The organism is Kocuria salina (assembly GCF_013368965.1).
Taxonomy (GTDB): Bacteria; Actinomycetota; Actinomycetes; order Actinomycetales; family Micrococcaceae; genus Kocuria; species Kocuria rosea.
In genome coordinates this window covers 226,924-284,594 of sequence record NZ_SSSF01000004.1, presented here as the reverse complement: position 1 = coordinate 284,594, position 57,671 = coordinate 226,924, and the positions used below count along the sequence as shown (strand labels likewise).

Below are 57,671 nucleotides of genomic sequence, written 5' to 3'. Positions count from 1 at the left end.
CGCCGACGTGGTGCTGACGATCGTCGTCCTCCTCGTGCTCACCCGGGTCCTGATGCACACCACGCCCCTGCCGGAGCTCCTCGACGGCGTCGTGTGGCTGTGCTCGCCGGTGCGGCTGGTCGGGGCGGACCCCGAGCGCATCGGCCTGGCGATCTCCCTGATGCTGCGCTCGATCCCCTTCATCGTGGGCGCCGTGGGCGAGCTCCGGGACGCCGTGCGAGCCCGTGGGCTGCGCCCGAACCCCGTGCGACTGGTGACCCCGGCGGTGATCTCCGCCGTCGCCTACGCCCAGCGGACCGGTGAGGCCCTCGCCGCCCGCGGCTTCGACTGAGCGCCGGCACCCGCGCCACCATCAGACGGCTTACACTTCAGCCATGAGTTTCGACAACAGCTCCCAGCTGGACGCCTCCCGCGTCGGCAGCGGCGGCGGGCGAGGACGCGGGATCGCCGTGGGCGGTGGACTGGGCGGCGGACTGCTGCTGCTCGTCGTGGGGCTGCTCTTCGGCCAGGACGGCATCGACGCGATCACCGGCGGGGGCGGCCAGGACACCGGGTCGCAGACCTCCGTGGAGCAGGAGCGGGCGGAGCGGTGCCGGACCGGTGAGGACGCCAACCGGTACACCGACTGCCGGATGATCGCCACCGCGCAGAGCCTCGACCAGTTCTGGGAGGACTACCTGCCGCAGGCCACGGGCGAGCAGTACGTGATGCCCGGCGTGGAGCTGTTCGAGGGCCAGACCAACACGGGGTGCGGCGCGGCGTCCTCGGCCGTGGGCCCGTTCTACTGCCCTGCGGACGAGACCGCCTACCTCGACATCGCGTTCTTCGACGAGCTGCAGACCCAGTTCGGCGCCGAGGGCGGCCCGCTGGCCGAGGAGTACGTGCTCGCCCACGAGTTCGGCCACCACATCCAGAACCAGATCGGCACCCTCGGCTACGCCCAGCAGGACCCGCAGGGCCCCGAGTCCGGCGCCGTGCGCGTGGAGCTGCAGGCCGACTGCCTCGCCGGGCTGTGGGCCGGCGGCGCCGCCGGGGACACGTCAGGGGCCGTGGACCTGGGCGACATCTCCCAGGAGGAGCTCGACCAGGCCCTCGACGCCGCCTCCGCGATCGGCGACGACCGGATCCAGGAGACCACCCAGGGACGGGTCAGCCCCGAGAACTTCACCCACGGCGCCTCCGCCCAGCGTCAGCTGTGGTTCTACGCGGGCTACCGCACCGGCGACATCAACGCCTGCGACACCTTCAGCGCCCGCGACCTGAACGCCCCGCCGGCCCTCTGACCCCCTCCGAGCGCGCCCGGGTCAGCGGCGGCGGCTGTCCCGCACCTGGACGCCCGGGTTCTGCCGGCGGACGTCGAAGAGGCCGGTGGCCTCGATGAGGTCGCTGAGCTTGCGGTACCCGTAGTTGCGGGAGTCGAAGGACGCCTGGTTGCCGATCTGCTGGCCGACGGCGCCGAGGTGCGCCCAGCCGTCGTCGCCGCTGGCGGCGTCCACCGCGCTCCGCAGCATCCTGACCAGCCGGGCGTCCCCGCGCAGCGCCTGCTGCGGCGCGGCCGCCGGCGCCTCCCCGGGCTTCTCCTCGGCGGGCTCCCCCAGGCTCTCCACGTAGGTGAACTGCGAGCAGGCGTTGATGAACGGCTCCGGGGTCTGCCGCTGGCCGAATCCGTAGACCTTGTGCCCGTCGGTGAGGATCCGCATCACCAGCGGGGTGAAGTCGGCGTCGCTGGAGATGATCGCGAAGCCGTCGACCGATCCGGCGTAGAGGAGGTCCATGGCGTCGATCACCATGGCCATGTCCGAGGCGTTCTTGCCGGTGCTGTAGGCGAACTGCTGGATCGGCCGGATCGCGTACGCGTGCAGCACCGCCTCCCACTGCTGCAGGTGCGGGCTCTTCCAGTTGCCGTAGGCGCGCCGGACGTTCGCGGCGCCGTGGCGGGCCACCTCGGCGAGGACCACGTCGATCTTGGCCGCCGGTGCGTTGTCGGCGTCGATGAGCAGGGCGATGCGCTTTTCGTCGGTGTTCACGCGTCGACTCTGCCACGGACCGGGCCCGAGCGGAGCACGGGACGCGCGGCGTGACGCCCCCCGGGGAGCGCCGAGCGGTGCTCAGGCCAGGGACAGGGCGAAGGACAGGGCGAAGCCCGCCGCCGTGCTCAGGGCCACCGCCGGCCCGCCGTGCTCGTAGGCCTCCGGCATCAGGGTGTCGGCCAGGGACGCGATCACCGCGCCGGCGGCGAAGGCGAGCGGCAGGGAGATCGTCTCGGGGTCGCTGCCGGCCAGCGGACCGGCGCCGATCAGCACGGCCACCACCAGGAGCACGGCGCAGACCGTCCAGAGCAGGACGGCCTTGCCGCGGGGCATGCCCTGCTCGCGCATGGACGCCGCGCCGACCAGGGACTCGGGCAGGTTGGACACGAAGATCGCCGCGAGCAGGGCCAGCCCACCCGTGCCCTCGGTGAGCGAGACGCCCAGCGCCACGTTCTCCGGCACACCGTCCAGGGTGACGGCGGCCAGCAGCGCCAGCCCCGCGGCGCCGCCGGTGGAGGCGGCCGTCGGCGCCTTCTCGTCCGCGGCGGCGTCGGTGTCCAGCTTGGCGCTGCCCTGCTGCTGCTCCGCGTCCGCGGAGGCGGGCCCCGGCTGCGCCCAGCGGTCCAGGAGGGCGCTGAGCGCCGTGAAGACCACGGCGCCGGCGAAGAGACCGATGACGGCGAGCCAGATTCCGCCCCGCTCGTAGGCGTCCTCGAACAGCTCGAAGGCCAGCGCGGTGATGAGCGCGCCCGCGGCGAAGGACAGCAGGATGGCGAGCAGGCGCTTCGGGAGCTCGAAGCGCACGCCGACCAGCGCCCCGATGACGAGCGCGCTCGAGGCGACGATCCCGAAGAGCAAGGTCTGGCCCATGACGGCAGTGTAGGAGCGCGCGGCGTCGGCGCACCCACAATTCGCAAGGTTACTTATCGAACGGGGCGCGGCACGACGACGCCCCGCCCACCTCCTGCGAGGTGGGCGGGGCAGCGTCGGTGCGGAGGAGGACTCAGATGTTGAAGCCCAGGGCCCGCATCTGGTCGCGGCCGTCCTCGGTGATCCGGTCGGGACCCCACGGCGGCATCCAGACCCAGTTGACGCGCCACTCGTCCACCATGGGGTCGAGGTTCTGCGCGCACTGCTCCTCGATGACGTCCTGCAGCGGGCACGCGGCCGTGGTCAGGGTCATGTCGAGGACCAGGGCGCCGTCCTCGGCCCACTTGGAGCCGTAGAGCAGGCCCAGGTCCACGATGTTGACGCCGAGCTCGGGGTCGATGACGTTCTTGAGCGCCTCCTCGACCTCCTCGGCGGAGGGCCGGCCCGCGGTCGCGGGGTCGGCGGTGGTCTCAGCAGGGGTGTCGGCCATCGCTGGCCTCCTTTCGAAAGCTGGTGGGGTCGGAGCCGCTTACTTGGCGGGGGCCAGGTAGCGGTCGTAGCCCTCGTTCTCGAGCCGCTCGGCGAGCTCGGGACCGCCCTCGTCCACCACGCGGCCGTCGTGGAACACGTGCACGAACTGCGGCTTGATGTAGCGCAGGATGCGGGTGTAGTGGGTGATGAGCATGACGCCCATGTCGTTGGTCTCCAGGGCGCGGTTGACGCCCTCGGAGACGACCTTAAGCGCGTCCACGTCGAGCCCGGAGTCGGTCTCGTCCAGCAGGGCGATCTTCGGCTTGAGCAGCTCGAGCTGGAGGATCTCGTGGCGCTTCTTCTCGCCGCCGGAGAAGCCCTCGTTGACGTTGCGCTGGATCATGTCGGGGCTGATCTTCAGCTGCTCCATGGCGGCCTTGACGTCCTTGGTCCACGTGCGCAGCGAGGGGGCCTCGCCGTCGATCGCGGTCTTGGCCGTGCGCAGGAAGTTGGAGGTCGTCACGCCGGGGATCTCCACCGGGTACTGCATGGCCAGGAAGAGCCCGGCGCGGGCGCGCTCGTCCACGGACATCTCCAGGACGTTCTGGCCGTCGAGGAGGACCTCGCCGGAGTCGACGACGTACTTGGGGTGCCCGGCGATGGTGGAGGCCAGCGTGGACTTGCCGGAGCCGTTGGGGCCCATGATCGCGTGGACCTCACCGGAGGTGATGGTCAGGTTCACGCCCTTGAGGATCGGCTTGGTGGTCTCGTCGTCGAGCACGACGGACGCGTGCAGGTCCTTGATCTCGAGAGTTGCCATGGATGGTTCTCCTGTGGTCGAAAAAGTCTGGGGTCGGAAGGGTGCGTGCGGGCGCGGCGGATCAGTAGTTCGCGGAGGCGAGCTCGTCCTGGACGGACCCGCGCAGCCGCTCCTCGATGTCCGGGACACCGATCTGCTGGATGATCTCGAAGAGGAACCCGCGGACCACGAGCCGGCGCGCCTCGTCCTCGGGGATGCCCCGGGACATGAGGTAGTACAGGTGCTCGTCGTCCAGCTGGCCCGTGGTGGAGGCGTGGCCCGCACCGGTGATGAGGCCGGTCTCGATCTCCAGGTTCGGCACGGAGTCCATCCGCGGGCCGTCGTTGAGGATCAGGTTCCGGTTGAGCTCGTAGGTGTCGGTGGCCTCCGCGGTGGCGCGGATGAGGACGTCGCCGATCCACACGCCGTGCGCGTTCTCGCCCTGCAGCGCGGACTTGTAGGTCACCCGCGAGGTGCAGTGCGGCTGGGAGTGGTCCACGAACAGCCGGGACTCCAGGTGCTGGCCGGCGTCCACGAAGGTCAGCCCGTACATCTCCACGGAGCCGCCCGGGGCGTCGAAGCGGGTGGACGGGGTGACCCGCACGAGGTCGCCGCCGAGGCTGACGAGCACGTGCTTGAAGGTCGCGGACCGGCCGAGGCGCGCCTGCTGGGAGGAGGCGTGCACGGCGTCGTCGTCCCACTCCTGGAGGGTCACCACGGTGAGGTTCGCGGAGTCGGCGACCCGGAACTCGACGTTCTGCGAGAGCACGGCGCTGCCGTGGTGGCGCAGGACCACGAGGGCCTTGGAGAAGGGCTGGGCGTCGATCACGAGGTGCTGGGCCGCCGGGGTGGCGTCCGAGCCGTGGATGTCCACGAGCACGGGCGCGGCGACCTCGGTCTCCTGCGGCACGGTGAGCACCGTGGCCTCGGTGACGCTGCTCCACGCGTTGGCGGAGACGCGGTCCTCGGGGATCCCGGCGCTGCCGATGCGGGCGTCGTCCCGGCCCACGGTCTCGACGCGCACGGCGTCCGAGTCCACGGTCACCGCGGGCGCGGGGCCGGTCAGGGCGTCGGCGTGCAGCCCCTTGAGGCGCTTGAGCGGGGTGAACCGGAAGTCCTCCTCCCGGCCGGTGAGCTTCGGGAAGTCGGCGACGTCGTAGGACGTGCGCCGCCCGGCCCGCGAGGAGTCGGGCACGCCGGAGATGTCGCCGTGGGCGGTGTGCCGCACCAGGGTGTCGTTCTCGACCTTGTCGCGGGCCAGCCGCTCCCCCTCCAGGTCCATGCCCGGGATGGCGACGCGCCCCTCCCCGGTGCGGACCCCGTCGACCTTCTCGCCCAGGTTGCCGTAGGCGTCCTTGGCCGCGCCGACGGCCTTGTCGGCCACCGCGGTGGCCGCGGAGGCGGCGGCCTCCGTGGCGTTGCGAATCGTTTCGTTCAGCTTGGACATGTCAGCCAACGGATCCTTCCATCTGCAGTTCGATGAGGCGGTTGAGTTCGAGCGCGTACTCCATGGGCAGCTCGCGGGCGATCGGCTCCACGAACCCGCGCACGATCATCGCCATGGCCTCGTCCTCGGCCATCCCGCGCTGCATGAGGTAGAACAGCTGCTCCTCGGAGACGCGCGAGACGGTCGCCTCGTGGCCCATGGTGACGTCGTCCTCGCGGATGTCGACGTACGGGTACGTGTCGGAGCGGGAGATCGTGTCCACCAGCAGGGCGTCGCAGACCACGTTGGACCTCGAGCCGTGGGCGCCCTCGCGCACCTGCACGAGACCGCGGTAGGCGGCGCGGCCGCCGTTGCGGGCCACGGACTTCGAGACGATCGACGACGACGTGTTCGGGGCGATGTGCACCATCTTGGACCCGGTGTCCTGGTGCTGCCCCTCGCCGGCGAACGCGATCGAGAGGGTCTCGCCGCGGGCGTGCTCGCCGGTCATGTAGACCGCCGGGTACTTCTGGGTGACCTTCGAGCCGATGTTGCCGTCGATCCACTCCATGGTGGCGCCCTCGTGGGCGATCGCGCGCTTGGTCACGAGGTTGTACACGTTGTTCGACCAGTTCTGGATGGTCGTGTAGCGCACGCGGGCGTTCTTCTTGACGATGATCTCCACGACGGCGGAGTGCAGCGAGTCGGTCTTGTAGATCGGCGCGGTGCAGCCCTCGATGTAGTGGACGTAGGAGTCCTCGTCCGCGATGATGAGCGTCCGCTCGAACTGGCCCATGTTCTCCGTGTTGATGCGGAAGTAGGCCTGCAGCGGGATCTCGACGTGCACGCCCTTGGGGACGTAGACGAAGGAGCCGCCGGACCACACGGCCGTGTTCAGGGACGCGAACTTGTTGTCGCCCACGGGGATGACCGTGCCGAAGTACTCCGCGAAGAGCTCCGGGTGCTCCTTGAGCGCGGTGTCGGTGTCGAGGAAGATGACGCCCTGCTCCTCCAGGTCCTCGCGGATCTGGTGGTAGACGACCTCGGACTCGTACTGGGCGGCCACGCCGGAGACGAGCCGTCCGCGCTCGGCCTCGGGGATGCCGAGCTTCTCGTAGGTGTTGCGGATGTCCTCGGGCAGGTCCTCCCAGGTGGCGGCCTGCTTCTCCGTGGAGCGCACGAAGTACTTGATGTTGTCGAAGTCGATCCCGGACAGGTCCGCACCCCACGTGGGCATGGGCTTGCGGTCGAAGAACTTCAGGCCCTTCAGCCGCAGGTCGGTCATCCACTGCGGTTCACTCTTCTTCGCGGAGATGTCCCGGACGACGTCCTCGTCGACACCGCGGCGCGCGGAGGCGCCGGCCACGTCCGAGTCGGCCCAGCCGTACTCGTAGGTGCCGATGCCCTCGAGCTCCGGGTTCTTCTCCAGGATGTCGGCGATGACAGTGTCGTTGCCGCTGGCGATCTGGTCAGTCATGACGGCCTTCCTCTGTTGTCTGGTCTGTGGCGCGGGCCGCGGTGCGGTCCACGGAAGTCGGTGCCGCGGCGGGTCCCGGCCGCGTGAGGGGCACGTGCGTGGTGCACACGTGCGCGCCGGCGGCCTGGGTCGAGAGCCGGCGGACGTCGGTGCCGAGCAGCCGGGCGATGAGCTCGGTCTCCAGCTCGCAGAACTGCGGGTAGCGGGCGGCCAGCTCGCGCACGGGGCAGTGCCCCTGGCACAGCTGCGCCGAGACGATGGTGCGGGACTCGCCGCGGCCGACGGCCACCTCGTTGGTGGAGGCGGCGAACCCGTCGCGGCTGAGCAGCCGCACCAGGACGGGCAGACGGTCGGCGACGTCGTCCCCGGCGGCCTCGACCTCGGGGCGGCAGGAGGCCTCCAGGCGGTCCACGCGCTCCTGGATGAAGGCGTGAACGGCGTCCGGGCCGGCGATGCGGCGGATGGACTCCAGCGCGTCGGTCGCGATCTCGAGGTAGTCGTCGCCGAGTTTGGCGTGGCCCTCGGGGGCGACGACGTAGCGCCGCGCGGGGCGGCCGGCGCCCCCGCTGCGGCGGCGGACCATGGTGACCTCGATGAAGTGCTGCTGCTCGAGGGCGTCCAGGTGCCGGCGCACGGCGGCCGGGGTCAGCTCGAGCATCTCGCCGAGGTCCGCGGCGGAGACGGGACCGTGCTCCAGGACGGCGCCGAGCACGCGCGAGCGGGTGTTCTCCTCCTGCTCCGCCCGCGGGCCGGAGCGGGACCTGCTCCGGGCGTCCGTGGTCTGAGTCATGGGTGAACCGTTCGCTTCCTGCTCGGGGGTGGAGGCTCTCGTGCTGCAGCGCGCGACCCGCAAGGGACGCTTCTAATACACAACCGGAGTATGTCGTAATTCATTCCGGTCTGACCAGTAAGTGGAGCCTTACCGGGCTCCGTCCAAAAATCACGACTTACTCATAATAACCCCGGGGGCGCGGTGGGGCCAAGGGGGCCGCGGGCCGCGGGCGCGCCCGCACTACACTGGTCCGGTGCCCGCCCAGAGTCCCCCCGCGTCCTCGCCCGCGCTCTCGATCGAGCGCCTCGTGAAGGAGTTCCCGGTCCGCCGGCGCCGCTCCCGGCGCCCGGTCGGACCGGGCGCGGCGCGCGCCGACGTGGTGCACGCCGTCGACGGCCTGTCCCTCACCGCGCGGCACGGCGAGATCACGGCGCTGCTGGGCCCCAACGGCGCGGGCAAGACGACCACCCTGGAGTGCGCCCAGGGGCTGCAGCGGCCCACGGGCGGCACTGTCCGGCTGCTGGGGCAGGACCCGTGGCGGGCCAGCCCGGCGCTGCGCGCCCGCGTGGGCGTGATGCTCCAGGACGGCGGGCTCCCCCAGGCGGTGCGCCCGCTGGAGCTGCTCCGGCACGTGGCGTCCCTCTACCGCAGCCCCCGGGACATGGACGAGCTCGTGGAGCGGCTCGGCATCAGCAGCTTCGACCGCACCGTGGTCCGCCGGCTCTCCGGCGGCCAGCGCCAGCGCGTGGCCCTGGCGGCGGCCCTCGCGGGCAACCCGGAGGTGCTCTTCCTCGACGAGCCCTCGGCCGGGATGGACCCGCAGTCCCGCAACATCGTCTTCGACCTCGTCCAGCAGCTGCGCCGGGAGGGGGTGTGCATCATCCTCACCACGCACCTGCTCGACGACGCCCAGCGTCTCGCCGACCAGGTCTACATCGTGGACCACGGCCGGGTCATGGCCCAGGGGTCCGTGGCGGAGCTGGTGGCCCCCGGCGCCGACGCCCCCGCCGTGCTCGTGCTGACGCTGGCCCCGGAGCAGCTGCGCGCGGGGCCGTTCCCGTGGGACGGCCCCGGGTTCGAGGGTGTCCGGGCGGACCGCGCCGACCGCACCGTGACCCTCACCGGCGTCCTCACGCCCCCGATGCTCGAGACCGTGACCCGGTGGTTCACCGCGACCGGCACGCTGCCCGAGTCCCTGTCCCTCCAGCCGCGCACCCTCGAGGACGTCTTCCTCGACATCTCCGGACGGGAGATCCGATGACCGCCCCCGCCCTGCCCACCGCCACCGCCCCCCGCCCGGAGCCCGCCACCCTGGCCCGCCGGGTGGCCGCCCAGGCCCGCTACGAGACGCGGGCCGTGCTGCGCAACGGCGAGCAGCTGCTGCTGCTGGTCATCCTGCCGCTCATGGCCCTCGTGGCCCTGACCCTCACCGACCTGCTGGACGCCGCCGTCCCGGCCGGCGCCTCCCGGGTGGACGTCGCCGTGCCGGGCGTGCTGGCGCTGTGCGTGCTCTCCAACGCCTTCTCGGGCCAGGGCATCCAGACCGGCTTCGACCGCCGCTACGGGGTCCTGCGCTTCCTCTCCACCACTCCCCTGGGCCGCGGCGGGCTGATCGCCGGCAAGCTGCTCGCGATCGTCGCGGTGCTCGTGGTGCAGTACGTGCTGGTGGCCGCGCTCGGCGCGGCCCTCGGCTGGCGCCCGGACGCGGCCACCGTGCTCGCCTCCGTGCCGGTGCTGCTGCTCGGCGCCGCGGCGTTCACCGGGCTGGGGCTGCTCCTCGCCGGCACGGTGCGCGCCGAGGCGACCCTCGCCGTCACCAACCTCGTGTGGGTGCTGCTCGCCGCCGTGGGCGGCACCCTGTTCCCCTCGAGCACGCTGCCGGCGGGGCTTACCTGGGTGGTGGAGGTGCTCCCCTCCGGCGCGCTGGGCACCGCCCTGCGCGAGACGTTCCTCACCGGGGCGCCCACGCCGCTGCCGGTGCTGGTGCTCCTCGTCTGGGCCGCCGCCGCCTGGGCCGGGGCCGTGCGCTGGTTCCGCTGGAGCTGAGCCGCCGGTCCGGACCCGGCCCCGAGGGCCCGTCCCGGCCGGCGGGACCCGGGGGCCGCGGAGGCGGATAAACTGGGCGCGGAGACCCCGCCGCACCGACCCCGTCCGGAAGTGAACTCATGAACCGCGCCAGCGACCCCAGCGACGTCGACGTCCGCGAGCACGGCGGCGGCCTGCTGCCGAGCCGGATCACCCCGTGGGTGCGGTGGCTCGCCGTCGCGTCGCTGGTGGCGAACTCCGTGCTCATCCTCACCGGCGGGCTCGTCCGGCTGACCGGCTCGGGCCTGGGCTGCCCCACCTGGCCCCGGTGCACGGACGAGTCCTGGACCAACACCCCCGAGATGGGCATGCACGGCCTCATCGAGTTCGGCAACCGGCTGCTGACCTTCCTGCTGGCCGCCGTGGCGGTGCTGACGTTCCTGGCCGTGCTCCGGCTGCGCCACGAGCACCGCGACCTCTTCCGGATCGCCCTGCTGCTGGGTCTCGGCATCCCGCTGCAGGCCGTGGTCGGCGGGATCACCGTGCTCACCGGGCTCAACCCGTGGATCGTGGGCATCCACTACCTCATCTCCGGGGCGATGATCGCGCTGGCCACGGTGCTGGTCAACCGCACCCGGCGGCGCTCCCTGCCTGCCGTGCGGGACGCCGAGCGCCCCGGCCAGGCCTACGGGCAGCGGCGGACCGTCCGCGGGCTCATGGTGAGCCTGGGGGTGCTCACCGCGCTGATCCTCTACCTGGGCACCCTGGTCACGGGCACCGGCCCGCACGCCGGGGACGACACCACCGCCCGGCACGCGTTCGACGCCTACCTCGTCACCCGCGCCCACGCGGTCCCCGTGTACCTGATCGTCGCGGCCGTGGTCCTCGGGCTCGTGCTCGCCCGCCGGCACCGGTGGCCCGTGCCGCTGGCCTCGGGCCTCAACGTGCTCCTGGCCGCGCTGGTCCTGCAGGCGCTCATCGGCTACTACCAGTACTTCAACGGCGTGCCGATCGTCGCCGTGGCCCTGCACCTGGTGGGCTCCGCGGTGTTGATCTGGGCCACGGCCCGCACCGTGGAGAAGGGCTTCGCGGTCACCCGCACCCCGGCCCCGGTGCTGCGCAGCACCGACCGGGCGCAGCCGGCCGAGGCCCCGTCCCGCGGCTGAGGCCCTCAGGCCCGCTCGTCGGGCGCCTCGTCGAGCAGCTCCTCGACGGCCTGGGCCAGGCGCTGCCGGCTGGCCGAGGGGATCGGCAGCAGCGGCCGCCGCGGCGGGGCCGTGCTGACGCCGCACACCTCGGCCAGGGCGTACAGGGAGCTCAGGGGCCGCTCCTGGCGCAGGATCTCCATCAGCGGGGTCAGCGCCGCCTGCCAGGTGCGCACCGCGCGGTCGTCGCCCGAGACCACCGCGGCCCGGAAGGCGGCGTACTGGCGCGGGAGCACCGCGGCGATCCCGGAGTGCCAGGCCGCGGCGTCCGGTGCCGCCTCGTGGAGCAGCCGCTCCCCGCTGACCCCGTGGGCCGTCCCCGGCTCCGCCAGCTCGGCGAACCGGTGCCGCCGTGCGGCGAGGTCCGCCGGGGAGTCCGCGGTGTCCTTGAACGCGCTGACGTTCTCCAGCCAGGACAGCTCGGCGGCGAGCTCCACCGGGTACGTGAAGCCCGTCGTCGTCGGGTTGTTGTAGATGCACAGCGGCAGGGACACGGCCCCCGAGACCGTCTCCACCTGGTCGGCGATCTCCTGGGAGACGAGCGGGATGTAGGACAGCGGGTTGAGCACGAGCCCGTCCGCCCCGCCGTTCTCCGCCGCGTAGGCCATCTCGAGGACCTCGCGGGTGGTCATCGCGGAGATCCCCGCCCCCACCGGCACCCCGGAGCCGCGGGCGGCCTCCACGGCGACGCCCACGACCTCGGCCCGCTCCTCCCCGGAGAGGTACGCGAAGCTGCCCGAGCTGCCCAGGACCACCAGGGCGTCCACGCCCGATCGGGACAGCCGGCCGACGTAGCGCCCGAAGGACTCCAGGTCCAGGCGGCCACCCTGCTGGAAGGGTGTGATCGGGTAGGCGACGAGCCCGGTGAAGGTCATGCTGAGCATGCGACCATCCTAGGTCCGGCCGGTCCCCCGGCCGGACGCGGGCGCCGCGGGGCCCGCCGGCCCCGTCGGGCTCAGAGGACGGGGCCGCCCACGAACGGGTCGACGGCCAGGGCGAGGAACACGAAGGTGATGTAGGCGATCGAGCCGTGGAAGACGTGCATCGCCTGCTTGTCCGTGGGCCGGCCGGCCACCGCGAGGGCGTGCAGCTTGTGGCTGTGGCCCACGAACCAGGCGCCCGAGGCCAGGGCGGTCACGGCGTAGACCCAGCCGGCGCCGCCGACGGGGACGAGCAGCAGCGAGCACACCACCGTGGCCCACGCGTAGAGGACCACCTGGCTGCCCACGGTGCGGGCCCCGGCCACGGCGCCCAGCATGGGGACCCCGGCGCGGGAGTAGTCGTCGGCGTACTTCATGGACAGCGGCCAGTAGTGCGGCGGGGTCCACAGGAAGATGAACAGGAACAGCACGAGCGCGGGCCAGTCGAGGCCGCCCGTCACGGCGGCCCATCCGATCAGCACCGGCATGCACCCGGCGACCCCGCCCCAGACGATGTTCTGGGCGGTGCGGCGCTTGAGCACGATCGAGTAGAAGACCGCGTACAAGAAGATGGCCGCCGCACCCAGGGCGCCGGCGAGCACGTTGACCCCGATCGTGAGCCAGGCGACCGACACGGCCGTGAGGACCCACGCGAAGACGAGGGCCTCGCGGTCGGTGACCTCTCCGGTGACCAGCGGGCGCTTGGCCGTGCGCTTCATCACCCGGTCCTCGTCCCGGTCGATGTAGCAGTTGAAGGCGCCGGCCGCACCCGCCGCGAGCGTGCCGCCCACGAGGGTGTTGAGAATGAGCCAGAGGTTCGGCATGCCCTGCTGGGCGAAGATCATGGTCGGCACGGTCGCCACGAGCAGCAGCTCGATGATCCGCGGCTTCATGAGGGCCACGTAGGCCCGCACCTTCCGGGAGGCCGTCATCCGTCCCTCGCTGCGGGGGGCCGCCGCATCACCCGTGTGCCCGTTGCCGAGGACGGCTCGTCCTGCGGGTCCCGACGTCTCGAGTGAGTTCACAGAATCATTGCTCCCGGTTGCGGTGGTGTTCCCCCGGCTCCGTGCGCGAGGTCGGCCCGGAGACGGTGCGTCGCCGGCACGCAGGAGCGGTCGGCGCGGTGGTCGCGGGCGCGGAAGAAGGTCCTATACAGCATAGCGCGTGGCGGCGTCCGTTCCCGCTCCGGACATGACGGGAAAGACGTCCGGGGCCCCGGGGACCGGTGCCGTCGGTCACACGCCCGAAATGCGCGTGACCTAAGCTGGACCCAAACCGCCGGTCGACGACCGGCACCCGCTGCGCACGGCAGCGGACCCCAATGGAAAGGGCACCGAATCTTGGCGACCGAACTCGATCAGAAGCTGACCTGGACCGAGCAGGACCGGCGTGCCGTGGACACGGTGCGGGTGCTGGCCGCGGACGCGGTGGAGAAGGTGGGCAACGGCCACCCCGGCACGGCGATGTCCCTGGCCCCGGCGGCGTACCTGCTGTTCCAGAAGGTGATGCGTCACGACCCCACCGACGACCGGTGGACGGGCCGTGACCGGTTCATCCTCTCCCCCGGGCACACCTCGCTGACCCTGTACCTGCAGCTGTTCCTGTCCGGCTACGGCATGGAGCTCGAGGACATCGAGTCCCTGCGGACCTGGGGCTCGAAGACCCCGGGGCACCCGGAGTACCGGCACACCACCGGGGTGGAGATCACCACCGGCCCGCTGGGCCAGGGCCTGGCCTCGGCCGTGGGCTTCGCCTACGCCCAGCGCTACACCCGCGGCCTGTTCGACCCCGAGGCCCCCGCCGGGACCTCCCCGTTCGACCACACCGTGTACGTGATCGCCTCCGACGGCGACCTCCAGGAGGGCGTGACCTCCGAGGCGTCCTCGCTGGCCGGGGTGCAGGAGCTGGGCAACCTCGTGGTGATCTACGACCAGAACCACATCTCGATCGAGGACGACACCGACGTGGCGTTCACCGAGGACGTCCTCGCCCGCTACGAGGCCTACGGCTGGGACGTGGCCCGGGTGGACTGGACGAGGACCGGGGACTACGTCGAGGACGTCGAGGAGCTCTACGCCGCGATCCGCGCGGCCAAGGCCGAGACCGCCAAGCCCTCGCTGATCGCCCTGCGCACGATCATCGGCTGGCCCGCGCCGGGAAAGCAGAACACCGGCGGCATCCACGGCTCCAAGCTCGGGGCCGACGAGGTCGCGGCGACCAAGGAGATCCTCGGCTTCGACCCCGAGAAGTCCTTCGTGGTGGAGGACGAGGTCATCGCCCACACCCGCGGCATCCAGGACCGCATGAAGCAGGTCCGCGACGAGTGGGAGCGGCAGTTCCAGGCCTGGCGGGAGGCCAACCCGGAGCGGGCGAAGCTCTACGACCGGATCCGCGCCGAGGAGCTGCCCGAGAACTACGCCGACGCGTTCCCCGTCTTCGAGGCCGGCAAGGACGTGGCCACCCGCTCGGCCTCCGGCAAGGTGATCAACGCGATCGCCGACACGTTCCCCGAGCTGTGGGGCGGCTCGGCCGACCTGGCCGGCTCCAACAACACCACCATCGAGTCCGCGCCCTCCTTCATCCCCGAGGCCCGCTCCACCGCGAAGTGGACCGGCAACCCCTACGGGCGGGTGCTGCACTTCGGCATCCGCGAGCACGCCGCGGCGGCGATCGTCAACGGCATCACCATGTCCTCCCAGACCCGGGCGTTCTCCGGGACGTTCCTGATCTTCTCCGACTACCAGCGCCCCGCCGTGCGCCTGGGCGCGCTGATGAAGGTCCCCTCGATCTACGTGTGGACCCACGACTCCATCGGCCTCGGCGAGGACGGACCCACCCACCAGCCCGTGGAGCAGCTCTCGGCGCTGCGCGCGATCCCGGGCCTGGACGTGGTGCGCCCGGCCGACGCCAACGAGACCGCGATCGCGTGGCGGACGATGCTGGAGAACCGGCACGGCCCGGCCGGCATCGCCCTGACCCGTCAGAACGTGCCCACCTTCGCCCGGGCGGACCTGCACCCCGAGGCCGACGGGGAGAAGTTCGCCTCCGCCGAGGGCGTGGCCCGGGGCGGCTACGTCCTGGCCGACACCGAGGGCACCCCGGACGTGATCCTCATCGGCACCGGCTCCGAGGTCTCCCTGGCCGTGGCGGCCCGCGAGCAGCTCAAGGCGCAGGGGGTGGCCGCCCGGGTGGTGTCCATGCCGTGCCGGGAGTGGTTCGACGCCCAGGACGCCGAGTACCGCGAGTCCGTGCTCCCGGCGGCCGTGAAGGCCCGCGTGTCGGTGGAGGCCGGGATCGCCATGTCCTGGCGGGACCTGCTCGGCGATCACGGGCGGGCCGTGTCCCTGGAGCACTTCGGGGAGTCCGCCGACTACGAGACCCTCTACCGCGAGTTCGGCATCACCGCCGAGGCCGTCACCGCCGCCGCCCAGGAGTCCCTCACCGCCGCGCAGGCCACCGCCTCCGTGGGCCGCTGAGCCGCGGCGCGCACCGACCGACCATCTTCCCCCGAGCACGAGGAGTGACAGACACATGACCACCCCCACCCAGAAGCTCTCCGACGCCGGCGTCTCGATCTGGCTCGACGACCTCTCCCGCGAACGCCTTGCCTCCGGCGGGCTGCAGCGGCTGATCGACGAGAAGGACGTCGTGGGCGTGACCACGAACCCGACGATCTTCGCCGCCGCGCTGGCCAAGCACGACGCCTATGAGGACCAGGTCAAGCAGCTCGCCGCCGCCGGCACGGACGTGGACGAGGCCGTGCTGGCCATCACCACCGACGACGTGCGCGACGCCTGCGACCTCTTCGCCCCCATCGCCGAGGCCACCCGGGGCGAGGACGGGCGGGTGTCCATCGAGGTGGACCCGCGCCTGGCCCAGGACGCCGAGGCGACCGCCGCCATGGCCCAGCGCCTGTCCCAGACCATCGACCGCCCCAACGCGCTGATCAAGATCCCCGCCACCGAGGCGGGCCTGCCCTCGATCACCGCGACCATCGCCGAGGGGATCTCCGTCAACGTGACACTGATCTTCTCCCTCGAGCGCTACCGCGCGGTCATCAACGCCTACCAGCTGGGCCTGGAGCAGGCGCTCGAGAACGGCAAGGACCTCTCCACCATCCACTCCGTGGCGTCATTCTTCGTCTCCCGGGTGGACTCCGAGGTCGACAAGCGCCTGGACGCGATCGGCACCGACGAGGCCGCCGCGCTCAAGAGCAAGGCCGGTCTGGCCAACGCCCGGCTCGCCTACCAGATCTACGAGGACGCCCTGGCCACCGAGCGCTGGGAGCGGCTGGCCTCGGCCGGGGCGAACCCGCAGCGCCCGCTGTGGGCCTCCACCGGGGTCAAGGACCCGTCCCTGCCGGACACCCTGTACGTGACCGGGCTGGTGGCCCCGAACACCGTGAACACCATGCCGGAGAAGACCCTGGAGGCCACGTTCGACCACGCCGAGGTCACCGGGGACACCGTCACCGGCACTTACGCGGAGTCCAACGAGCTCCTGGACCGGATCGCCGGCGTGGGGATCTCCTACGACGAGGTCGTCGCCCAGCTCGAGGCGGAGGGTCTCACCAAGTTCGAGGACTCCTGGGCGGAGCTGCTCGACACCGTGCGCGCCGCCCTCGACAACGCCCGCTGAGCCCGTCCCGTCCTGACCCGAGCACCGTCCGTGCCGCCCCACCCGAAGGAGAACCCATGAGCTCCCTGTCCGTCCAGACCTCAGGTGCCGCCCGCGAGGCCGTCGACCGGCACGTGCCCGCGCTGGTGGGCGACAGGTTCGCCTCGAAGCTCTTCGCCCAGGACCCCACCCTGTGGGGCGCTGCGGCCGAGGACGAGTCCGCCAAGCGACTGGGCTGGGTGGAGGCCGCCGAGGTCTCCCGCCCGCTCGTCGCCGAGATCACCGCGCTCCGCGAGGAGTTCGCGGCGGAGGGCGTGGACCGGTTCGTGCTGGCGGGCATGGGCGGGTCCTCCCTCGCCCCCGAGGTGATCACCCGGACCGCCGGGGTCGAGCTGTTCGTGCTCGACTCCACGGACCCGGAGATGGTGGGCGCGGCCCTCGCCGACCGCCTCGAGCGCACCGCGATCGTGGTCTCCTCCAAGTCCGGCTCCACCGTGGAGACCGACTCGGCGCGCCGGGTCTTCGCCCGGGCGTTCGAGGACGCGGGCATCGACGCCGCCTCGCGCATCGTGGTGGTCACCGACCCCGGCTCGCCCATGGAGGCGTCCGCACGGGAGGCCGGCTACCGCCGGGTCTTCACCGCCGACCCGACCGTGGGCGGGCGCTTCTCGGCGCTCACCGCCTTCGGCCTGGTCCCCTCCGGTCTGGCCGGCGTGGACGTCGGGGCCCTGCTCGACGACGCCGACGAGGCCGGCGAGGTGCTGCGCGAGGACGCCGAGGACAACCCCGGCCTGCACCTGGGCGCGGCGCTCGGCGGCACGCAGCCGCTGCGCAACAAGCTCGTGTTCCGGGACCTGGGTTCCGGGATCGCCGGGTTCGCCGACTGGGCGGAGCAGCTGATCGCCGAGTCCACGGGCAAGGAGGGCAAGGGCGTGCTGCCCGTCGTCGTCGGCGCCGGCGACGCCCCGGAGGCCTCCTCGGGGGCCTCCGACGTCCTCGTCGTGGAGCTCGTCGGCGTGGACGAGGAGCAGGCCCCCGAGGGCGACGTCGTGCGGGTCTCCGGCTCCCTCGGCGCCCAGCTCATGCTGTGGGAGGTCGCCACCGCGGCGGCCGGGCGGCTGCTCGGCATCAACCCGTACGACCAGCCCGACGTGGAGTCCGCCAAGAACGCCACCCGCGCCCTGCTCGAGGACAAGCCGCAGCCCACGGCCGCGGACGTCGTGGACGGGCCCGTGGAGATCCGCGGGGCGCAGGAGCTGCTCGACGGGGCGCAGACGGTCGAGGACGCGCTCGCCAAGCTGCTCGCGCAGCTGCCGGAGAACGGCTACCTGTCCGTGCAGGCGTACTTCGACCGGCTCTCGTGGGCCGAGCTGGAGAGCGTCCGCCCCGTCCTCGCCCGGGCCACCGGCCGGCCCGTGACGTTCGGCTGGGGCCCCCGGTTCCTGCACTCCACCGGCCAGTACCACAAGGGCGGACCGGCGGAGGGCGTGTACCTGCAGATCACCGCCGCCTCGGAGACGGACCTCGAGATCCCGGACAGCCCGTTCAGCTTCGGCGAGCTGATCTCCGCCCAGGCCGACGGGGACGCCCAGGTCCTCGCCGACCACGGGCGGCCCGTGCTGCGGCTGCGGCTCGCGGACCGCGCCGCGGGCGTGGACCGGCTGCGCCGGGCCGTCGACGCCCTCGGCGGCTGACCCGGCCGGCGCGACCGGACCGCTGACCTAGAATGGGAGCACGCCACGGTCGGCGCGGGAGTTCGTTCCCGCGCCGACCGTTGCGCGTGCAGGCCCCCGTGGGTGCCACGGCCCCGCAGAGACGTGAAGGAGTACCGTTGCCAGACAACAACGCCCGCAATCCCCTGCGGGACCCGAGGGACAGGCGGCTCGTCCGGGTCGCCGCCCCGTCGGCGCTCGTGCTCTTCGGCGTGACGGGAGACCTCGCGAAGAAGAAGCTGCTGCCGGCGATGTACGACCTCGTCAACCGGGGTCTGCTGCCGCCGTCCTTCGCGCTCGTCGGCTTCGGCCGCCGCGACTGGTCCCACGAGCAGTTCCGCGAGGTGGTGCGCGAGTCCGTCGAGGCGCACGCCCGCACCCCCTTCCAGGAGGACGTGTGGCGCCAGTTCGCCTCCGGCGTCCGGTTCGTGCGCGGGGAGTTCGACGAGGACAAGGCCTACGAGGCGCTCAAGTCGACCCTCAAGGAGCTCGACGTGCACTCGGGGACGCGCGGCAACCACGCGTTCTACCTCTCGATCCCGCCGAAGGCGTTCGAGACGGTCTGCCAGCAGCTCGCCGACCACGGCCTGGCCCAGCACGAGAACGCCTCCGGGTGGCGCCGCGTGGTCATCGAGAAGCCCTTCGGCCACGACCTCGAGTCCGCGCAGGAGCTCAACGCCATCGTGGAGCGGGTGTTCCCGGCGGACTCGGTGTTCCGCATCGACCACTACCTGGGCAAGGAGACGGTGCAGAACATCCTGGCGCTGCGCTTCGCGAACCAGATGTTCGAGCCCCTGTGGAACGCGCAGTTCGTGGACCACGTGCAGATCACCATGGCCGAGGACATCGGCATCGGCTCCCGCGCCGGCTACTACGACGGCGTGGGCGCGGCCCGCGACGTCATCCAGAACCACCTGTTGCAGCTGCTGGCCCTCACCGCCATGGAGGAGCCGCTGTCGTTCCAGGCCCACCACATGCGCGCCGAGAAGGCGAAGGTCCTGGCCTCCGTCGTCGTCCCCGAGGACCGGGCGGCGCACTCGGCGCTCGGCCAGTACGAGGCCGGTCTGCAGGGCGGTGAGCGCGTGCGGGGCTTCCTCGAGGAGCAGGACATCCCCGCCGACTCCCGCACCGAGACCTACGCGGCGCTGCGCGTGGACATCAACAACCGCCGGTGGGCGGGCGTGCCGTTCTACCTGCGCGCCGGCAAGCGCCTGGGCCGGCGGGTGACCGAGATCGCGGTGCAGTTCAAGAACTCCCCCAACCTGCTGTTCGGGGACAACGGCCACGAGGACCTGGGACAGAACGTCATCGTGGTCCGGATCCAGCCCGACGAGGGCGTGACCATCCGGCTGGGCTCCAAGGTGCCCGGGACCCAGTCGGAGATCCGGGACGTCACGATGGACTTCGGCTACGGCCACTCGTTCACCGAGTCCAGCCCGGAGGCCTACGAGCGCCTGATCCTCGACCTGCTGCTCGGGGAACCACCGCTGTTCCCCGACCACGAGGAGGTCGAGCTGTCCTGGCGGATCCTCGACCCCTTCGAGCAGTGCTGGTCGGAGCAGGAGATCATGCCGGAGCCGTACGCGCCCGGGTCCTGGGGACCCGCCGCCGCCGACGAGCTGCTGGCCCGCGACGGACGCGTCTGGAGGCGACCGTGATCGTTTCGATGGAGAACACCACCACCTCGGCCATCGACAAGAAGCTGAGCCAGCTGCGGGACCAGCACGGCGTCGTGACGCTCGGCCGGGTCCTCACGCTCGTGATCCTCGCCCAGGCCGGGCACTCCGAGGCCGCCCTGGAGGCCGCGAACTTCGCGAGCCACGAGCACCCGTGCCGGATCCTCGTGCACGTGGCGCACTCCCAGGCCGAGAGCACCCGGCTCGACGCCCAGCTGCGCATGGGCGGTGACGCGGGCGCCTCCGAAGTCATCGTGCTGCACGGCTACGGCGAGCTCGCCGAGCCCACCGAGACCCTGTTCTCGGCGCTGCTGCTGCCGGACGCGCCGATCGTCGCCTGGTGGGCGCACACGGTGCCGCCGCCCTCGCCGCACACCTCGTCCATCGCCGGGATCGCCCACCGCCGGATCACGGACTCCGCGCGCAGCGACGACGCCTACGAGGCGCTCGCCGAGCTGAGCACCCGGTACGTCCCCGGCGACACGGATCTGGCCTGGACCCGGGTGACCAACTGGCGGATCCAGCTGGCCGCGGTCCTGGACCAGGCGGAGCCCGCGCCCGTGCGCGAGGTCGTCGTGGAGGGGTGCGGCCGCTCCCCCAGCGTGGTGCTGCTCGGCACGTGGCTGGGCACCCGGCTCGACGCCGACGTGACGCTGATCAACAGCCCCGGGCCCCGCCGCCTCGACCGGGTGACCCTCGTCCGGGACGACGGCGAGATCGTGCTCGAGCGCCCGGGCCGGTCCGTGGCGATGCTGCGGCAGCCGGGTCAGCCCGACCAGCAGATCGCCATGCCCGTGCGGGACCTCAACGCCTGCATCGCCGAGGAGCTCCGGCGCCTGGACCCCGACGAGGTCTACGGCGAGGTGATCACGACCGGCCTGCGGGACGTGCGGATCGCCCAGATCGTGGACACCGCCGGCGAGCTCACCCCCGGCGCCGCACGGTTCCTCGCCGAGCACGGCGGCCGCCTCCCCGACCGGGACCGGACGACGCCCGACGACGCCCCGGCGGACGAGCCGGCGGAACCGGACTCCGGTGCGGTCCCGGCCGCCGAGGCATCCGTCCCGGCACCCGAGACGTCCGTCCTGGCCCCCGGGGAGGAGCGCGCATGAGCGCCGAGCTGGAGACCGTCGCCCACCCGGACAAGCAGTCGCTCGCCGCGGACACCGCGGACCGGGTCCTCGACGTGGTCGTGGCGGCGCAGGAGGAGCGCGGGGAGGCGAGCCTCGTGCTCACCGGCGGGAGCATGGGCACCGCGGTGCTCGCGGCCCTCGCCGCCTCCGCCCGCCGGGACGAGGTCGACTGGACCCGCGTCGACGTGTGGTGGTCGGACGAGCGCTTCGTGGCCGGCGACAGCGCCGATCGCAACTGCGTCCAGGCCGTCGAGGCCGTGGGCGGGGCCCTGGACCTGAACCCGGACCGGGTGCACTACATGGGCAGCGCCGACGACTTCGCCACCGCCGAGGACGCCGCCTTCGACTACCGGCGCGAGCTGGCGGCGGCGGCCGACGCGGAGCAGCGGACGGAGGCCTTCCCCCGGTTTGACCTCTCGTTGCTGGGCCTGGGCCCCGACGGCCACGTGGCCTCCCTGTTCCCGGGGCTGCCGCACGTGCACGAGCAGGACGCCACCGTGCTGGGGGTGTGGGACTCCCCCAAGCCCCCGCCGGAGCGGGTGACCATGACGCTGCCGATGATCAACAGCGCGGAGCGGGTCTGGTTCCTCGTGGCCGGGGCGGACAAGGCAGGGGCGGTCGCGGCCGTCCGCGGCGGCGCCCCGATCGAACGCACGCCCGGGGCCGGGGTGCGCGGGACCGAGGAGACGCTGCTGCTGGTCACGCAGGACGCCCTCGACGGCTGACGCGTCGGGCCGCCGGGGCGAAGCACCCCGAGTGACCGGACGGTAGTCACGCCGTAGTGACGCCTGTGCCGTCATGCTCACCGATGAGAGTCGGCACCCGAGCGCCTGGCGAAGAGAACGGGATCCATGACCATGGAGATCCTGCGTACCTGTGGCGACATCCGGACGAGCGCGGACGGCCGGTGAGGTCGTGTTCCCGGCACGTCCCGTCCGCGCCGGCACCGTCCTGGCCGCCGGCGTCCTCGTGGTGCTCACGGCGTGCGGCCGGGGCGGGCCCGACGACGGCGCCGAGCCGGCGAACGGATCCCCTGCGGCCGAGCAGACCACCGAGCCGGAATCGGACCTTTCCGCGCGGACCTCGGACGGCTCCACGGACCTTCCGAGTGCCGAGCCCGGCTCCGAGGACGCCGCCGGGCCCGGGCGTGACGGCTCCGCCCGCGGCCGATCCGACGGTGCCGCTCCCGACGGTGCCGCTCCCGGCGGTGGGAGCAACGGCGGTGGGGGTCCCGACGGTGCGCGTCCCGGCGGCGAGGGCAACGGCGGTGCGCGTCCCGGCGGCGGGAGCGGCGGCGAGGGCAGCACCCCGGCCCCTCCTCGCGTCGCTCCCGTGATCGGCGGTCTGCCGATCGGACCCGTCGGTCCCGGAGAACCGGGATGGTACGTGGCCCTGCGCGCCGGCACGTGCGACCACGACAGCCTGGCCGGCGCGAGCGCGCAGGACGCCGCCTCCCTGTTGTGCCGGGCGGCCGTGACCAACGACGAGGCGCTCTGGTCCCAGGGGGCGGCGGCACTGGCTGCCGCGCCGCTGCCGCAGAGCTGTCACGACGTTGCGGCGGTCGCCATGCTGCAGCGTCTGGTGCAGTTCCACCGGGACCACCCCGAGGACGTGCCCGTGCTCGTCGACACGCCGGGCACCGCCTGCCCCCTGTCCATCACGGGGCTCGCGACCGCGCCGGACGAGGCCGGCGAGTCCGCCGTGCCCGTGCCGCCGTGCGGAGGCGTTCCTGTCCACCTGCGCGGAAACGTGCAGGACCGGGCCCTGCCCGTGGGCAGCGTGCAGTTCGTCACCGTGGGGCCGACTCCCGTGCCGATCCAGTGGGCATCGACCGGACCGTTCTTCGTGGCGCCCCCGGCACCGGTCCCGGAGGCGGGTGGTTCGCTGCCGGTGGCCCTCTCGGGCTCCGGCTACGTGCTCGAGGACCCGGCCCTCAGCACGGTCGCCCTGGACTACGCCCCCGGCACGACGGCATGTCCGGCCCCCGGCTCCTGACGGGCCGCTGCGGCTGCGGTACCGGGCGGCAACGATGACGGAGACCGCTGCCCCGACCGGCTCCGTGTGGTCGCACGTCCTGGGCTACGTGTCGGTCATCGGGCCGCCGGCCACCGTGGTCACGGCCCTGGTGTTCTACTTCGGCTGGGCTCGCGCGAAGGCGCAGGCCGAGTGGATGGGACTGCATGTCAACCTGTTCGGCTACACCACGCGGGACTTCGCGCTGCTGAGCATCAGCGCGCTGTACCTGCCGCTGCTGCTGCTGGTCGCGCTGGCGATGCTGTGGGTCGGGCTGGACCGGCTGCTGCGGAGACGCATCGACCGGGGAGCGGCCGGCAGGTGGGCGACCGCACTGCCGCGGGCGGCTCTGCTCGGTGCAGGGGCCCTGATCGGCCTCATGGTCGTCCTGCTGTTCGCCGAACGCGTCTACAGCCCCCTGTACGCCCCGTACCTCGTCACCGCCGGCGTGCTCGTGGCCGCGTGGGCCGTCCGCATCCGCCGCTGTGCCGCTGCCGTGGAGGGCCCTCGACGGCCCGCCGAGCAGCAGGCCGTCGAGGCGACGCTGCTCCTGGTCCTCGTGGCGCTGCTGCTCTTCTGGGGAACCTCGAACTTCGCGGAGGCCCGTGGACGGGGGCTCGCGGAGGATCTCGAGGTGAACCTGCCGTGGCTGCCCCGGGCGCAGGTCTACAGCCAGGAACCACTGGGCCTCGACGTCCTGGGGGTCACGACGCACGAGCTGGGCACGGCCGAGGCCCCGCTGTACCGCTACGACGGGCTGCGCCTGCTCACCGTCAGCGGGGAACGGTACTTCTTCCTCCACGAGGGGTGGTCCGTCGAGGAGGGAACGGTGGTGATGTTGCCCGACGACGCCTCGTTGCGGGTCCAGTACGGGCGCTGATCCGGGGCGCGGGGACCGCACGTCGCCGGGCGCATGCGGCGGCCCCTCAGCGCGGACGACCCCCGGCTTCCCCGGCCGAGCACGGACTTCCGTGGTCGGCCGGGGAGGCCGGGGGTCGTTCGACCAGCCGTCGGCTCAGACGGCCACTTCGGCGAAGCGCATGGTCAGCGCGTAGGCCGCGATGGACAGGGCCCAGACCACGGCCGTGGTGGTGGTGAGGCGGACCAGGTTCTTCTGCGCCACGCCCGAGGTGTTGAGGGACTGGGTCATGCCGCCGCCGAACATGTCGGAGAGGCCCCCGCCCTTGCCCTTGTTGAGCAGGACGAGGAGAACGGCCAGGAGGCTCGTGAGCACGATGATCGCCAGGAGCACGTTCTGCAGAATTTCCACTGGGGCCTTCCCTCGGGGGTGTCCGTCGAGCAGCCGCGCCCGGCGGGCGCGGACGGTCAGGGGGTCGTGATCAGTCGGTCACGAGGTGCTGCTCGAACCTGGCAATGCTAGCAAACTCCTCGGCGTCGAGGCTGGCGCCGCCGACGAGGACGCCGTCCACGTCCTTGCCCTTGAGGATCGAGCCGGCGTTGGCAGCCTTCGCGGAACCGCCGTAGAGGATGCGGGTCTTCGCGGCGGTCCCGTCGTCGTAGAGCCCGGCCAGCTCGGCGCGGATGGCGGCGGCCATCTCCTGGGCGTCCTCGGGACCGGCGACCTCGCCGGTGCCGATCGCCCAGACGGGCTCGTAGGCCACCACGAGCTCGGCCACCCGGTCCGCCTCGAGGCCGGCGATGGAGCCGCGCAGCTGCTCGAGCGTGAAGGCGACGTGCTCGCCGGCCTGCCGGACCTCGAGGCCCTCGCCGACGCACAGCACCGGGACCAGGCCGTGGCGGTGGGCGGCGGCGATCTTGGCGTTGCACAGCTCGTCGGACTCGCCGTGGACCGTGCGGCGCTCGGAGTGGCCCACGAGCACGTAGGTGCAGCCGAGCTTGGCCAGGAACTGGCCGGAGATGTCGCCGGTGTAGGCGCCGGAGTCCTGGTCGGAGAGGTCCTGGGCGCCGTAGACGACGCGCAGGTCGTCACCGTCCACGAGGCTCTGGACGGAGCGGAGGTCGGTGAACGGCGGGAAGACGGCCACCTCGGCGCGGGAGTAGTCGTGCTTGGCGTCGTCCAGGGTCCACGCCAGCTTCTGCAGCAGGGTGATCGCCTGGGCGTGGTCCATGTTCATCTTCCAGTTGCCGGCGATCAGCGGCGTGCGGTCGAACTGACCGTTGGTCTGCGAGGTCATGGGGACTCCTGTCCGCGGCGGGTGCGCCGCTCGTCGTGCGGTTCGGCAGTGGTGCGCTGGGCGGCAGGGGCGCCCCGGGCCGTGCGGCCCCGGGGCGCCCCCGGCGCCGTGGCGGGGAGCGTGCGGGTCAGGCGCCCAGGGCCACGACCCCGGGGAGCTCCTTGCCCTCGATGAACTCGAGGGAGGCGCCGCCACCGGTGGAGATGTGCCCGAACTGGTCGTCGGAGAACCCGAGGTTGCGCACGGCCGAGGCGGAGTCGCCGCCGCCGATGACGCTCATCGCGTCCGAGGCCACCACGGCCTCGGCGACCGCCCGGGTGCCCCCGGCGAAGGCCTCCATCTCGAACACGCCCGCGGGGCCGTTCCAGAACACGGTCTTCGCGCCGCGGATCCGTTCGGCGAACAGCTTCGCGGACTCGGGGCCGATGTCCAGGCCGAGACCGGTGGAGCCGATCTCGCCGTCCTCGATGGCGTCGACCGGGCGCACCTCGTGGGCGGCGTCCGCGGCGAACTCCGCCGCGTAGACGATGTCCACGGGGAGGACGATCTCGGTGCCGGCCGCGGAGGCCTTCTCGAGGTAGTCCTTGACCGTCCCGATCTGGTCCTGCTCCAGGAGGGAGCCGCCCACTGAGTGCCCCTGGGCGGCGAGGAACGTGAAGACCATGCCGCCGCCGATGAGCAGCGAGTCGGCCTTGCCGATGAGGTTCTCGATCACGGCGAGCTTGTCGGAGACCTTGGACCCGCCCATGACCACCACGAAGGGGCGCTCGGGGGCGGAGACCACCTTGGTGAGCACGTCCAGCTCCCGCTTGACGAGATCGCCCAGGTAGGCCGGGAGCCGGTGGGCGATGTCGAACACGGAGGCGTGCTTGCGGTGCACCGCGCCGAAGGCGTCGTCCACGTAGGCCCCGTTCTCGCCCGTCAGGGCGGCGAGCTCGTCCGCGAAGGCGCCGCGCTCGGCGTCGTCCTTCGAGGTCTCGCGGGGGTCGAAGCGGACGTTCTCGATCACGAGCACCTCGCCGTCGGCGAGGGCCTCGGCCTTGGCCCGGGCGTCCTCCCCGACGACGTCGGAGGCGACCGCCACGGGGAAGTCGGCCAGCTCGGCCAGCTTCCGCGCGGCGGGCGCGATCGAGTACTTCGGGTCGACCTGCCCCTTGGGCCGGCCCAGGTGCGCCATCACGATGACGCGGGCCCCGGCGTCGGCCAGCTTCTTCAGGACCGGCAGGGACGCGCGGACGCGCCCGTCGTCGGTCACGGTGGAGCCGTCCAGGGGGACGTTGAGGTCGGAGCGGACCAGGACGCGGCGCCCGGCGACGCCGTCGGCGATCAGTTCGTCAAGTGCATGAGCCATGCCACTCACCCTACCCCGGCGGCGTCGCGCGGCGACGGGCTCAGAGCTGCGCGCCGACGTGGGAGACGACGTTGACGAGGCGGGAGGTGTAGCCCCACTCGTTGTCGTACCAGGCGATGACCTTGACCTGGTTGCCGATGACCTTCGTCAGCGGGGCGTCGAAGATCGTGGAGATGCTGTCGCCCTGGATGTCCGAGGAGACGATGGGGTCCTCGGTGTACTTGACGATGCCCTTCATGGGACCCTCGGCGGCCTCCTTCATGGCGGCGTTGACCGACTCGACGGTGACCTCCTTCTGGGCGTCGAAGGTGAGGTCCACGACGGAGCCGGTGGGCACGGGCACGCGCACGGCGAAACCGTCCAGTTTGCCCTTGAGCTCGGGCAGCACGAGGCCCACGGCGGCGGCCGCGCCGGTGGTGGTGGGCACCATGTTGAGGGCGGCGGCGCGGGCGCGGCGCAGGTCGCTGTGCGGGCCGTCCTGCAGGTTCTGGTCCGCGGTGTAGGCGTGGATGGTGGTCATCAGACCCCGCTCGATGCCGAACGCGTCGTTGAGGACCTTCGCCATGGGCGCGAGGCAGTTCGTGGTGCAGGAGGCCGCGGAGACGATGTTCATCGACGCGGCGTCGTAGGTGTCGAGGTTGACGCCGGGCACGAACGTGCCGTCGATCTCCTTGCCCGGGGCGGACAGGACGACCTTCTTGGCGCCGCCGTCCAGGTGGGCCTTGGCCTTGGAGCCGTTGGTGAAGCGGCCGGTCGACTCGACGACGACGTCCACGCCGAGCTCGCCCCAGGGCAGCTTGGCGGGGTCGGGCTCGGCGAGGAACTTGACCTCGTGGCCGTCGACGCTCATGGTGTCGCCGTTGAGCGTCACCTCGCCGGGGAACCGGCCCATGATGGAGTCGTACTTGAAGAGGTGGACCAGGGCCTCCGGGTCCGTGAGGTCGTTCACGGCCACGACCTCGATGTTCTCGCCCTGCTCGCGCGCCGCGCGGAGGAAGTTGCGTCCGATGCGTCCGAAACCGTTGATGCCCACTCGAATGGTCACTGGGTACTCCTGTGTTGGTCGGGGTCTGGATCGTTGAACCAGGTCCCATTCTACGTGGTTATCCCTGGGATGTCTTGGGGTCGTGAAAGATTCACCCGGTATTCATCGCCAAACCCATACAATCCCACATCGAGGGATGCGGACCCTCGGAAACCCACGCGGGACCAAAGCCCTCTCCCGGCGCGGCCCCGGAGTGACCGCGCCGGCGCAGCGGCGCCGGCGCGCCCCGCTCAGGAGGGCAGGGCCTCCGCGGCGACACCGGCGTCGGTGCCCGGGAGGTTCAGCTCCTCCGCCCGGCGGTCCGCCATGGCCAGCAGCCGGCGGATCCGGCCCGCCACGGCGTCCTTGGTGAGCGGGGGGTCGGCGAGCCGGCCCAGCTCGTCGAGGCTGGCCTGCTTGTTGGACAGCCGCAGCTCCCCCGCCTGCCGCAGGTGCTCCGGGACCTCGTCGCCGAGGATCTCCAGGGCGCGCTCCACCCGGGCGCCGGCGGCCACGGCGGCCTGCGCGGAGCGGCGGAGGTTGGCGTCGTCGAAGTTGGCGAGGCGGTTGGCGGTGGCGCGCACCTCCTTGCGCATCCGCCGGTCCTCCCACTGGAGGAGCGTCTGGTGGGCACCCATCCGGGTGAGCAGCGCGGCGATCGCGTCCCCGTCCCGCACGACCACCCGGTCCACGCCGCGCACCTCGCGGGCCTTCGCGAGGACGCCGAGCCGGCGGGCCGCGCCCACGAGCGCGAGGGCGGCCTCCGGGCCGGGGCAGGTGAACTCCATCGCGGCGGAGCGGCCGGGCTCCGTGAGGGAGCCGTGGGCCAGGAAGGCCCCGCGCAGCACCGCTTCGGCGTCGGCCACGGCCCCGTTGACCACGGCGGGCGGGAGCCCGCGCACGGGGCGCCCGCGCGAGTCGAGCAGTCCCGTCTGGCGGGCGAGGGCCTCGCCGTCCTCGACGACGCGCACCACGTAGGAGCTCCCGCGCCGCAGTCCCCCGCCGGAGACGACCACGATCTCGCTGTCGTGGCCGAAGACCTCGTGGACGGCGCGGCGCACCCTGCGCGCGGTGGCGCCGAGGTCCACCTCCGCCTCGACGACGATGCGTCCCGAGACGATGTGGAGCCCACCCGCGAAGCGCAGCAGGGCGGAGAGCTCGGCGCGGCGCTCCGAGGACCTCTTGATCTCGAGGCGGGACAGTTCTTCCTTCACCGATGACGTCAGGGCCACGCGGTTCCTTTCCTGGGGATGCTGGGGTGTGTGGGGGTGGGGCGGCAGGCTCAGCGGTGGCGCTCGAAGATCTCCTGGTAGGCGGCCGCGAGCCGGAGCGTGTTGTGCACGGCGGTGCCGGGGTGCGCCCGGACGTCGGCGTAGAAGACCTCGGCGCCCAGGCCGCGGGCGACCTCCTCGAGGTCGGCGCCGTCCTCGGTGGCCGAGGGGTCGGCGAGGACCACGTCCAGGGTCAGCTCGGGGCAGTAGTCGTGCAGGACCCGCAGGTGGTCGGCGGCGGTCTTGCCGCGCGTCTCGGTGTCCGGCGAGAGGTTCAGGGTGACGCAGCGGCGCGCCGGCGAGCCGCAGATCGCCTGCCGCAGCTCGGGCAGCAGCAGGTGCGGCAGCACGGAGGTGTGCCACGAGCCCGGCCCCATGATCACCCAGTCGGCGAGCCCGACCGCCTCGACCGCCTGCGGGCAGGCCGGGGCGTCCGGGGGCACGAGCCGCACGTTGCAGACGTCGGCCTGCTTCGCCAGGACCGCCTGCCCGGTGATCGTGCGGACCGTGCCGGCCTCGCTCGCGCAGCCGCTCGCGCTCCCGCCGGACAGGGCGCCGGGGACGTCGCCGGCGATGACCAGCGGCTGCGTGGACATCGGCAGCACCCGGCCGCGGGCGCCCAGCAGGGCGCCCGCCCACTCGAGCCCCGCCACCGGGTCCCCCAGCAGCTCCCACAGCGTGACGATGAGCAGGTTGCCCAGCGCGTGGTTGTCGAGGGTCGTGGTACGCCCCTCCGAGGAGCTGAACCGGTGCTGCATGACGTCGCGCCACGTCCGGCCCCACTCGGAGTCGTCGCACAGCGCGGCGAGCGCCATCCGCAGGTCCCCCGGGGGCAGGACGCCGAGCTCGTCGCGCAGCCGGCCGGAGGAGCCGCCGTCGTCGGCCACCGTCACGACCGCCGTGAGCACCGGGGTGATCCGGCGCAGCGCGGCGAGGTTCGCCGAGAGCCCGTGCCCGCCGCCGAGGGCGACCACGGAGGGGCTGGCGCCGCCGGGCCGCCGGGCGGAGGGGTCGGGCGAGTGGTGGGGGTCGGCATCGGCGCCGCTGCTGAGGGGCAGCCGGGGGAACGCGCCGGTGGGAGGAAGGGTCATCGGGGGTCCCATCGCGGTGAGGGCGAGCCGGTCACTCCCGGCCCATGTCCCGGTGCTGGATGTTGACCGTCACGAGCGGCAGCTTGGCGAGCCTGCGGGCCACCTCCTCGCTCACGGCCACGGAGCGGTGTTTCCCGCCCGTGCAGCCGATCGCGATGGTGGCGTAGTGCTTGTTCTCCGTACGGTATCCCGCGAAGACGGGTTCGAGCATGGCGACGAACCGGTCCACGAACTGCCGGGGGCCGTCGTCCTGGAAGACGTAGTCCCGGACCTCGTCGTCCTTGCCGGTGCGCGGGCGCAGCGACGGGACCCAGTGCGGGTTGGGGATGAACCGGACGTCGGCCACGTAGTTGGCGTCCGCGGGGACCCCGTACTTGAAGCCGAAGCTGAGCACGGTCAGGCGCAGGACCACGGGCCCGTTCGTGGAGAACAGGTCGGCCACGGCCCGGGACAGGGCGTGCACGTTGAACGCGGAGGTGTCCAGGACCACGTCGGCCGATTCCCGCAGGTCCGTCAGCAGGGCGCGCTCGGCGCGGATCCCGTCGAGGATCCGGCCGCCGGCCTGCAGCGGGTGGGGCCGGCGCTGGTGCTCGTAGCGGGAGACCAGGACCTCGTCGGCGGCGTCCAGGAAGAGCACCGAGAAGTCGACGTCGGACGCCTCGAGGGCGGCCAGCGTCTCCTTCATGTCGCTGAACAGGGCCTTGCCGCGCACGTCGATGACGACCGCCAGCTTGGGCAGGGCCTGCGGGGTCCGGGAGACGAGGTCGGCGAGGGTGTGCAGCATCTGCGGCGGCAGGTTGTCGACCACGTACCAGCCGAGGTCCTCGAGGGCGTTCGCGGCCGTGCTGCGCCCGGCCCCGGACATGCCCGTCACGACGAGCAGCTCCGAGCTGGTCGGTTTCGCGTGGTCGGTCCCGTCCGCCGTCCCGACGTCCGCTCCGGCGGTGTGCTCGCTCATGTCCGCTCCGTCTCCCGTCGTGGTGGCCTGCGCCCGTGGTCCCGCCCCAGCCTAACGAAGTCGGCGGGGCCCCGCCGTGACCCCGGCGGCGCGCCCGGGCTCAGGACAACACCTCACCGGTGGTCATGTTGACCGCCGGGGCGGTGGTGTCGTCGGAGGCCTGCAGCGCGGCGGCCACCTTCTCGGCGAGGGTCCGCCCGAAGCCGGGGACCTGCTCCAGCTCCTCGACCCGGGCCGCCCGGAGCTTCTTGACGGAGCCGAAGTGCTTGAGCAGGGCCTTCTGCTTGGCGGGGCCCACCCCGGGCAGCTCGTCGAGCACGGAGACCGTCATGGCGGAGGAGCGCTTCTTGCGGTGGAAGGTGATGGCGAAGCGGTGGGCCTCGTCGCGGATCCGCTGGAGCAGGTAGAGGCCCTGGCTCGCGCGCGGCAGGATCACGGGGAACTCGTCGTCCGGCACCCAGACCTCCTCGAGCCGCTTGGCCAGGCCGACCACGTGGACGTCGTCGATCCCGAGCTCGCGCAGCGCCCGGGCGGCGGCGGCGACCTGCGGGGGCCCGCCGTCGACCACCACCAGGCTGGGCGGATACGCGAACCGCGCCCGCTCGGGGGCCTCGGCCCCCGCGTCCACCTGCCCGGTGCGCGGCCCGGCGGCCTCCCGCTCGGCCTGCTCCTCGAGGTGGCGGCGGAAGCGCCGGGAGATGACGTCGTGCATGGACGCGGTGTCGTCCCGGGCGGCCTCGCCGGTGACCGAGAACTTCCGGTAGTCCGACTTCTTGGGCAGCCCGTCCTCGAAGACGACCATGGAGGCGACGACGTTGGTCCCCTGCACGTGCGAGATGTCGTAGCACTCGATGCGCATCAGCGGCACGGGGATGTCGAGGGCCTCCTGCAGCTCCTGCAGGGACGCGGAGCGGGTGGTGATGTCGCCGGCCCGCCGGGACTTGTGCAGCTTCAGTGCCTGCCGGGCGTTCTCCTGCACCGTCTCCATCAGGTGCGCCTTCTCCCCGCGCTGCGGCACGGCGATCGTCACGCGCGATCCGCGCAGCCCCGAGAGCCACTCCTCGAGCCGGTCGGTGCTGTCGGCGGGCTCGGAGAGCAGCACGGTGCGCGGGATGGCGTCCTCCCGGTAGGCGAGCTCCGCGGAGGGCCGGTGCTTCGATCCGCCCGAGGACGGGGGCGCGGCGGCGTGGGCGCTCTCGGCGGCGTCCGCGGCGGTGTCGCCGTAGACCTGCTCGAGCAGCTGCTCCAGCAGGCGTCCGCCGTCGGCCTCCTCGACCTTCTCGGTGACCCAGCCGCGCTGGCCGCGGATCCGGCCGCCCCGGACGTGGAAGACCTGGACGGCGGCCTCCAGCTCGTCCTCGGCGAGCGCGAAGAAGTCGGCGTCGGTGCTGTCGGAGAGCACCACGGCGTTGCGCTCGAAGGCCTTCTCCAGGGCGGCGATGTCGTCCCGGCGCGCGGCCGCGGTCTCGAAGTCCATGGCCGCGGCGGCCTCCTGCATCTGCCGCTGCAGCTCCTTGATGAACGGGGTCGCGTGCCCGGCCATGAACCGGCACAGGTCCTCCGCGAGGGCGTAGTGGTCCTCCTCGGAGATCCGCCCCACGCACGGGGCGGAGCACTTGTCGATGTAGCCCAGCAGGCACGGGCGCCCGGACTGCTCGGCGCGCCGGTAGACGCCCTTCGAGCAGGTGCGCACGGGGAACACCCGCAGCAGGGCGTCGAGGGTCTCGCGGATCGCCCAGGCCTGGGAGTAGGGGCCGAAGTAGCGGTTGCCCTTCTTCTTCTCCCCCCGGACCACCTGGGCCCGCGGCACGGACTCGGCCATCGTGACGGCGAGGTAGGGGTAGGACTTGTCGTCCCGATAGGCGATGTTGAACCGGGGCTTGAACTCCTTGATCCACGTGTACTCGAGCTGCAGGGACTCCAGCTCGCTGCCCACCACGGTCCACTCGACCCCGGCCGCGGTGGTGACCATGGCGCGGGTCTTGGGGCTCAGGGCGTGCGGGGGCGCGAAGTAGGAGCTCAGCCGGTTGCGCAGGTTCTTGGCCTTGCCCACGTAGACCACGCGCCCGTACTCGTCGCGGAAGCGGTAGACCCCCGGGGCGGTCGGGATGTCCTGGCGGGCGGGGCGGTAGCTCTCCGGATCGGCCACGGTCCGGTCCCCTCAGCTGCCGGTCGGGGCCGGGGCGGTGTACCGGGCCAGGAGCTCCCCGAGCTCGGCGGCGTCCCGGGCCACGGCGGCGAAGCCGGTCCCCAGCTCGTCCTCGTCGGCGAAGCCCCAGGCGACGCCCAGGCAGTCGATCCCGTGGGCGAGCGCGCCCTCGGCGTCGTAGCGGCGGTCCCCGATCATCACCGTGCGCGCGGGGTCCGGGGCGGCCACGCCGAGCCGGCGCAGGGCCTCGGCGATGATCGCGGGCTTGTCGTGGGCCAGTCCGTCGCGCGGGGCGGCCGCGGCGTCGTCGGCGGCCCCCGAGACGGTCTCGAACCACCGGGAGAGCCCGAACCGCTCGACGGCGAGCACGGCGGTGGGCTCGGGCTTCTGGGTGGCCACGGCCATCCGCACGCCGGCCCCGTGCAGGCGCTCCAGGAGCTCCTCCACCCCCGGGTAGACCCGGGTCTGCGCGAGCCCCTCGGTGCGGTAGCGGGCCCGGTAGGTGGCGACCACCGCCGGGATGTCCTCCTCCGGGACGTCGGTGAAGGTCCGCAGGGAGAAGCCCACGGGCGGGCCCACGAACCGGCGCAGGTCCTCGGGCACGGCGTGGCCGTGCTCGGCCAGGGCCCGCGCGATGCCGCCGGTGATCGCCCCGGCAGGGTCCAGGAGGGTGCCGTCGAGGTCCCAGAGCACCACGGGGGCGGTCATCGGGCGGCCCCCGCCGGGACGGGGCGCTCGGCGAGCACCTCCGCCAGGAACCGGCCGGTGTGGCTGTTCGTGTTCCGGGCCACCTGCTCGGGGGTGCCCTCGGCCACGACCTGCCCGCCGCCGGAGCCGCCGTCCGGGCCGAGGTCCACGATCCAGTCGGCGGACTTGATGACGTCCAGGTTGTGCTCGATGGTCATCACCGTGTTGCCCTTGTCCACGAGCCCCTGCAGCACGAGCAGCAGCTTGCGGATGTCCTCGAAGTGCAGGCCGGTGGTGGGCTCGTCCAGCACGTAGATGGAGCGGCCGTTGGAGCGCTTCTGCAGCTCCGCGCCGAGCTTCACGCGCTGGGCCTCACCGCCGGACAGGGTCGTGGCGGGCTGGCCCAGGCGGACGTAGCCGAGGCCGACGTCCACGAGGGTGTTGAGGTGCCGGGCGATCGGGCCGAACGCCTTGAAGAACTCGGCGGCCTCCTCGATGGGCATCTCCAGGACCTCGGCGATGGTCTTGCCCTTGTAGTGCACCTCGAGGGTCTCCCGGTTGTACCGGGCGCCCTTGCACACCTCGCACGGGACGTAGACGTCCGGCAGGAAGTTCATCTCGATCTTGATCGTGCCGTCGCCCGAGCACGCCTCGCAGCGCCCGCCCTTGACGTTGAAGGAGAACCGGCCGGCCTGGTAGCCGCGCACCTTCGCCTCCGGGGTCTCGGCGAAGAGCTTGCGGATGTGGTCGAACACGCCCGTGTACGTGGCGGGGTTGGAGCGCGGGGTCCGCCCGATCGGGCTCTGGTCCACGTGCACCACCTTGTCGAGCTGGTCCACACCGTCGATCCGCTTGTGCCGGCCGGGGACCTGCTTGGCCCCGTTGAGCTTGTTGGCCAGCGCCGTGTAGAGGATGTCGTTGACCAGCGTGGACTTCCCGGACCCGGACACCCCGGTCACCGCGGTCAGCACCCCGAGCGGGAAGGAGACGTCGATGCCGCGCAGGTTGTTCTCCCGCGCGCCCACCACCTTGAGCATCCGCTTGCGGTCGATCGCCCGGCGCTGCGCGGGCACCCGGATGGCCCGGCGGCCGGAGAGGTAGTCGGCCGTGATGGACTCCTCGTTGGCGAGGAGCTCCGCGTAGGTCCCGGAGTGCACCACGCGCCCGCCGCGCTCGCCGGCGCCGGGGCCGACGTCCACGATCCAGTCGGCCTCGCGGATGGTGTCCTCGTCGTGCTCGACGACAATCAGGGTGTTGCCCATGTCCCGCAGCTTGGTGAGGGTCCCGATGAGCCGGCGGTTGTCCCGCTGGTGCAGGCCGATCGAGGGCTCGTCCAGGACGTAGAGCACGCCCACGAGCCCGGCCCCGATCTGGGTGGCCAGGCGGATGCGCTGGGCCTCGCCGCCGGACAGCGTCGCGGCGGCGCGCTCCAGGTTGAGGTAGTCCAGGCCCACGTCCACGAGGAACGTCAGGCGCGCCTGGATCTCCTTGAGCACCTGCTCGCCGATCTTCGTCTCGCGGGTGCTGAGCTCCAGGTCCCGGAAGAACGCGTGGGCGTCCCGCATGGGCATGCGGGTGGTCTCGGCGATGTTCTTCCCGCCCACGGTCACGGCGAGCATGGTCGGGTTCAGCCGGGCGCCGTCGCAGGCCGGGCACGCCACCTGGCGCATGTACTGCTCGTAGCGGTCCTTGGCGTTGTCCGACTCCGTCTCCGCGTGCTTGCGCTTGATGTAGCCGATCACGCCCTCGAAGCCCTGGGTGTAGCGGCGCTCCCGGCCGAACCGGTTCCGGTAGGCCACGGTGACCTGGTAGTCCTTGCCCTCGAGGATCGCCTTGCGCGCCTTGGCGGGCAGCTTCCCCCACGGGGTGACCAGGTCGAAGCCGAGCTCCTGGCCCAGGCCGGCGAGCAGGCGGTTCCAGTACTCGCTCGTGGCCTTGCCGAGCGACCACGGGGCGATCGCGCCCTCCACGAGGGAGAGGTCCGGGTTGGGGACCACGAGCTCCTCGTCGACCTCGAGCCGCGAGCCGATGCCGTCGCACTCCGGGCACGCGCCGAACGGGGCGTTGAAGGAGAAGGAGCGGGGCTCGATCTCGTCGGCCTGCAGGGGGTGCTCGTTGGGGCAGGCGAGGTTCTCGGAGAACGGGCGGCGCAGCTCCAGCGGGTGGGCGATCTCCTCGTCCGAGCGGGGCACGAGCTCGACGACGACGCGCCCCTCGGCGAGGCCCAGCGCCGTCTCGACGGAGTCGGTCAGGCGCTGGCGGATGCCCTCCTTGACCACGAGCCGGTCCACGACCACCTCGATCGTGTGCTTGTACTGCTTCTTGAGCTTGGGCGGGTCCGAGAGCTGGACCGTCTCGCCGTCCACGGTGGCGCGGGAGAAGCCCTTCGCGGAGAGCTCCTGGAAGAGGTCCACGAACTCGCCCTTGCGCTCGCGCACCACGGGCGCGAGCACCTGGAAGCGGGTCGTCTCCGGCATCTCGAGGAGCTGGTCCACGATCTGCTGCGGGGTCTGCTTCTTGATCGCCTCGCCGCACTCGGGGCAGTGCGGGTGGCCGACACGCGCCCACAGCAGGCGCATGTAGTCGTAGATCTCGGTGATCGTGCCCACGGTGGAGCGCGGGTTGCGGGAGGTGGACTTCTGGTCGATGGACACCGCCGGGGACAGGCCCTCGATGAAGTCGACGTCCGGCTTGTCCACCCGGCCCAGGAACATCCGGGCGTAGGAGGACAGGGACTCGACGTAGCGGCGCTGGCCCTCGGCGAAGATCGTGTCGAAGGCCAGCGACGACTTCCCGGAGCCGGAGAGCCCCGTGAACACGACCATGGCGTCCCGCGGCACGGTCAGCGAGACGTTGTCGAGGTTGTGCTCGCGCGCGCCCTGCACCACGATCTCGGTGAGGTCGGACCGGCGGGCGCTCCGGGCGCCGGTGGCGGTCACCGGCCCGTCGAGGGCTTCGGAGGAATCGGTCGACGGGTTCAGGACCAGGGTGGACGTGGGGATCGGCTCAGACACGCCCTCCACTCTAGTACCGGGCCCGGACATCGGGGCCGGGTCCGTGGGCGGGTTCACACCCGGTCCACGGGGCCGGTGGAGGTGTCCTCGCGGACCCGGTCCCGGGCCGCTCCGCCGGCGGCGCCGTCCGCGCCCGGACCGGTCTCCTCGGCGTGCGGGCCGGCCGCGGCCTCCTGCTGCCGGCGGCGGACCTCGCGGGCGTCGAGGGTGCGGGTGACGACCTTCAGCCGGCCCGTGGCGGGGTCCACCTCCACGATGTCCACGGTGCGGCGCAGCGGGACCTCCTTGATGAGGAGCACCGCGAGCAGGGTCACGAGGGACGCGACGGCGGCGACCAGGAAGACGAGACCGGTGCCCGTGCCGTAGGCCTCGCGCACCACGCCCTCGACGGAGGCGGGCAGCGACTCCAGGTCCATCGTGGAGCTGTCCACCGCGGCGGGGTCCCCGCCGCGGGCCCGGGTGCTCTCGGCGAGCTGCCGGGCCAGGTGGGAGCTCATGAGGGCGCCGAACACGGCGACCGCCACGGCGCCGCCCATGGTGCGGAAGAACGCGACCGAGGAGGACGCCGCGCCCATGTCCTTGAGCCCCACGGTGTTCTGCACCGCCAGGACCAGGTTCTGGTTCAGAGCGCCGATGCCCAGGCCCACGAGGAAGATGAAGACGCTCACGGCCCACAGGGCGGTGTCGTGCGTGAGCGTGGCGGCGAGGAACAGGCCCGTGGACATCAGCACGGCGGCGACCACCAGGATGATCTTCCACCGCCCGTAGCGGGTGATCAGCTGCCCGGCGACCGTGGCGCCCACGAGGGAGCCGAACACCTGCGGGAGCATGAGCATCCCGGCCATGGTGGGGCTGAAGCCCTGGCCCAGCTGGAAGTACTGGCCGAGGTAGGTGGTCGAGGCGAACATGGCCGCGCCGGTGGCGATGGCCGCGAGGATGGCCAGCGCGGTGGTGCGCTCGGTGACCACGCGGATGGGCAGCACCGGCTCGGCGGCGCGCTGCTCCACGAGCACGAACAGCACGGAGCCCACGAGCGCGGTGGCCACGAGGGCCGCGGAGGTCGCCGAGACCCACTCGAACATGCCCGGCTGCCCGGCCAGGGACACCCACAGCAGCAGCGCGGAGGCCGAGACGATCAGCAGCGCGATGCCGAGCCAGTCGATGCTCACCTTCCGGGGCGCCTGCGGCGGGATGTGCAGGGTGCGGTGGACGAGCACGGCCGCCAGGACCGCCAGCGGGGCGGGGATGAGGAACACCCAGCGCCAGCCGAAGAGGTCCACGATGAGCCCGCCGAGCAGCGGGCCGGCGGAGGTGGCCACGGCCATGACGGCGCCCATGTAGCCGGCGTAGCGGCCGCGCTCCCGGGGCGGGATGATCGTGCCCATAATGGTCATGGCCAGGGCCATGATCCCGCCCATGGCCACGCCCTGGACCACGCGGGCCAGGATGAGGAACTCGATGGTCGGCGCCAGCCCGGCCATGGCCGAGCCGAGCACGAAGATCACGATGGACAGCTGCAGCAGCTTCTTCTTGTCGAAGAGGTCGGCGAGCTTGCCCCAGACGGGCGTGGTCGCGGCGTTGGCGAGGAGGGTGCCGGTGACCGTCCAGGACAAGGACGTCTGGTCCCCGCCGAGGTCGGCCATGATCACGGGCAGGGCCGTGCCGATGATCGTGAGGGTGACCATCGCCATGAAGAACACCGAGAGGATCCCCGTGAGCGCCCGCATGACCTCCTGGTGGGAGGCGCCGGTCCCCCCGCCCGGTGCGGTGGTCGGTTGCTGTGACGTCATGGTGCGGTCTGCTCCTCGTGCTCTCGGTCTGCGTGCTCTCGGTCCGTGTGGTCCCGGTCCGGCTGGTCCCGGCAGGACGTGGTGCGCTCCACGCCGAGGGAGTCCAGGAAGACGGTGGTGATCTCGTTGATGGCCCCGCGGCTGGTGCGGGCCTGCTCCTCGTCCCAGCCCTCGAGCCGCGCGGCGAGACGCTGGGCGTCCTGCTCGAGCACGGCCCGGACGTGCTCCCGGCCCCGATCCGTGATGGCGACCAGCGCGGCGCGCCCGTCGTCGGGGTCGGGGGTGCGCTCCACGTGGCCCTCCTCCTCGAGGACGGCCAGCTGGCGGCTCAGCCCGGAGGGCCCGAGACCGGTCTCGGCGGCCATCACGGTGGCCCGGCGGGGCCCGTTGCCGTCGAGGTAGTAGAGCAGGGCGATCGCCGTGGGGTTGAGCCGGCGCGGGCCGGCGTCGGTCTTGGTCACGCGCTTCATGACGCGCTGCAGCTCGAGCAGGTCGCGCACCAGCTCCACGGCGGTGTCGTGGGAGACGGGCAACGGAGGCTCCTCCGGGATCGGGGATGTTCGGGGCGACAACGACGAAGGGGCACCCGGTCCGCACTCCCCGCTCCTCGCGGGGTCCCGCGTCGACGACGACGCGGGCGTGGTGCCACCGGATGCCTTGATGTTTTGTTGCCTCACGCAACTTTATCCGGACGGTGTGGGGAAGCCAACCCCGGCGCCCGTGCCGTCGGACACACCGCCCGGCGCCCCGGCGCTCCCGCGATTGGCCAGTGCCAGGAGTCGGGAGTACCTTCGTCCTCATGATCGCAACGAAGACGGAGGTCACCGACCTCTCCGAGGTCACGATTCGCCGGATCTCCGTGAGCGAGATGGACAACAACGTCTATCTCCTCACCTCCAAGGACGAGGGCACGCAGGTCCTCATCGACGCGGCCGACGACGCCCGGGCCATCGCCGGTCTCGTGGGCGCCGGCAACGGCGACTGCTCGCAGGCCTACGGCAATCTCCAGCTCATCATCACCACCCACTCGCACTGGGACCACGTCCGCGCCCTGGAGGAGGTCCGCTCCCGCTCCGAGGCCATGACGGCGTGCGGCGCCGACGACGAGTCCGACATCGCCGTGCCCATGGACCTGACCTTCGAGGACGGCGACACGGCGGAGTTCGACGGCTTCGACCTGGAGGTCATCGGCCTGCGCGGGCACACCCCCGGCTCGATCGCCCTGGTCTACCGCGACCCGCAGGGCCCGGCGCACATCTTCTCCGGCGACTCCCTCTTCCCCGGCGGTGTGGGCAGGACGAACAGCCCCGAGGACTTCCGGCAGCTGATGGACGACGTCACCGAGCGCGTCTTCGAGCGCTTCGAGGACGACACCGTGGTCCACCCCGGCCACGGGAAGCCGACCACGCTGGGGGCGGAGCGCCCGCACCTCGAGGAGTGGCGGGCCCGCGGGTGGTAGGCCCCGGGCCCGCGGCGGCCGTCACCGCCGCGCCCGACCGCGGCGCCTACACCGCCGTCCTGCTCTTCCCCGTGCTCGTCCTCGCGGGCGGGCTCGTGGGCTTCCTCGCCCCCGGCGCCGTGAGCGGACTGTCCGGGTGGATCAACCCGTTGCTGGGCGTGGTCATGTTCGGCATGGGCCTGACCCTGCGGCCCGTGGACTTCGCGCTCGTGGCGAAGCGGCCGCTGCCGGTACTGCTCGGCGTCGGGGCCCAGTATGTGATCATGCCGCTCGTGGCCCTGCTCGTGGTGTTCCTGCTGCGGCTGCCGCCGGAGCTCGCCGCGGGCGTGATCCTGGTGGGCTGCGCGCCCGGCGGGACGGCCTCCAACGTGGTCGCCTACCTCGCCCGCGGCGACGTGGCCCTGTCCGTCGCCATGACCTCGATCTCCACGCTGCTCGCACCGCTGCTGACCCCGCTGCTCACCCTGTGGCTGGCCGGGCAGTACCTGCCGGTGGACGGTGGGGCCATGGCGTGGTCGATCACCAAGATCGTCCTCCTGCCCGTCGTCGCGGGCCTCGCCGTGCGACTGCTCGCGCCCCGTCTGGTCGAGCGCGCCCTGCCCGCCCTGCCGTGGGTGTCGGTGGCGGCCATCGCCCTGATCGTGGCCATCGTCGTCTCGGGCAGCGCCGACCGGATCGTGGAGGCGGGCCTGCTCGTGCTCGCGGCCGTGGCCCTGCACAACGTCCTGGGCCTGGTGCTCGGCCACCTCGTGGGGGCAGTGACGCGGCAGCCGATCGCCGTGCGCCGCACCACCGCCGTGGAGGTGGGCATGCAGAACTCCGGGCTGGCCGCCGGGCTCGCCGCCCAGTACATGAACCCCCTCGCCGCCCTGCCCGCCGCGGTGTTCTCGGTCTGGCACAACCTCTCGGGCGCCCTGTTCGCCCTGCTCTGCCGCCGTGCCGACGCGCGGGCGGCGCGCCGGCTCCCAGGAGCCTGAGAATCCCCCCGACCCGCTGTGCGCGGGACCGGGCCTCGGCTACGGTGAGGCCCATGACCTTCGCCGCGCCCCGCGCCCCGTCAACGAGCGCAGAGCGCACCGGCGCGGCGACGCACGAGGCCCTCGAGGCCGTCCGCCGCGCCCCCTCGATCCTCGACGGCATCCGCCGCGCCGACGACCTGCTGCAGGCGACCCGGGAGGATCCCGCCCGGGCGTTGCCCGTGCTCGCGGAGGAGATCCGCCGGCGCGACGACCACGTCGCGGCGATCGCCGCCGTACACGCCCTGGCCTCCGTGCCCGGGCCCCATGCGGACGACCTGCTCACAGCGCTCCTCGACGACGAGCCGTGGCTGCGGGAGCACACCGCGGGGGCCCTCGCCGACCGGGCCCCCCTCCCCCGCGCCGTCGCCCCGCTCGCCGACCTCGTGACCGGCGGCGGCTTCCCCGGCATGCTGGCCCAGCGCACCCTGCAGGCCTGGGCCCCGGCGGCACCGGACACGGTCGGGACTGCCCTCGAGCACGCGCTCGCGGGAACCGTCAATTCCGGTCCCCGCGCACGGCTCACCGAGACCCTGGGGCTCGTCCCCGGGGCCGGGCCCGCCGCGCGCCTCCGCGCCCTGGCCGGCAGTCCCGGCGAGGACCAGGACGTCCGCGGGGCCGCCCTCGAGGCCCTGGTCGACCGCGGCCAGACCGGCGCCGAGTCCATGGCCGACTTGGCGGACCTCGCCGGGGCCTGCGCCGACGTGGACGGGCCACTGGCCGCCGTGGCCCGGCTCGCCCTCGCCGACCTCCACGCCGCGGCCGGTCCCGCCCCGGCCTCCAGCGGGGACGGGCTCACGGTCCTGCAGCCGTTCCTGCACGCGGAGATCGACCGGGACCTCACCTTCTCCGGGCGGGGGGACAACGGCGGGATCGCCACGCTGCTCGCCCAGCTGGGCGACGCCCTCAGCGCCCCGGACGGCCCCGGCGGCGTCGCCCGGGTGCTCACGGTGTCCCGCGGCACCCACGACGAGGCGCGGGCGGCGACGGCCCGTCCAGCCGGGGCGGGGCACGTCTTCGGTGTCGTCCCCTTCACCGGACCCCCGGTGCACATGGCGGACGCCTGGCCGCGGCGGGTGGCCGCGGAACGGGGGCTGCGGCGCGTGCTGCGCCGGGCCGGCCCCGTGGACGTGCTGCACCTGCGCATGGCCGACGTCGGCTCGATGGCGGCCGCGGCGGTGGCCGCGGAGCTCGGCATCCCGTGGGTGCTCACGATGGCCCCCGATCCGCACGCGCTCGTCGCCGCCCGCGAGCGCGCCGGCACCCTGACCCGGGCCGGCTTCGGCGCGGCCGACCGTGTGGAGCACCTGTGGTTCCGCGTGCGCCTGCTCGCCGACCTCGCGGCGCGGGCGGAGCACCTGGTGCTCTTCCCCCGCCCGGACGTGGCCCGGGACGCCCGCGCGCTGCTCGACGTGGACCTGGACGAGCCCGGGCGGTGCACGGTGGTGCCGGAGGGCATCGACCTGGGCGCCGTGGACCGTGCCGCCGCGCAGGTGCGCACCGGCGCCGGACCGCACCTCGCGGAGCTCGACACCGTGCTCGCGGCCCTGCCCGCCGCCCGGCGCGGACTGCCGCTCGTGGTCACGGTGGGCCGCCTGCACCGGGTGAAGGGCACGGCCACGCTCGTCGAGGCCTGGGCCCGGGACGCCGGGCTGCGGGACCGCTGCAACCTCCTCGTCGTGGGCGGGGACCTCGTCTCCCCCTCCGCCGACGAGCGCGAGCAACTCACCCGGATCGACGCCGCCCTCCCCCGAGCCGAGGCCGCCACCGCCGGCCTGCTTCTGGCCGGCCACCGTCCCCACGCCACCGTGGCCGCCTGGCTCGCCGCGGTGCGCCGGGGCCGGCCGGGCCTGTCCTCCCCCGCCGGCGTCTACGTCTGCGCGAGCCTCAAGGAGGAGTTCGGCGTGGCGCTGGTCGAGGCCCTCGCCACCGGGCTGCCGGTCGTGGCGCCCGACGCCGGCGGGCCGGCCACCTTCGTGGCCGACGGCGTCACCGGCGTCCTCGTCGACACCGGCGACCCCGCCGCGCTGGCCCGGGCCGTGGCCCGGGCCCTCGACCTGGCGGCGCGCCCCGACGCGGAGCGCACCGCCGACGCGGCCCGCGCCATGGTCCGCGACCGCTTCAGCATCGAGGGGATGGCGACCGCCCTCACCTCCGTCTACGACGACGCCGTGGCGCACACGGCCGACAGGAGCCCCACCCCGTGACCCTGCTCGTGATCAGCCCGGACTACGCCTCCCACCTGTTCCCCCTCGCGACCCTGGCCACCGCGTGGCGGGACGCCGGGGAGCGGGTGGTCGTGGCCACCGGTCCGGCGACCGCCGCCATCGCCCGGGGCTTCGGCTTCGAGGTCGAGATCCTGCCGCTGGGCCGCGGCTCCAACCCCGGGGTCATCCGGGCCGAGGAGCAGCCCCCCGGGGAGGACGACGCCCTGCGCGGGTTCTTCGCCGCCACCCGCCGCGGCCCCGCGGAGACCCTGGCCTTCCAGGCCCGGGCCCGGCGCGACGACCTGCTCTGGGACCCGCTCGGCACCGCCCGGCGGGTCCAGGACGTGGTGGACCGCGTCCGGCCGGACCAGGTGGTCGTGGACCACCTCGCCTTCGCGGCGCGTCTGGCCCTGACCGGCTCCGGGATCCGGCACGCCGACGTGGTCCTGGGCCACCCCTCGGCCCTGACGGTGGCCGACGAGGTCTACGGGCACCCGCCCGCCTGGCCCGGCCGGCTGCGCCCGTCCCCGGCCGAGCTGGAGGCGCTGCACCGGCTGTGCTCCTCCGTGCGGGACGAGTTCACGGAGCAGTGGAACGAGGCCCTGCAGCAGATCGCCTCCGGCACCCCGGCGAGCGCCGACGCCTTCGCGGAGACCGGCGACGACCTCCTGCTCAACTACCCGGGCGAGCTCCACGACGAGCACCGGACCCGGGCGCTGCCCGAGCACACGTTTCTGGGCTCGGCCGTCCGGGAGGAGGCCGAGGACCCCGAGGTGGCCGCGTGGCTGGCCTGCTCGGACCGCCCGATCGTCTACATCAGCCTCGGCAGCTTCCTGTCCGTGCGCGGGGACGTGCTCGCCCGGGTCGCGGAGGCCCTCCGCGGCCTGGACGTGCGGGTCGCCCTCGCGGCCGGGGCGACCCGGCCCGCCGAGCTGGGCCCGGTCCCGGAGTCCTGGCTCGTGCGCGGAACCCTGCCGCAGGTCACCCTGCTGCGCCGCGCGAGCGTCGCGGTCTCCCACGGCGGGAACAACAGCGTGACCGAGGCGCTCACCGCCGGGGTGCCCCTGCTGCTGCTGCCGATGTCCACGGACCAGTTCGCCGGGGCGGCGGCCCTCGAGGCGGCGGGGCTCGGGACGGTGCTCGACCCCAACGCCCTGTCGGCCGCCGAGGTGCGGGACGCCGTGGCCGAGCTGCTCGACGACGGCCACGAGCGGCGGGGGGCGCTCGAGGACCTCCGGCACGACCTGACCCGCCGGCCCGGGCCGGTGCGGGCGTTCGCGGCCCTTGTCGAGTGAGCCCTCGGGCCTGCCGCTGATCGTCCTGCCGCCGTCCCGGGGGCTGGCCGGGGCGACGGCCGGGCAGGCGCCGGCGTTCGGCCGCACCCTCCGCCTCGCCCTCGCCATGCGCGGCGGCGTGAGCCTCGCCGTGTGGATCGGCGGCGCGGTGGCCGAGCTGGACCTGCTGCGCCGGATCCGGATCCACCGGGACCGCCGCGGGGCGCTGCACGCCTACCTCCTGCACCCCGCCGAGACCCCGGACCCGGTGCTCGAGGAGCGGGCGGCGGTGTACGCGCGGCTGCTCGCGGACGCCGGCTACGACAGGGTGGACATCGACCTCCTCGCCGGGGCCAGCGCCGGCGGGCTCAACGGCGTGGTGCACGCCGTGGCCCAGCGCGCGGGCTCCGACCTGGACGCCCTCGGCCGGATCTGGGCGGAGCACGGCGCCCTCGGCCGGCTGCTGCGCCCGCTCGGACGGCACCCCGTGGACTCCCTGCTGCGCGGCGACGACTACCTGTGGCCACGGCTGCTGGAGGCGCTCCTGGCGCTCCGGGGCAGCCCGGAGCACCACCCGGACCTGGTGGCCGAGCACGTCACGGTCGAGCTCTCCGCGACGGTCCTGGACAGCGACCCCTCGCCCTACAGCGCGTCGGCGGAGGGGCGCAGCGACTTCCACTTCTCCTCCCCGGAGCCGGGCTCCCCCGGTCCGTCCCTGGACAACGACATCCCGGGGCGGGACACGGCCCCCGCGCAGGCCGCGGCCGCGCTGTCCCGGCTGGCCTACGCCGCCCGGGCGACGTCCTCCTTCCCCGGCGCCTTCGAGCCGGCCTCGGTGTGGTCCGCCCCGACCCCGGGCCCGCGGGGCGCCCCGGGCCCGGCGGCCGGGCGCCCGGATCTGAGCCACGCGTTCGGCGCCCACCGCGACCCCGCGGAACTGCCCTACCACGTGGTCGACGGCGGGGTGTTCGACAACATCCCCATCGACCGGGCCCTGGAGGCCGCGCGCACCAGGACGTCCCTGCGGCACGCCGACCGGGCCCTGCTGTACCTCGACCCGGACCCGCCCCACCGCGAGCGTGCCGTGCCCTTCGTGCGCGACCTGCCGCGGCTCGTGGGCACGCTCGCCGCCACGGTCTCCCGGCTGCCGCGGCGGGAGTCGGACGACGACGAGGTCCTGGCCCTGTCCGACTACCTGGACGCCCAGCTCGTGGCCGGCGGCCGCCTGCACCCGCTCGCGGCGCTGATCGGGGGCTGGGACGAGGCCTCCCTCGAGGAGCGGCGCCGGGCCTACCTGCGCTACCGGGCCCGGACCGACGCCGACCTGCTGTCCCGCCTCCTGACCCGCCCGGCGCAGTGGCAGCTCACCTCGACCCTGGCCCGGCGCGACGCCCTGCGGGCCCGGCCGCCCCGTGCGCTCGACCCGCTGCGGGCGGAGCTGCTCCGGCGCTACGACGCCCTCTCCCGGGGCCCGCTGGAGGACCCCGCCGCCGCCGCGGTGCTGCGCGGGGCACAGGCCCTGTTCGACGCCGCCGCCTGCGTGCTGTCCTGGGTGCGCGTGCTGGAGGAGCTGGGCCTCGACGGGCCGGCCGGACCGCCCGGGGGATTCGACCGGTCCCTCGCCCGCGAGCGCGCCTACCGGGTGCTGGCGCGCGCCCGCCACGAGCGCGACCGGCGCTTCCACGCCGTACTGGCCGCCGTCGCGGACCCGGCGGCCGATCCCACCGGGGCCGTGGACCCCTGGCTCTGCGCGGCCGGCGCGGGGCACCGGCCGGCGGACGCCTCCTGGGCCGAGCTCGACGCGGTCGTGGACGGGCTCCGGGGACTGCGCGCCGCGGTGGACGAGCACCTGGACGCCGACGTCCCCGGCCGGGCGGCCCGCCGCGCGGTCTGGGAGGCGTCACCCTGGTCCAGGATCCCCGCCGGGGAGAGGGCGCCGGGCGCGGCGGACCTGCCCCCGCTCCTGGCCGCCGCAGGGATCCCCGCCGCGGTGTCCCCTGTGGCCTACGGGGAGATCCGCGGCGACCAGGCCCCCGCGGCGCCGGACGCGTTCCCCGCGCTCCGGGCGGCGCTGGTCCGTGACCGCCTCCAGCAGGCCCTCGACACGCCGGGGGCGGATCCCCGGGAGCTCGCCCGCCTGCTCACGGACGCCGAGGAGCGGATGCCGGCGGGCGCCAAGCTGGCCGGTGCGGGACTGCTGAACTTCCGGGGGTTCCTGGCCGCGGACTGGCGGGCCCACGACTGGTGGTGGGGACGCCTCGACGCGGCGGCCGGGGTCGCCGGATTCCTGCGCGGGCTGCCGGCGGCCGCTCCGGCGTCTCCCCCGACACCCTCGACGCCCCCGACGGCCCCGCCCGGCGCGCCGAGCGGTTCCCCGGCCGGGGACAGCCCGACGGTCGACCCCGTCGTCGCCGGCCTGCAGGACGCCCTGCTGCGCGACGCCGGGCACGGCTGTCCCGCCCGCGGCCGGGCGGTGGTCGGCGCGAGCGCCGACGGGCTGGACCGGCTGGCCCCGGGGCACCGCCTCTCGCTGGCCTCGCGCGGGGTGCGCGTGCTGGGGCGGGCCCTGGCGGGCACCCCGGACCTGCCCCGCCCCGTCTGGGAGGTCGTGCTGCTGGTGCTCCAGCCCCTGCTCGTGCTCGTGCCCGCGGTGGTGACCCCGGTGCGCGCCGCCCTGGCCGCCGTGGCGCTGACGGCCGGGCTGTGGCCGGCCGCGGGCCCGGTCGCCGCGGAGGCACGGGCGTGGTCCTGGCCCGGTGCCGCCCTGCTCGCGGCGGTCGCCGCGGCGCTCGTGCTGTCCCTCCTGCGGACGGGGCGGCGCGCGCTGCGGAGGTGGTCGGCCGTCCGGGACGCCGCCGGGGAGCGGCCGCCTCCTCGCACCGGGGCCGCCTCCGGGGAGCCTGCGGGATCGGCCGTCCCGGCGGTCACTGCCGCGGAGGTCGGCGCCGCCCGCGGCGGCGCGCTGCGGCGGTCCGCCCTCGCGGGTGCGGCCGCCCTGTCCCTGCTGCTCCCGCTCGGGGCGGCCGTGCCGTCCGGGCGCGCGGCCGCGGTCCTGCTGCTGGTGCTCGGCGTGCTCGCACTGGAACGCCTGAGCGCGGTGCTCGCGCTGCGCGTGCCGAGCCGCGAGGGCCTGGACGAGATCGGGCGGGCGGTCCTCGTGGTGCCGGCCGCGGTGGCGGTCTGGGCCGTGGCGGCCCTGACCGGCCTCCCGGGCCTCGTGCCGGACGGCGCCGGAGCGCGGGCCGCCGCGCTGGCCCTGGCGCTGCTGGCGGTCGGCGTCCTGCTGCTGGCCGGGTGGGTGCGGCCCGCCTGGGCCCTCGCCGTCGTGCCGGCCGCGGCGGCCGTCGGCGGCGCCGCGTCCTGGGTGCTGTGGTCCTGGGCCGGCGGTCCCGGGTCGCTGTGGACCGACCTGGCGGCCGTGGCCGGGGCCGCCTACGCCTGGGCGGCCGTCCTGTGGTGGGCGCCCGCCGAGGGCATGCTGCGGCGGCACGGCCCCGGCGAGGAGCTGCTGCCCCGCCCGTGAGCCGGCGAGTCCAGGTCCGGGACGAGGCAGGGCTCGGACGGGGCGGGTCCCGGACGAGGCGGGTCCCGGAGGGACGGACCTCAGAAGAGGCCGGTCACGCGCCCGTCGTCGTCGATCCCGATCCGCTCGGCCGCCGGGGAGGTGCCCAGTCCCGGCATGGTGCGCATCGTCCCGCAGATTGCGTAGAGGTACCCGGCGCCCACGGCGGCGCGCAGCTCCCGGACGGGCAGGGACCACCCGGTGGGCGCTCCCTTGCGGGCCGGGTCCGCGGTGGTGGACAGGTGGGTCTTGGCGATGACGACCGGCAGCCCCCCGTAGCCGAGCTCCTCGTAGCGGGCCAGCTGGTGCTCCGCGGCCGGGGTGATCTCGAGGCCGTCCGCGCCGTAGACGCGGGTGGCGACCGCGGTGAGCTTGTCCTCGAGGGACTCGGTGAGCCCGTAGGTCGGGGTGTACCCGGCCGGGCGCTCGCACGCGGCCGCCACGGCGTCGGCGAGCTCGGCCGCCCCGGCGCCGCCCTCGGACACCGCCGTGCACACGGCCACCTCCGCCCCGGTCGCCCGGGCGATCCGGCGGATCGCCTCGTGCTCCGAGGGGTGGTCCCCGGGGAACGCGTTGATCGCCACGACCGGGGAGATCCCGAAGGACCGGGCGATCGCCAGGTGGTGGAGCAGGTTCGCCGCCCCCGCCTCCACGTCCTCGGGGTTCTCCTGGAGCATCTCCGCCGGCAGCGCCCTGCCCGGGCGCACGGTGTAGCGGCCGGAGTGGGTCTTCAGCGCCCGCACCGTGGTCACGAGCACCGCCGCGTCCGGGGTCAGCCCGGAGGCCCTGGCCTTGACGTTGACCAGGCGCTCGAGGCCCATGTCCGCGCCGAACCCGGCCTCGGTGATGACGTAGTCGGCGTGGGCCATGGCCACGTAGTCGGCGACCACGGAGGAGTTGCCGGTCGCGATGTTGCCGAACGGTCCGGCGTGGACCAGCGCCGGGGTCGCCTCGAGGGTCTGCAGCAGGTTCGGCTGGAAGGCGTCCTGCAGCAGCACCGCCATGGACCCGGCGGCCTTGAGGTCCTCGGCGGAGACCGGCTCGCCGTCGTGCTTGGCGCCCACCACGATCCGGCCCAGGCGGCGGCGCAGGTCGGCGAAGGACGTGGCGAGCGAGAGGATCACCATCACCTCGGACGCGGCCGTGATGTCGAAGCCCGTCTGGCGGGGCACGCCGTCCTGGTGGTCGCCGAGGCCCACCACCACGGTGCGCAGCGCCCGGTCGTTGACGTCGAGGACCCGCCGCCACGTGATCGAGCGGGCGTCCAGGCCCAGGGCGTTGCCGTGGTGCAGGTGGTTGTCGATCATCGCCGCCAGCAGGTTGTGGGCGGCCGTCACGGCGTGGAAGTCCCCGGTCAGGTGCAGGTTGAGCTTGTCCATCGGCAGCAGCTGGGCGTACCCCGCCCCCGCCGCCCCGCCCTTGATCCCGAACGTCGGCCCCATGGACGGCTGGCGCAGGGTCAGGGCGGCGGAGCGGCCGGTGGCGGCCATGCCCTGGGCCAGGCCCACCGCCGTGGCCGTCTTCCCCTCGCCGAGCGGCGTGGGGGTCAGCGACGTGACCACCACGTACCGCACGCCGCGGGCGTGCTTGCGCGCGGCGGCCTCCTCGGGGGTGGACACCTCGTCCGGGCGCGGGTCGACCTTCGCCACGAAGCGCCCGTAGGGCTCCAGGCGGTCGGCGGCGATCCCGGCGGCCGCCGCGATCTCGCTCACGGGGCGGGGCCGGGCGGCCTGGGCTATCTCCAGGTCCGAGGGCATCGGGTCGGTGACGTGCGTCATGGGGCCAGTCTGCTGGACCCGGGGCGTCCCGGCCAGTGCCCCGCCGTCCTCGCGCGGGCCCCGGCGGCGCGGAACCGGCACGGGCCGGGGCGCGCCGTCCCGATACAGTGGAGGACGATGAAACTCCTCGAAGCCCTCTCCCCCGAGCTCGGCACCCCGGGCCACCCGTACTACCGCGGCGACTTCGCCACCAACGCCCTGTCCGGGGACGAGGTCTACGAGGGGTTCCTCGGCTGGATCGCCTCCCGGGACATGGAGCTCTACCCCGCCCAGGACGAGGCCGTGCTCGAGTTCGCGAGCGGGTCCAACGTGATCCTCGCGACCCCGACCGGGTCCGGGAAGTCCACGGTGGCCGTCGCGGCGCACTACGCGGGTCTCGCCGCCGGGCAGCGCTCGTACTACACCGCCCCCATCAAGGCGCTCGTGTCCGAGAAGTTCTTCTCGCTCGTGGAGATCTTCGGCGCGGAGAACGTCGGCATGGTCACCGGGGACTCCGCGGTCAACGCCGCGGCCCCCATCATCTGCTGCACCGCGGAGATCCTCGCCAACGTCGCCCTGCGCGAGGGCCGGGACGCGGACGTGGGGCCCGTGGTGATGGACGAGTTCCACTTCTACTCCGACCCGCAGCGCGGCTGGGCGTGGCAGGTGCCGCTGCTGGAGCTGCCCCAGGCGCAGTTCCTGGTCATGAGCGCCACGCTCGGGGACGTCTCCCGCTTCGAGGAGGGGATCACGGAGCTCACGGGCCGCCCGACCACGACGGTGTCCTCCGCGGAGCGGCCCATCCCGTTGCACCACTACTGGTCCGAGGACCCCATCCACGAGGCCCTCGAGGAGCTGCTGAGCACCAACCAGGCCCCGGTCTACGTGGTGCACTTCTCCCAGCTGCAGGCCATGGACCAGGCCCAGAACCTGATGTCCGTCAACGTGCTGACCAAGGAGGAGAAGGAGCGCATCGGCGAGCTCATCGCCGGGTTCCGCTTCTCGGCCGGCTTCGGCAAGACCCTCAACCGGCTGGTCCGCCACGGAATCGGGGTCCACCACGCCGGGATGCTGCCCAAGTACCGCCGGCTCGTGGAGCAGCTCGCCCAGACGGGGCTGCTCAAGGTCATCTGCGGCACCGACACCCTGGGGGTCGGCATCAACGTGCCCATCCGCACCGTGGTCATCACGGCGCTGTCCAAGTTCGACGGCGAGCGCACTCGCCGGCTCAATGCCCGCGAGTTCCACCAGATCGCCGGCCGGGCCGGGCGGGCCGGCTACGACACCGCGGGCACCGTGGTGGTCCAGGCGCCCGAGCACGTCATCGAGAACAACAAGGCCATGAAGAAGGCCCACGCCAAGTTCGGCGACGACCAGAAGAAGCTGCGGCAGGTGGTGCGGAAGAAGCCGCCGCAGGGCTTCGTGTCCTGGGGGAAGCCGACGTTCGAGACCCTGGTCGCCTCCGATCCGGAACCGCTGACCTCGTCCTTCACGGTGACCCACTCGATGCTGCTCAACCTCCTGCAGCGCCCCGGGGACCCGGTGCTCGCGGCGTGGCACCTGCTGACCCACAACCACGAGACGCGGCCGCGGCAGCGCGCCCTGCTGAAGCAGGCCATCGGCATCCTCAAGGAGCTGCGCGCCGCCGGCGTCGTCGAGAAGCTCCCGAAGCCCGACGAGGAGGGCCGCACCTGGCGGCTGACCGTGGAGCTGCAGGAGAACTTCGCCCTCAACCAGCCGCTGTCCCCCTTCGCCCTCGCCGCCCTCACCCTGCTGGACCGGGAGGACCCGGGCTACGCCCTGGACGTCGTCTCCGTGATCGAGGCGACCCTGGAGAAGCCCCGCCAGGTGCTGAACATGCAGGAGAAGAAGGCCCGCGGGGAGGCCGTGGCGTCGATGAAGGCCGAGGGCCTCGACTACGACGAGCGGATGAAGGAGCTCGAGGACGTCAGCTACGCCAAGCCGCTCGAGGAGCTGCTGACCCAGGCGTTCGAGACGTACCGCACCGGCGCCCCGTGGGTGGCGCAGTTCGAGCTGACGCCCAAGTCCGTGGTGCGGGACATGTACGAGCGCGCCATGACGTTCGGCGACTACGTGCAGTTCTACGGTCTGGCCCGGTCCGAGGGCATCCTGCTGCGCTACCTCTCCGACGCCTACAAGGCGCTGCGCCAGACCGTGCCCCTGGACCTGCTCCGGGAGGACCTCGAGGACCTCGTGGAGTGGCTGGGCGAGCTCATCAGGCAGACCGACAACTCGCTGCTCGACGAGTGGGAGAAGCTGGCCGCCGGGGAGGAGTCCCCCATGGGCACCTCCGCGGACTCCCTGGAGGAGCTCATCGACGAGCAGCCCCCCGTGATCACGTCCAACCCGCGGGCGTTCCGGGTCATGGTGCGCAACGCGCTGTTCCAGCGCGTCGAGCTGTTCGCGGACGAGAAGGACAAGGTCCTGGGCGCCCTCGACGGCGAGCACGGCTGGGACCGGGACCGGTGGGCGGACGCCATGGACGCGTACTTCGGCGAGCACGAGGACATCTACACGGACCCCCAGTCGAGGGGGCCGGGGCTGATCCGGATCGATGAGCAGCCCGAGGGCCTGCCGGGGTTCTGGACCGTGGTGCAGGTCTTCGACGACCCGGACGGCCACCACGACTGGGGCATCAACGCCCGCATCGACCTGCGGGTCTCGGACGCGGACGGCTTCCCCGCGGTGGTCGTGGACAACGTGGGGCCCATCACCGAGACGGGCCGCTGAGCCGGGGCCGCCCGGCGGTCCCTCCCACGACGACGGAGCCCCCGGTGCGCACCTGCTCGGTGCGCGCCGGGGGCTCCTGCTCCCGGTGCGCGGGGCACCGGGAGGGGGTGGCTCAGACGGCGGAGCTGCCGCCGCCGCGGGGGGCGTCCGGGGTCGTGGTGCCGGCCGACTCCTGGGTCTCGGCCCGGGCGCCCGAGAGGGCCTCGGCCTCCGGGGCCGGCACGGCGTCCGGCTCCGGGCCCACCCCGGTGCGCTCGAACTCGCGGTGCTTGCCGCGGGCGCGGTCCAGGAGCTCGTGGAACTGCTTCTCGGACTCGAGCAGCTCCTGGCGGTGCTTGTCGGAGATCTTCGGCATCTGCCGCTGGTACTTCGCGGCCTTCTCCGCCAGCTTCTGGCGCTCCCCGGCGGGGGCGTCCTGCGGCAGGGTCACGTACTTCTCGGCGACGGTCTGCAGGCCGTTGAGCACGCGCAGGGCCCGGCCCTTGGGGCTGTAGAGGGAGGCCAGGACGGTGATGATCAGCACCCCCACGATGACGGTCAGCGAGAGGCTGATGCCGACCTCGACGACCTCCACGTGCTCACCGTTGTTGATGAAGCTCAGGTTGTTCTCGTGCAGGGCGTGCAGGATGAGCTTGACGCCGATGAAGCCGAGGATGATCGCCAGGCCCCAGGAGAGGTAGATGAGGCGGTCCAGGAGACCGTCGATGAGGAAGTAGAGCTGGCGCAGGCCCATGAGGGAGAACGCCACGGCGGTGAACACCAGGTAGGTCTGCTGGGTCAGGCCGAAGATCGCGGGGATGGAGTCCAGCGCGAAGAGCACGTCGGTGCCGCCGATGGCCACCATCACGAGCAGCATCGGCGTCATGACCTTCTTGCCGTTCTCCATGGTGAACAGCTTGTCGCCGTCGTACTCGTCGGAGGTGTGCATGAAGCGCTTGGCGGTGCGGATGATGAAGTTGTCCGCCTCGTCGTGGGCGGACTCGGACAGCTCGCCCTTGATCAGGGAGCCGGCCGTCAGCAGCAGGATGAGGCCGAACAGGTAGAAGATCCAGGCGAACTGGTTGATGAGCCCGGCGCCCACGAAGATCAGGGCGGTGCGGGCGATCAGGGCGAACGTGATGCCGAAGAGCAGGACCTTCTGCTGGTCCTCGCGCGGGACCTTGAAGGAGGCGATGATGATGAGGAAGACGAAGAGGTTGTCGACCGACAGCGCCTTCTCGGTGATGTACCCGGCGTAGTACTCGCCGGCGTACCGCCCGCCCCACTCGACGAGGACGAACAGGCCGAAGAGGAGGGCGATGCCCACGTAGATCGCGGACCAGATCGCGGCTTCCTTGAGCTGCGGTTCGTGGGCCTTGCGCACGTGGAACACGTAGTCGAAGAGCAGCAGGCCGACGATGGCCGCGATGGTGACGATCCAGACGGTGAGTGAGACTTCCATGGTTCTGCTTTCGGGGTCGAGAACGGGACAGCCGTAAGTCTCTCCGCCGCTCCCGCGGGACCGTTCCGGTCCGGTGCTGGGCTCGACCGCTGCGTCCGGCCGGGTTGTGGCACCCGACGTGCTGACGTCCACAGCGCTGAGGGATACTCCCCTAGGCTCGGCCCAGTCTATACGGACGGCCCGGCCGGCACAGGCAGGGGCCCGGTCCGCCGTGCGGCGGACCGGGCCCCTGGTCTCGCGGGCCGTCGACGACGGCCCCGGGCGCTCAGCCCGCGGGGGTGCTCAGTGCCGGGCCTCCCGGTGCTCCGCGTGCTCCGGGGGCCGGCTCTCGCTGTGGTGCTCCTCCGCGGTCTTGCCCGTGCGCTCGTGGAGGTCGGGCAGCTCCACGGCGGAGCGCTCCGCGGCGCCGCGGGCCGCACGGTGCTTCTGCACGAGCTCGGCCTGCACGATGCGGATCTCCCGGGTGGGGGTGCCCTCCGGGATGCCCCGGTAGACCTCGATGGCCCGGTGCAGCTCGGCGACGGCGTGGGCGGACCGGCCCTTCGGGCTGACCATCGACGCGACCGTGGCGACCACGATGATGGCCACGATCACGCCCAGGGACACGAAGGTGGGGATCTCGGGGGCCCACCCGATGTGCTCGCCGCCGTTGATGAAGGGCACCTCGTTCTCGTGCATGGCGTGCAGGATGAGCTTGACGCCGATGAACGCCAGGATCAGCGACAGTCCGTGCTTGAGGTAGATGAGCCGCTCCATGAGCCCGCCGAGCAGGAAGTAGAGCTGGCGCAGGCCCATGAGGGCGAAGATGTTGGCCGTGAAGACGATGAACGGGCTCTGGGTCAGCCCGAAGATCGCCGGGATGGAGTCGAAGGCGAACATCAGGTCGGTCACGCCGATGGTCACGAAGACGACGAGCATCGGGTTGAAGAGCTTCTTGCCGTCCACGGTGGTGCGCAGCTTGTTGCCGTCGTACCGGTCCGTCATGGGGACCACGGTGCGCAGCCTGCGGATGAGGCCGTTCTCCTCCGACTCGTCCTCGCCGTCGTCCTTGGCCTGGTGGTACGCCGTCCAGAGCAGGAAGACGCCGAAGAGGTAGAAGACCCAGGAGAAGTTCGCGATGATCGTGGCGCCCAGCAGGATGAAGATCCCGCGCAGGACCAGCGCGATGATGATGCCCACCATCAGCACCTCCTGCTGGTACTTCCGCGGCACCGCGAACCGGGTCATGATCACGATGAACACGAACAGGTTGTCGATGCTGAGGCTGTACTCCGTGATCCAGCCCGCCACGAACTGTGTGCCCTGCTCGGCGCCCGCGAAGGCGAACATCAGGGCGCCGAAGACGAGGGCGAGGGCCACGTAGACGCCCACCCAGATGCCGGCCTCCTTCATGGAGGGCTCGTGGGGGCGCTTGGCGACCATGATCAGGTCGAAGAGCAGGATGCAGCCGAGAACGACGAAGGAGCCGATCTCGAACCACGCGGGTAGCTGTGTGTGCACGCGAGTTCTTTCGCTTGGAGATGGGTGAGCCCGCGGGCCGGCGTCGTCCGGGGAACGGGGCGGACCGGGGCATCACGATGAGCCGCAAGTCTCTCCACCGTCCCCGGCGGGCTGGAGGCCCGGGTGCCGAGGTGCGGTCGCTGCGACCGGCCCGGCTCCGTTGCCCGGCGTGCTTACGACCGCAGCGCTGAGGGATACTCCCCTACGCGGAGAGCACTCTACCCGAACCTGGGAGAACGCCGGGAACGGACGCGGCCCCGGGTCCCGGTCCCGGCCGGAGCGGGCTCAGGCGTGCCCTGCCTGCTGCATCTGCCGCAGCTCCTTCTTGAGGTCCGCGAGCTCGTCGCGGATCCGCCCGGCGAGCTCGAACTGCAGCTCGGCGGCCGCGGCCTGCATCTGCTCCGTCATCTGCGCGATGAGGTCCGTGAGGTCCTCCGCCGGCGCGGCCGCGAACCCGTCCCGGCGCAGCTTGTCCTCCGCGGCCGCCACGGCGTCCCGCCCGCCCTTCGCCCCGGTCGGCGCGGTCTTCTTGCCGGCGGCGGCACGGCGGGCGAGCAGCTCCCGGGTGTCCTCCTCCTCGCGCTGGAGCTGGTCGGTGATGTCCGCGATCTTCTTCCGCAGCGGCTGCGGGTCGATCCCGTGTTCCGTGTTGTAGGCGACCTGGATCTCCCGGCGCCGGTTCGTCTCCTCGATGGCCGTGGCCATCGAGTCGGTGATCCGGTCCGCGTACATGTGCACCTGGCCGGAGACGTTGCGGGCGGCACGGCCGATCGTCTGGATGAGGGACGTCGTGGAGCGCAGGAAGCCCTCCTTGTCGGCGTCGAGGATCGCCACCAGGGAGACCTCGGGCAGGTCCAGGCCCTCGCGCAGCAGGTTGATGCCCACGAGGACGTCGAACGTGCCCATCCGCAGCTCGCGCAGCAGCTCCACGCGGCGGAGGGTGTCCACGTCCGAGTGCAGGTACTGGACCTTGACCCCGTGCTCCATGAGGTACTCGGTGAGGTCCTCGGCCATGCGCTTGGTGAGGGTCGTGACGAGCACGCGCTCGTCCCGCTCGACCCGCGCGTTGATCTCGTCGAGGAGGTCGTCGATCTGCCCCTTGGTCGGCTTGACGACCACCTCGGGGTCGATCAGCCCGGTGGGCCGGATGATCTGCTCCACGTAGCCGTCCGCCTGGGACAGCTCGTACTTGCCCGGCGTGGCCGAGAGGTAGACGGTCTGGCCGATGCGCCCCAGGAACTCGTCCCACTTCAGCGGGCGGTTGTCCATCGCCGAGGGCAGCCGGAAGCCGTGCTCCACGAGGGTGCGCTTGCGGGACATGTCGCCCTCGTACATGCCGCCGATCTGCGGGATCGTCACGTGGGACTCGTCGACCACCAGCAGGAAGTCGTCCGGGAAGTAGTCGATGAGGCAGTGCGGGGCGGAGCCGCGGGGGCGGCCGTCGATGTGCAACGAGTAGTTCTCGATGCCGTTGCAGTAGCCCATCTGCTCCATCATCTCGAGGTCGTACGTGGTGCGCATCCGCAGCCGCTGGGCCTCGACGAGCTTGTTCTGGGACTCCAGCTCCTTCAGCCGCGCGGCGAGCTCGTCCTCGATGGACTTCACGGCCGTGGCCATCCGGTCCGCGCCGGCCACGTAGTGGGAGGCGGGGAAGACGTACATCTCCGTCTCCTCCCGGATGATCTCCCCGGTGAGCGGGTGCAGGGTGTAGATCGACTCGATCTCGTCGCCGAAGAACTCCACCCGGACCGCGTGCTCCTCGTACATCGGGATGATCTCCACGGTGTCCCCGCGCACGCGGAACGTGCCGCGGTGGAAGTCGACGTCGTTGCGCGCGTACTGCATGTTCACGAACCGGCGCAGCAGCTCGTCGCGGTCCATCTCCTCCCCCCGGCGCAGCGTGACCATCTGCGCCACGTACTCCTCGGGGGTGCCCAGACCGTAGATGCAGGACACGGTGGCGACCACGACGACGTCCCGGCGGGTCAGCAGCGCGTTGGTCGCGGAGTGCCGCAGCCGCTCGACCTCCTCGTTGATGGAGGAGTCCTTCTCGATGAAGGTGTCCGT

43 protein-coding genes and 1 pseudogene (2 of these 44 only partly in view) are annotated in these 57,671 nt (G+C 72.9%); 19 read left to right on the top strand and 25 right to left on the bottom strand.

Going from position 1 to position 57,671, the window contains the following annotated elements; translation table 11 throughout:
* Window positions 1-331: the 3' portion of an energy-coupling factor transporter transmembrane component T family protein gene (locus E7Z53_RS10390; protein ID WP_035924101.1), read on the top strand. The gene continues 281 nt to the left of window position 1, outside the view; the window shows 331 of its 612 coding nt (coding positions 282-612); the start codon falls outside the window, past its left edge; its stop codon occupies window positions 329-331.
* 43 nt (window positions 332-374) lie between these two features.
* On the top strand, window positions 375-1,283 hold the full coding sequence (ypfJ, locus tag E7Z53_RS10385) for a KPN_02809 family neutral zinc metallopeptidase (RefSeq protein ID WP_031283431.1): 909 nt from the start codon (window positions 375-377) through the stop codon (window positions 1,281-1,283).
* 21 nt (window positions 1,284-1,304) lie between these two features.
* Here the strand turns inward: ypfJ and E7Z53_RS10380 are convergent, their stop codons facing one another.
* The 7 genes from E7Z53_RS10380 to E7Z53_RS10350 all read right to left on the bottom strand — a co-directional run bounded on the left by E7Z53_RS10380 (window position 1,305) and on the right by E7Z53_RS10350 (window position 7,863).
* On the bottom strand, window positions 1,305-2,027 hold the full coding sequence (locus tag E7Z53_RS10380; protein ID WP_176337713.1) for an NYN domain-containing protein: 723 nt from the start codon (window positions 2,025-2,027) through the stop codon (window positions 1,305-1,307).
* Between the two features lie 81 nt (window positions 2,028-2,108).
* A complete protein-coding gene (locus tag E7Z53_RS10375) occupies window positions 2,109-2,900 on the bottom strand; it encodes a ZIP family metal transporter (protein WP_095651528.1) in 792 nt (263 codons plus the stop codon).
* A gap of 133 nt (window positions 2,901-3,033) precedes the next feature.
* Window positions 3,034-3,390, bottom strand: a complete 357-nt coding sequence (locus E7Z53_RS10370) for a metal-sulfur cluster assembly factor (RefSeq protein WP_035923963.1) — start codon at window positions 3,388-3,390, stop codon at window positions 3,034-3,036.
* A 39-nt stretch (window positions 3,391-3,429) separates the two neighbouring features.
* Window positions 3,430-4,191, bottom strand: coding sequence for a Fe-S cluster assembly ATPase SufC (gene sufC / locus E7Z53_RS10365; protein ID WP_017834303.1), 762 nt, complete (start codon window positions 4,189-4,191; stop codon window positions 3,430-3,432).
* 61 nt (window positions 4,192-4,252) lie between these two features.
* A complete protein-coding gene (gene sufD, locus E7Z53_RS10360) occupies window positions 4,253-5,452 on the bottom strand; it encodes a Fe-S cluster assembly protein SufD (protein ID WP_043739415.1) in 1,200 nt (399 codons plus the stop codon).
* 166 nt (window positions 5,453-5,618) lie between these two features.
* Window positions 5,619-7,073 carry a Fe-S cluster assembly protein SufB gene (gene sufB, locus E7Z53_RS10355; RefSeq protein ID WP_035923965.1) on the bottom strand — a complete coding sequence of 485 codons (1,455 nt, stop codon included), beginning with the start codon at window positions 7,071-7,073 and terminating at the stop codon, window positions 5,619-5,621.
* Window positions 7,066-7,863 carry a helix-turn-helix transcriptional regulator gene (locus E7Z53_RS10350; RefSeq protein ID WP_176337712.1) on the bottom strand — a complete coding sequence of 266 codons (798 nt, stop codon included), beginning with the start codon at window positions 7,861-7,863 and terminating at the stop codon, window positions 7,066-7,068. Before E7Z53_RS10350 ends, sufB begins: the two co-directional genes overlap by 8 nt.
* A gap of 235 nt (window positions 7,864-8,098) precedes the next feature.
* Between E7Z53_RS10350 and E7Z53_RS10345 the strand changes: the two genes are divergently transcribed.
* The 3 genes from E7Z53_RS10345 to E7Z53_RS10335 all read left to right on the top strand — a co-directional run bounded on the left by E7Z53_RS10345 (window position 8,099) and on the right by E7Z53_RS10335 (window position 11,036).
* Entirely contained in the window at window positions 8,099-9,106 is a 1,008-nt protein-coding gene (locus E7Z53_RS10345) for an ABC transporter ATP-binding protein (protein WP_369597969.1), read from the top strand.
* Window positions 9,103-9,891 (top strand): ABC transporter permease, encoded by a 789-nt coding sequence (locus E7Z53_RS10340; RefSeq protein WP_176337711.1) that lies wholly within the window; start codon window positions 9,103-9,105, stop codon window positions 9,889-9,891. Before E7Z53_RS10345 ends, E7Z53_RS10340 begins: the two co-directional genes overlap by 4 nt.
* 119 nt (window positions 9,892-10,010) lie before the next feature.
* Complete coding sequence (locus tag E7Z53_RS10335) at window positions 10,011-11,036, top strand: COX15/CtaA family protein (protein WP_035923968.1); 1,026 nt, start codon at window positions 10,011-10,013, stop codon at window positions 11,034-11,036.
* Between the two features lie 5 nt (window positions 11,037-11,041).
* Here E7Z53_RS10335 and E7Z53_RS10330 read toward each other — a convergent pair whose 3' ends face one another.
* On the bottom strand, window positions 11,042-11,959 hold the full coding sequence (locus E7Z53_RS10330; protein ID WP_176337710.1) for a dihydrodipicolinate synthase family protein: 918 nt from the start codon (window positions 11,957-11,959) through the stop codon (window positions 11,042-11,044).
* 71 nt (window positions 11,960-12,030) lie between these two features.
* Window positions 12,031-12,927 carry a heme o synthase gene (locus E7Z53_RS10325; RefSeq protein WP_017832795.1) on the bottom strand — a complete coding sequence of 299 codons (897 nt, stop codon included), beginning with the start codon at window positions 12,925-12,927 and terminating at the stop codon, window positions 12,031-12,033.
* Window positions 12,928-13,335: 408 nt separating this feature from the next.
* On the opposite strand from E7Z53_RS10325, the gene tkt reads away from it, so the two are divergent.
* The 8 genes from tkt (at window position 13,336) to E7Z53_RS10285 (ending at window position 24,026) form a co-directional block, all read left to right on the top strand.
* Window positions 13,336-15,471: a transketolase gene (tkt, locus tag E7Z53_RS10320; RefSeq protein ID WP_035923969.1), complete on the top strand. Its 2,136-nt coding sequence runs from the start codon at window positions 13,336-13,338 to the stop codon at window positions 15,469-15,471.
* Window positions 15,472-15,526: 55 nt separating this feature from the next.
* Window positions 15,527-16,633: a transaldolase gene (gene tal, locus E7Z53_RS10315; RefSeq protein ID WP_035923970.1), complete on the top strand. Its 1,107-nt coding sequence runs from the start codon at window positions 15,527-15,529 to the stop codon at window positions 16,631-16,633.
* A gap of 56 nt (window positions 16,634-16,689) precedes the next feature.
* Window positions 16,690-18,306 carry a glucose-6-phosphate isomerase gene (locus E7Z53_RS10310; protein WP_035923971.1) on the top strand — a complete coding sequence of 539 codons (1,617 nt, stop codon included), beginning with the start codon at window positions 16,690-16,692 and terminating at the stop codon, window positions 18,304-18,306.
* Window positions 18,307-18,470: 164 nt separating this feature from the next.
* Window positions 18,471-19,982 carry a glucose-6-phosphate dehydrogenase gene (gene zwf, locus E7Z53_RS10305; RefSeq protein ID WP_017832799.1) on the top strand — a complete coding sequence of 504 codons (1,512 nt, stop codon included), beginning with the start codon at window positions 18,471-18,473 and terminating at the stop codon, window positions 19,980-19,982.
* A complete protein-coding gene (locus E7Z53_RS10300) occupies window positions 19,979-21,112 on the top strand; it encodes a glucose-6-phosphate dehydrogenase assembly protein OpcA (RefSeq protein ID WP_176337709.1) in 1,134 nt (377 codons plus the stop codon). Before zwf ends, E7Z53_RS10300 begins: the two co-directional genes overlap by 4 nt.
* Entirely contained in the window at window positions 21,109-21,858 is a 750-nt protein-coding gene (gene pgl / locus E7Z53_RS10295; RefSeq protein ID WP_176337708.1) for a 6-phosphogluconolactonase, read from the top strand. The genes E7Z53_RS10300 and pgl overlap by 4 nt, the downstream gene beginning before the upstream one ends.
* Window positions 21,859-22,048: 190 nt before the next feature.
* A complete protein-coding gene (locus E7Z53_RS10290; RefSeq protein WP_176337707.1) occupies window positions 22,049-23,128 on the top strand; it encodes a hypothetical protein in 1,080 nt (359 codons plus the stop codon).
* 34 nt (window positions 23,129-23,162) lie between these two features.
* Window positions 23,163-24,026 (top strand): hypothetical protein, encoded by an 864-nt coding sequence (locus tag E7Z53_RS10285; protein ID WP_176337706.1) that lies wholly within the window; start codon window positions 23,163-23,165, stop codon window positions 24,024-24,026.
* A gap of 135 nt (window positions 24,027-24,161) precedes the next feature.
* On the opposite strand, the gene secG is transcribed toward E7Z53_RS10285, so the two are convergent.
* From secG to E7Z53_RS10225, 12 genes are all read right to left on the bottom strand, one after another.
* Entirely contained in the window at window positions 24,162-24,416 is a 255-nt protein-coding gene (gene secG, locus E7Z53_RS10280) for a preprotein translocase subunit SecG (protein ID WP_035923973.1), read from the bottom strand.
* A gap of 70 nt (window positions 24,417-24,486) precedes the next feature.
* Window positions 24,487-25,302 carry a triose-phosphate isomerase gene (gene tpiA / locus E7Z53_RS10275; protein ID WP_095651535.1) on the bottom strand — a complete coding sequence of 272 codons (816 nt, stop codon included), beginning with the start codon at window positions 25,300-25,302 and terminating at the stop codon, window positions 24,487-24,489.
* Between the two features lie 127 nt (window positions 25,303-25,429).
* The gene (locus E7Z53_RS10270) at window positions 25,430-26,653 is read right to left on the bottom strand and encodes a phosphoglycerate kinase (RefSeq protein ID WP_017832805.1); all 1,224 of its coding nucleotides are present in this window, start codon (window positions 26,651-26,653) and stop codon (window positions 25,430-25,432) included.
* Window positions 26,654-26,693: 40 nt separating this feature from the next.
* Complete coding sequence (gap, locus tag E7Z53_RS10265) at window positions 26,694-27,698, bottom strand: type I glyceraldehyde-3-phosphate dehydrogenase (protein WP_031282661.1); 1,005 nt, start codon at window positions 27,696-27,698, stop codon at window positions 26,694-26,696.
* A 230-nt stretch (window positions 27,699-27,928) separates the two neighbouring features.
* Complete coding sequence (gene whiA / locus E7Z53_RS10260) at window positions 27,929-28,909, bottom strand: DNA-binding protein WhiA (RefSeq protein ID WP_031282663.1); 981 nt, start codon at window positions 28,907-28,909, stop codon at window positions 27,929-27,931.
* A 50-nt stretch (window positions 28,910-28,959) separates the two neighbouring features.
* Window positions 28,960-30,039 (bottom strand): gluconeogenesis factor YvcK family protein, encoded by a 1,080-nt coding sequence (locus tag E7Z53_RS10255; protein WP_109222858.1) that lies wholly within the window; start codon window positions 30,037-30,039, stop codon window positions 28,960-28,962.
* Between the two features lie 31 nt (window positions 30,040-30,070).
* A complete protein-coding gene (gene rapZ / locus E7Z53_RS10250) occupies window positions 30,071-30,997 on the bottom strand; it encodes an RNase adapter RapZ (protein WP_095651779.1) in 927 nt (308 codons plus the stop codon).
* A 100-nt stretch (window positions 30,998-31,097) separates the two neighbouring features.
* Window positions 31,098-33,146 (bottom strand): excinuclease ABC subunit UvrC, encoded by a 2,049-nt coding sequence (uvrC, locus tag E7Z53_RS10245; protein ID WP_109268933.1) that lies wholly within the window; start codon window positions 33,144-33,146, stop codon window positions 31,098-31,100.
* Between the two features lie 12 nt (window positions 33,147-33,158).
* Window positions 33,159-33,854, bottom strand: coding sequence for an HAD hydrolase-like protein (locus E7Z53_RS10240; RefSeq protein WP_035923978.1), 696 nt, complete (start codon window positions 33,852-33,854; stop codon window positions 33,159-33,161).
* Window positions 33,851-36,856, bottom strand: coding sequence for an excinuclease ABC subunit UvrA (gene uvrA, locus E7Z53_RS10235; RefSeq protein WP_272026895.1), 3,006 nt, complete (start codon window positions 36,854-36,856; stop codon window positions 33,851-33,853). Before uvrA ends, E7Z53_RS10240 begins: the two co-directional genes overlap by 4 nt.
* Window positions 36,857-36,900: 44 nt before the next feature.
* Window positions 36,901-38,637: an MDR family MFS transporter gene (locus E7Z53_RS10230; protein WP_176337705.1), complete on the bottom strand. Its 1,737-nt coding sequence runs from the start codon at window positions 38,635-38,637 to the stop codon at window positions 36,901-36,903.
* Window positions 38,634-39,170 (bottom strand): MarR family winged helix-turn-helix transcriptional regulator, encoded by a 537-nt coding sequence (locus tag E7Z53_RS10225; protein WP_176337704.1) that lies wholly within the window; start codon window positions 39,168-39,170, stop codon window positions 38,634-38,636. The genes E7Z53_RS10230 and E7Z53_RS10225 overlap by 4 nt, the downstream gene beginning before the upstream one ends.
* A 266-nt stretch (window positions 39,171-39,436) precedes the next feature.
* Between E7Z53_RS10225 and E7Z53_RS10220 the strand changes: the two genes are divergently transcribed.
* The 5 genes from E7Z53_RS10220 to E7Z53_RS20640 are packed head-to-tail and all read left to right on the top strand — an operon-like array spanning window position 39,437 to window position 48,116.
* Window positions 39,437-40,096 (top strand): MBL fold metallo-hydrolase, encoded by a 660-nt coding sequence (locus E7Z53_RS10220; RefSeq protein ID WP_035923979.1) that lies wholly within the window; start codon window positions 39,437-39,439, stop codon window positions 40,094-40,096.
* Window positions 40,090-41,073, top strand: coding sequence for a bile acid:sodium symporter family protein (locus E7Z53_RS10215; RefSeq protein ID WP_272026869.1), 984 nt, complete (start codon window positions 40,090-40,092; stop codon window positions 41,071-41,073). The genes E7Z53_RS10220 and E7Z53_RS10215 overlap by 7 nt, the downstream gene beginning before the upstream one ends.
* A gap of 53 nt (window positions 41,074-41,126) precedes the next feature.
* Window positions 41,127-43,319, top strand: coding sequence for a glycosyltransferase (locus tag E7Z53_RS10210; protein WP_176337702.1), 2,193 nt, complete (start codon window positions 41,127-41,129; stop codon window positions 43,317-43,319).
* Complete coding sequence (locus tag E7Z53_RS10205) at window positions 43,316-44,614, top strand: glycosyltransferase (RefSeq protein ID WP_176337701.1); 1,299 nt, start codon at window positions 43,316-43,318, stop codon at window positions 44,612-44,614. The genes E7Z53_RS10210 and E7Z53_RS10205 overlap by 4 nt, the downstream gene beginning before the upstream one ends.
* The gene (locus tag E7Z53_RS20640; protein ID WP_176337700.1) at window positions 44,604-48,116 is read left to right on the top strand and encodes a DUF3376 domain-containing protein; all 3,513 of its coding nucleotides are present in this window, start codon (window positions 44,604-44,606) and stop codon (window positions 48,114-48,116) included. Before E7Z53_RS10205 ends, E7Z53_RS20640 begins: the two co-directional genes overlap by 11 nt.
* Window positions 48,117-48,196: 80 nt before the next feature.
* Here the strand turns inward: E7Z53_RS20640 and E7Z53_RS10195 are convergent, their stop codons facing one another.
* The gene (locus E7Z53_RS10195; protein WP_176337699.1) at window positions 48,197-49,933 is read right to left on the bottom strand and encodes a formate--tetrahydrofolate ligase; all 1,737 of its coding nucleotides are present in this window, start codon (window positions 49,931-49,933) and stop codon (window positions 48,197-48,199) included.
* A 117-nt stretch (window positions 49,934-50,050) separates the two neighbouring features.
* On the opposite strand from E7Z53_RS10195, the gene E7Z53_RS10190 reads away from it, so the two are divergent.
* Window positions 50,051-52,663 carry a DEAD/DEAH box helicase gene (locus E7Z53_RS10190; RefSeq protein ID WP_176337698.1) on the top strand — a complete coding sequence of 871 codons (2,613 nt, stop codon included), beginning with the start codon at window positions 50,051-50,053 and terminating at the stop codon, window positions 52,661-52,663.
* A gap of 112 nt (window positions 52,664-52,775) precedes the next feature.
* Here E7Z53_RS10190 and E7Z53_RS10185 read toward each other — a convergent pair whose 3' ends face one another.
* The 3 genes and pseudogenes from E7Z53_RS10185 to uvrB all read right to left on the bottom strand — a co-directional run.
* Window positions 52,776-54,104 carry a TerC family protein gene (locus E7Z53_RS10185; protein WP_176337697.1) on the bottom strand — a complete coding sequence of 443 codons (1,329 nt, stop codon included), beginning with the start codon at window positions 54,102-54,104 and terminating at the stop codon, window positions 52,776-52,778.
* A 510-nt stretch (window positions 54,105-54,614) separates the two neighbouring features.
* Window positions 54,615-55,604: pseudogene (locus E7Z53_RS10180) on the bottom strand (TerC family protein); the annotation flags it as partial.
* A gap of 285 nt (window positions 55,605-55,889) precedes the next feature.
* Window positions 55,890-57,671: the 3' portion of an excinuclease ABC subunit UvrB gene (uvrB, locus tag E7Z53_RS10175; protein WP_035923984.1), read on the bottom strand. The gene runs 339 nt beyond the window's last position; 1,782 of the gene's 2,121 nt are visible here — the last part of the coding sequence; its start codon lies beyond the right edge, outside the window — the gene reads right to left on this strand; it ends in the stop codon at window positions 55,890-55,892.

Excerpts from the sequence above, each read along its gene's own strand:
- ypfJ (WP_031283431.1), top strand. The coding sequence starts at position 375 with ATGAGTTTCGACAACAGCTCCCAGCTGGACGCCTCCCGCGTCGGCAGC.
- E7Z53_RS10375 (WP_095651528.1), bottom strand. The coding sequence starts at position 2,900 with ATGGGCCAGACCTTGCTCTTCGGGATCGTCGCCTCGAGCGCGCTCGTC.
- E7Z53_RS10370 (WP_035923963.1), bottom strand. The coding sequence starts at position 3,390 with ATGGCCGACACCCCTGCTGAGACCACCGCCGACCCCGCGACCGCGGGC.
- sufC (WP_017834303.1), bottom strand. The coding sequence starts at position 4,191 with ATGGCAACTCTCGAGATCAAGGACCTGCACGCGTCCGTCGTGCTCGAC.
- sufD (WP_043739415.1), bottom strand. The coding sequence starts at position 5,452 with ATGGACCTGGAGGGGGAGCGGCTGGCCCGCGACAAGGTCGAGAACGAC.
- sufB (WP_035923965.1), bottom strand. The coding sequence starts at position 7,073 with ATGACTGACCAGATCGCCAGCGGCAACGACACTGTCATCGCCGACATC.
- E7Z53_RS10350 (WP_176337712.1), bottom strand. The coding sequence starts at position 7,863 with ATGACTCAGACCACGGACGCCCGGAGCAGGTCCCGCTCCGGCCCGCGG.
- E7Z53_RS10340 (WP_176337711.1), top strand. The coding sequence starts at position 9,103 with ATGACCGCCCCCGCCCTGCCCACCGCCACCGCCCCCCGCCCGGAGCCC.
- E7Z53_RS10335 (WP_035923968.1), top strand. The coding sequence starts at position 10,011 with ATGAACCGCGCCAGCGACCCCAGCGACGTCGACGTCCGCGAGCACGGC.
- E7Z53_RS10330 (WP_176337710.1), bottom strand. The coding sequence starts at position 11,959 with ATGCTCAGCATGACCTTCACCGGGCTCGTCGCCTACCCGATCACACCC.
- E7Z53_RS10325 (WP_017832795.1), bottom strand. The coding sequence starts at position 12,927 with ATGACGGCCTCCCGGAAGGTGCGGGCCTACGTGGCCCTCATGAAGCCG.
- tal (WP_035923970.1), top strand. The coding sequence starts at position 15,527 with ATGACCACCCCCACCCAGAAGCTCTCCGACGCCGGCGTCTCGATCTGG.
- E7Z53_RS10310 (WP_035923971.1), top strand. The coding sequence starts at position 16,690 with ATGAGCTCCCTGTCCGTCCAGACCTCAGGTGCCGCCCGCGAGGCCGTC.
- pgl (WP_176337708.1), top strand. The coding sequence starts at position 21,109 with ATGAGCGCCGAGCTGGAGACCGTCGCCCACCCGGACAAGCAGTCGCTC.
- E7Z53_RS10285 (WP_176337706.1), top strand. The coding sequence starts at position 23,163 with ATGACGGAGACCGCTGCCCCGACCGGCTCCGTGTGGTCGCACGTCCTG.
- tpiA (WP_095651535.1), bottom strand. The coding sequence starts at position 25,302 with ATGACCTCGCAGACCAACGGTCAGTTCGACCGCACGCCGCTGATCGCC.
- E7Z53_RS10270 (WP_017832805.1), bottom strand. The coding sequence starts at position 26,653 with ATGGCTCATGCACTTGACGAACTGATCGCCGACGGCGTCGCCGGGCGC.
- E7Z53_RS10255 (WP_109222858.1), bottom strand. The coding sequence starts at position 30,039 with ATGACCCTTCCTCCCACCGGCGCGTTCCCCCGGCTGCCCCTCAGCAGC.
- rapZ (WP_095651779.1), bottom strand. The coding sequence starts at position 30,997 with ATGAGCGAGCACACCGCCGGAGCGGACGTCGGGACGGCGGACGGGACC.
- E7Z53_RS10240 (WP_035923978.1), bottom strand. The coding sequence starts at position 33,854 with ATGACCGCCCCCGTGGTGCTCTGGGACCTCGACGGCACCCTCCTGGAC.
- E7Z53_RS10230 (WP_176337705.1), bottom strand. The coding sequence starts at position 38,637 with ATGACGTCACAGCAACCGACCACCGCACCGGGCGGGGGGACCGGCGCC.
- E7Z53_RS10220 (WP_035923979.1), top strand. The coding sequence starts at position 39,437 with ATGATCGCAACGAAGACGGAGGTCACCGACCTCTCCGAGGTCACGATT.
- E7Z53_RS10210 (WP_176337702.1), top strand. The coding sequence starts at position 41,127 with ATGACCTTCGCCGCGCCCCGCGCCCCGTCAACGAGCGCAGAGCGCACC.
- E7Z53_RS10195 (WP_176337699.1), bottom strand. The coding sequence starts at position 49,933 with ATGACGCACGTCACCGACCCGATGCCCTCGGACCTGGAGATAGCCCAG.
- E7Z53_RS10190 (WP_176337698.1), top strand. The coding sequence starts at position 50,051 with ATGAAACTCCTCGAAGCCCTCTCCCCCGAGCTCGGCACCCCGGGCCAC.
- E7Z53_RS10185 (WP_176337697.1), bottom strand. The coding sequence starts at position 54,104 with ATGGAAGTCTCACTCACCGTCTGGATCGTCACCATCGCGGCCATCGTC.